The following is a 57,671-nucleotide window of genomic DNA, read 5'->3' on the forward strand; positions in this document are numbered from 1 at the left end:
GTTTGAGATTCTAGGGTTGCTGAGCAACATAGAATCTCCCACAGGAGGGTGGCGTGCAATCCGGCAATCAGTGATCTTCGAGCAGGTTGTGCAGTTCAACGAACTGCTGCGTCAGTTTGTGCCGTGGGTCGAGGTGGATCAGCGGGGTGCTGGCCTGGTGCGACTCGCGCATGCGCACCGAGCTGTTCAGATACACCGGCAGCACCGGCAAGCCCTCGGCAATCAACTCATCGAGAATCTGCTGCGGCAGACTGGCCCGGGCCTGGAACTGGTTGACCACGATGCCTTCGACTTCCAGGCCGTCGTTGTGGTCCTCCTTCAACTCTTCGATCTCCGCCAGCAGCCCGTACAGCGCCTGACGCGAGAAACTGTCGCAATCGAAGGGAATCAATACCCGATCGGCAGCGATCAGCGCCGACACCGCATAGAAGTTCAGCGCTGGCGGCGTATCGAGATAAATCCGGTCGTATTCGCCGTCCAGCTCATCCAGCAATTTGCGCAGCTTGTTGATCTTGTGCTTGGCCTCAAGCTTGGGCTGCAGATCGGCCAGTTCAGCGGTGGCGGTGATGATGTGCAGGTTGTCGAACGGGGTTTCGTAGATGTCGGCCTGGTTTTTCTTCGAAAACGGCCCGGATGACAGGGTCTGTTTGAAGAAGTCGGCAATGCCCATGGGGATGTCATCGCCAGTGAGCCCGGTCAGATACTGAGTGGAGTTGGCCTGGGCATCGAGGTCGACCAACAGCGTGCGATAGCCCTCGCTGGCACTCACCGCCGCCAGATTGCAGGCAATGCTGGATTTGCCCACACCACCTTTCTGATTGAACACCACGCGCCGCATGACAAAACCTCCGTGTATCAAAGAATGACCGAGTGTAGTTGCCTGTGCGTGCGCTTCGCTACCTTCAACGACGCGGACTACAGAGTCAGGTGCAAAAATCAGCGGGCACAGAGGGCAAAAACCTGCCGTGTGCGCTGACAGGTCCGACAGACAAATCCGACACGATCCGGATAATGGCCAAGTGACAGTTTTTCTGCGGACCACTCGGTACATTTTGCTGCGCAAAACGTAACCAACATTTGCTACACACTCGTCGCACCGGGATAATGCGCGCCACCCGGCGCCAAGCGCCACATCAGGTCAGCCGCGGCTTTGGCGACTCAAAGCGTCATAAAAAGCCCGCAGGGGCAGGATGAACATCCGTGATCAACTTCAACATCGCCCAATGGCGCGCGTGGGCCCCGGGGCTCGACAGCGTGGACGCGTGGCAGGCCTGGAGCCGACAACCGGTCGTACTCCCGGACAGCGATGCCGCGCCCGATGTGTCGTTTCTGCCCGCCATGCAGCGCCGGCGCCTCAGCCGTCTGGCGCGCATGGCGTTCAGTGTCGGCTGGCCACTGGCCGACGGACGGGAAAACCTGCCGCTGGTGTTTGTTTCACGACATGGCGAAACCCCGCGCACCTTCGAGATCCTCAGTGACCTGGCCAAGGACGAGCCGTTGTCGCCGACGCAGTTCAGCCTGTCGGTGCACAACGCGATCATCGGTCTGTGGTCGATCATGCGCGGCGAAACCAGCGAAATGACCGCCCTTGCGGCAGCGGGCGATGGCCTGGAACATGGCATTCTCGAAGCGGCCGCCCTGCTCGATGAAGGCGCTCCGGCGGTGCTGCTGATCATCACCGAAGAACAGCCGCCCCAAGCCTATTCGCAGTGGATCGACGACGTGCCGTTCCCTTATGCGGTCGGTTTGCTGCTCACCCCCGGTACCGGCTGGCGGCTGACCCTGAACAGCGGCCAGGAAGCAGTGTCCAAAGCGCACTGGCCACACGCACTGAACCTGTTGCGAACCCTGCTCGGTCAGCAAACCCATTGCCAACATGCCTGGAAAAATCGTGTATGGACCTGGCAACGCAACCCGTGACCGAGAAAAACCGCGACGCCTACTACTGGCGCCTCCTGGCCACTGCCGCAAGTTTCGCGCTGTTCGGGCTGGGCGGGTTGTGCTTGCGCCTGCTGGTGTTTCCGCTGCTCGGTTGCCTGCCCGGCGATGCCTTGAAACATCGTCAGCGCGCACGGCAGACTGTCAGTCGGCTGTTCTGGTTTTTCGTCCGTTTCATGGCCCGCACCGGTGTGCTGACGTACGACATTCAAGGGGCGGAACGTCTCGGTCGCCCGGGGCAAATGATCATCGCCAACCACCCATCGCTGATCGACGTGGTGTTCCTGATCGGCCTCGTGCGTCAAGCCAATTGCGTGGTGAAGAAAAGCCTGTGGGAAAACCCGTTCACTCGTGGCCCGCTGCGCCGCACCGAATACATCAGCAATGACGGCAGCATGGACATGCTCGACGCCGCCGCCGAGTCCCTGCAAAACGGCCAGACCCTGATCATTTTCCCCGAAGGCACGCGCACTCAGCCCGGTCAGGCGCCCGCCTTTCATCGGGGGGCGGCAGCGATTGCCCTGCGCGGTGCGAAAATCCTTACGCCAGTGGTCATCAAGGTCAATCCGACCACCTTGACCAAGGCCGAACCCTGGTATCGGATCCCCCACCGCCGCGTGCACTTCAGTTTTCGTGTCGGGGCCGATATAGACCCACAGACTTTCGCCACGCAAGGCCCCGCACCGCAGGCCTCGCGCAAGCTCAACGATTATTTGCACTCTTACTTCATTAAGGAGCTCGCCGAAGATGAGCGATCTGAATAACCCTGGCCTGGTGCGCGACATCAAACGGCTGATCATCGATGCCCTGGGCCTCGAAGACATCAGCGTCGACGATATCGGTGACGAACAGACGCTGTTCGGCGAAGGCTTGGGCCTGGATTCTGTCGACGCGCTGGAACTGGGTCTGGCGATCCAGAAAAAATACGGCATCAAGATCGACGCCGACGCCAAAGACACCCGTAACCACTTCACCAACGTGGCGAGCCTTGCGGCATTCGTCACGGCAAAACAGGCAGCTTGAGACCGGACCATGCAAACTCGTGACGACATTTTCAACACCCTGCGCGATGCCTTGGTCGAGCTGTTCGAACTGGATCCGGGGCGCATCAGCCTGGAGTCCAACCTGTATCAGGATCTGGAGATCGACAGCATCGACGCGGTCGATCTGATCGATCACATCAAACGCCAGACCGGCAAGAAAATCGCCGCCGAGGAATTCAAGTCGGTGCGCACCGTCGGTGACGTGGTCGAGGCGGTCTACCGTCTGGTTCAACCGGCCGCATGAGCCGATTGATCGGCCTCGGCCTGCTGCTGGCGGGGCTGCTGTACCCCTTTGCGGTGTATTTCGGCATGGAGCACTTCGCCCCGTGGCAGTTCGGGCTGCTGCTGGGTAGCCTGTGGCTGGCGCGCGCCCTGACTGGCGAGCGCAAGCCAGGCAGTCTGTGGATGGCCTGCGTGGCGATCGTGTTCTGCCTGCTGCTGGCGCTGTTTGACAGTCCGCTGCTGCTGCGCTGGTACCCGGTGCTGATCAGCGGCTTCATGCTGGTGCTGTTCAGCCTGAGTCTGAAATGGGGCCCGCCGATGGTCGAGCGCCTGGCACGACTGCGCGAGCCGCAACTGCCGCCCGAGGCGATCCGCTACACGCGTCAGGTCACCGTGGCCTGGAGCGTGTTTTTCTTCTGCAACGGTTTGTGCGCCGCGCTCCTGACCCTGTGGGCGCCGCTGCATTGGTGGATGTTGTACACCGGCCTGATCTCCTACGGATTGATCGGCCTGATGTTTGCCATTGAATGGCTGATACGACAACGGGTAAGAGGCCGTAAATGAACTGGATAAAACTTGAGCAACTGTTGCTCAAGGCCCTGCCGGGGCGAGCGATCACCGACACCCCGGCCCTCGACCATGCGCAACTGCGCGAGCAGGCGCTAAGCATTGCCGCCGGCCTGCAGGCACGCGGCGTGCAGCGCATGGCGCTGCACCTGGAAGATGCCGCCGACCTCGCCATCGCCCTGCTCGGGGCCTGGCGCGCCGGCGTCAGCGTCCTGTTGCCCGCGGACCTGCAAGCGCAGACCCGCCAGCGCTGGTCGAGCGAAGTCGATCTGTGGCTGAGCGATCACTCCGATGATTCACACCTGAGCGATCTGTTGCAGCCTGCCCTGCCCGGCGCAGAACTGGATCTCGACCAGTGCCGCCTGAGCCTGTGCACCTCTGGCTCCAGCGGTGAGCCCAAGCGCATCGACAAGACCCTGCGCCAACTGGCCAACGAGGTCGAAGCCCTGGAGCAGCTGTGGGGGGCGGATCTGGGTGAAGCCTGGATCATCGGCAGTGTCGCCACTCAGCACATCTACGGCTTGTTGTTCCGGGTGCTGTGGCCGCTGTGCGCGGGACGGCCGTTCGTGCGCAGGCAACTGGCGTTCCCGGAAGATCTGCAACGCGCCAGCCGCGAACATCCGGCCTTCGCCTGGGTCGGCAGCCCGGCGCTGCTCAAGCGCATGGGCGACAACCTCGACTGGCCGGCACTGAGTGTCGTGCGCCGGGTGTTTTCCTCCGGCGGCGCATTACCCGCAGACGCGGCGCAAAGCCTGCAGCAACGCTTGCAACAGTGGCCGACCGAAATCCTCGGCAGCTCGGAAACCGGCGGCATCGCCTGGCGCCAAGGCGCCAGCCTGTGGCAGCCCTTCGCCGGGGTTGAACTGAGCCAGGACAGCGACGGCGCCCTGCTGATCGCTTCCCCCTATTTGCCGGCGGGGCATGTCGAACACACCGCCGACGCTGCGTGCATCGCTGCCGACGGGCGTTTCGAACTGCTCGGGCGGCTGGACCGTATCGTCAAACTCGAAGAGAAGCGCATTTCCCTGCCGATGCTGGAACAGGCACTGGGCGCCCATGACTGGGTCGCCGAAGCACGGCTGGGCGTGGTTCAGGAAAACCGCGCAGTACTCGGCGCCCTGCTGGTGCTCAGCGACGCCGGCCTGTTTGCCTTGCGTGAACACGGCCGCCGCAGCCTGACCGAAGCCCTGCGTAAGCACCTGAGCCAGCATTGCGAAGCGCTGGCCTTGCCCCGGCGCTGGCGTCTGGTGCGGCAACTGCCGCTGAACAGCCAGGGCAAACTGCCCCAGGCCGACATCGAAGCACTGTTGCTGGCGCCACGGCCGAAAGCGCCAGAAGTGCTGGAGCAACTCGAAACCGACGGCGAGTGGAGCCTGCAATTGAGTGTTCCACCGGATCTGGCCTACTTCAGCGGCCACTTCCCCAAAGCCCCGGTGCTGCCCGGCGTGGTGCAGGTCGAATGGGCACTGAACCTCGGCCGACAACTGCTGAACCTGCCCGGCAAATTTGCCGGCATGGAAGTGCTGAAATTCCAGCAACTGGTGCGCCCTGGCGATGAAGTCCAACTGCATCTGCGTTTCGATCCCGAGCGCGGCAAGCTGTATTTCGCCTACCGCAATGACACCGCGACCTGCTCCAGCGGACGCCTTCTGCTAGGAGCCGCCGATGCATAACCTGTGGCGAGGGAGCTTGCTCCCGCTGGGCTGCGCAGCGGCCCCAAACCCGGTTCACGCAAAACTGCGAGCGAGTGCTGCGCACTCGAGCGGGAGCAAGCTCCCTCGCCACAGTGGGGATGTGTTCAATGCATAACCCTTGCGCCGTGATTCCGGTCTACAACCATGAAACCGCGATCGGCACCGTGGTCGACGCCCTGCTCGCCCAAGGCCTGCCGTGCATTCTGGTGGACGACGCCAGCACGCCGTCGTGCGCGCGCGTGCTGGATGCGCTGGCCGAGCGTGATCAGGTGCATCTGGTGCGCCTGACCCTCAATCAGGGCAAGGGCGGCGCGGTGATGACCGGCTTGCGCGAAGCGGCGCGTCTGGGCTTCACCCACGCCCTGCAAGTGGACGCCGACGGCCAGCACGACCTGCACGACGTCGCCCGTTTCGTCGCGGAATCCCGCGCCCACCCGGACGCCATGATCTGCGGTTATCCGCTGTTTGACGAGAGCGTGCCCAAGGGCCGCTTGTACGCGCGTTATCTGACTCATGTGATGGTCTGGATCAACACGCTGTCGCTGCAGATCCGCGATTCGATGTGCGGCTTTCGCGTCTACCCGCTGACTCCGACGCTGGCGCTGATCGACTCGGCACGGGTCGGCAAGCGCATGGATTTCGACTCCGACATCCTCGTGCGCCTGGCGTGGCGCAACCAGCCGATGCGCTGGCTGCAGACCAGCGTGCATTACCCGCTGGACGGCGTCTCGCACTTCCGCCTGTTCCACGACAACGCGCTGATTTCCAGCATGCACACCCGCTTGTTCTTCGGCATGCTGCTGCGCCTGCCCGTCATCCTCTGGCGCCGGTGGCGCACATGAGTGTCGAGACCGACAAGAAGCACTGGGCCGACCGCGAAGAGCGCGGCAGCTTCCTGCTGATGAAATTCACCGCGTTCGCCGCCAAGGTGCTTGGCCGACGCCTGCTCAGTCCGCTGCTGTACGGCATCGTCCTGTACTTCTTCCTGTTCGGCCGTACCGCGCGCAACAGTGCCTGGCAATACCAGCAACGGCTGGCTGACTGGAGCAGCCGCGGCGAATTGCGCCCGAGCTACTGGCGCGTGTTCCGCCAGTTCATGGCGTTCGCCGATTCGCTGCTCGACAAGCTCGACGTGTGGAACGGCAAGCTGCGCATCGAGCAGATCGAAATCATCGACCCGGCATTGCTGCGCAATCAGTTGCGCGGCAGTCGCGGGCAACTGCTGGTCGGCGCGCACTTGGGCAACCTCGAAGTGTGCCGCGCGCTGGCCGAGATCGGCGAAAAGGTCACCATGAACGTGTTGGTGCACACCAAGCACGCCGAGCAGTTCAACCGCTTGCTGGGTGAGGCCGGCGCGACCAATCTTCGCCTGATTCAGGTCAGCGAACTGGACCCGGTGATCATGCTGCAACTGCACGAACGCCTGGAGCGCGGTGAATGGCTGGCGATTGCCGGCGACCGCGTGCCGTTGCACGGCGGGCGCAGCGTCACCGTGGATTTTCTCGGCCACCCGGCAGCGTTTCCGCAAGGCCCGTGGTTGCTGGCCGGTTTGCTCAAATGCCCGGTCAACCTGCTGATGTGCCTGAAACAACCGGACGGTCACTATCGCCTGACCCTCGAACCGTTTGCCGAGAGCGTGGTGTGGACGCGCCGCGAGCGCGAGCAGGTCATTCATCAGTGGGCCACCCGCTACGCGCAGCGCCTGAGTCACTATTGCCTCGAAGCCCCGCACCAATGGTTCAACTTTTACCCTTTCTGGAAGACCGATGACGACGCCAACCCATGAGCCGGTAACCTTCGGCGAACGCCCTTTGCGCATCGAAGACGTGCTGGCCCTGGCCAACCGTCAGGCGCCCGTGCAGTTGCAGAGCGACGCCGCTTACCGTGAGCGCATCGCCAAAGGCGCACGGTTCCTCGATTCGCTGCTGGACAAGGAAGGCGTGATCTACGGCGTGACCACCGGTTACGGCGATTCCTGCGTGGTCGCGGTGCCGCTGCATCACGTCGAGGCACTGCCGCGTCATCTCTACACCTTCCACGGTTGCGGCCTCGGCAAACTGCTCGACGCCCAAGCCACCCGCGCGGTGCTGGCGGCGCGCTTGCAGTCGCTGTGCCACGGCGTGTCCGGGGTGCGCATCGAACTGTTGGAGCGTCTGCACGCCTTCCTTGAACACGACATCCTGCCGCTGATCCCCGAAGAAGGTTCGGTGGGTGCCAGCGGTGATCTGACGCCGCTGTCCTACGTCGCCGCGACCCTGTCCGGCGAGCGCGAAGTGTGGTTCCGTGGCGAGCGTCGCCAGGCTGCCGACGTGCATCGTGAACTCGGCTGGACGCCGCTGGTGCTGCGCCCGAAAGAAGCGCTGGCGTTGATGAACGGCACTGCGGTGATGACCGGCCTCGCCTGCCTCGCCTACGCCCGCGCCGACTATCTGCTGCAACTGGCCACGCGCATCACCGCGCTCAACGTGGTCGCGCTGCAAGGCAACCCGGAACACTTCGACGAGCGTCTGTTCGCCGCCAAGCCGCATCCGGGGCAGATGCAAGTCGCCGCGTGGCTGCGCAAGGATCTGGCGATCGACGCGCCGACCGCGCCGCTGCATCGCCTGCAGGATCGCTACTCGCTGCGCTGCGCCCCACACGTGCTCGGGGTACTGGCCGACAGCCTGAACTGGTTGCGTTCGTTCATCGAGACCGAACTCAACAGCGCCAACGACAACCCGATCATCGACGCCGAAGCCGAACGCGTGCTGCACGGCGGGCACTTCTACGGCGGGCACATTGCGTTCGCCATGGACAGCCTGAAAAATCTGGTGGCCAACGTTGCCGACCTGCTAGACCGACAACTCGCGTTGCTGGTCGACGAACGCTACAACCACGGCTTGCCGAGCAACCTGTCCGGTGCTCCGGCGGAGCGCGCCATGATCAACCACGGCTTCAAAGCCGTGCAGATCGGCACCAGCGCCTGGACCGCCGAAGCGCTGAAAAACACCATGCCGGCCAGCGTGTTCTCACGCTCCACCGAGTGCCACAACCAGGACAAGGTGAGCATGGGCACCATCGCCGCCCGTGACGCGATCCGCGTGCTGGAGCTGACCGAGCAGGTCGCCGCCGCCACGTTGCTCGCGGCCAATCAAGGCGTGTGGTTGCGCGGTCGTGATGAAGACGCGCGTGCGCTGCCACCTTCGCTGGCCGCCATGCACGAAGAGCTGGCCAAGGACTTCCCGCCGGTCATCGAAGACCGTGCACTCGAAGGCGAATTGCGCCTGTGTCTGCAACGTATCGCCGAGCAACACTGGAGGCTGCATGCGTAGCGCCGGAGTGCTGCACGCCGACACGGAAATTCTCGTGCCGTTTTTTGACGTCGACACTATGCACGTGGTCTGGCACGGGCATTACGTCAAATACCTGGAAGTGGCGCGCTGCGCGCTGCTCGACCAGATCGGCCACAACTACACGCAGATGTCCGAGTCCGGTTACGCGTGGCCGATCATCGACCTGCAACTGCGTTATGTGCGCGGCGCGGTGTTCGGCCAGCGCCTGAACGTGCGCGCCAGTCTGGTGGAGTGGGAGAACCGCTTGAAGATCAATTACCTGATCACCGACCTGCAGACCGGCGAGCGCCTGACCCGCGCCAGCTCGGTGCAGGTGGCGGTCGAGATCAGCAGCCGCGAGATGCAACTGGCCTCCCCCAAAGTGTTCACCGAAGCGGTGGAAAGGATGCTGCGATGAACCTGTTCTGCAAAGGCCTTGGCGCGCTGGCGCTGCTCGCCGTGTCGATGCTGGCCAACGCCTTCGACCTGCAACAGCTCAGCGAACAACTGGCGAAACCGGAAGTGATCCACGGCCAGTTCATTCAGGAAAAGCACCTGCGCGCGCTGCCTCAGCCGTTGCTCAGCAAGGGCAGCTTCGTCCTGGCGAAAAACCACGGTCTGCTCTGGCTGCTCAAGACCCCGTTGCAACAGGATTACCGCATCACCGCCAACGGCATCGCCCGTCGTGACGGCAACGCTTGGCAGTTGCTGCCGAACAAGAGCGCCGGGGCCGAACAGAACCGTTTGTTCCTCGCCGTGCTGCAAGGTGACAGCAGCGGCTTGCAGCGGGATTTCGAACTGGCCCTGAGCGGCGACGCACAGCAGTGGAAACTCACCCTGACCCCGCGTTCGGTGCTGCTCAAGCAAGTGTTCAATCAGATCAATATCAACGGTGGTGAGCTGGTACAGACCATCGAACTGCTGGAAACCCAGGGCGACAGCACCGTGCTGCGCATGCAGGACAGCACTGCAAACCAGCCGTTGAGCGAAGCGGAGCAACATGACTTTGCCGAGTGAACGCAGGCTGCCGTGGCTGTTCCTGATCCTGCTGCTGGCGGTTGTCGCGCTGGCCGGGTGGCAGTGGCGCGACGGTGCGCCGCTGTCGGCCAACCTCATGGAACTGGTGCCCGGGACCAACCCTGACGCCCTCGAACTGCGCGCCGAACAGCGCATGCAGGAGCCGCTCAATCGGGAAATGCTGGTGCTGGTAGGGCACGCCGATCGCCAGCAAGCGCTGGCCATGGCGCAAACCCTCGGCGAGCAATGGCAGGCCAGCGGTCTGTTCGAAAAGGTCCAGTGGAACCTGCAGGCGGATCTGCCGGCGCTGCGCACGCAACTGCTGCAAGGGCGACTGGCGATGCTCTCGGCGGATGACCGGCAACTGCTGACCGAGCATCCCGATGCGTTCATTCAGCAACGGGTGCAGGCGCTATTCGACCCGTTCAACGGTTTCACCCTGGTGCCGAGCCAGGACGACTGGCTGGGCCTCACCGGACGCATTCAGAACAGCCAGCCGAAACACGGCGCGGTGCAACTGGACATCGGCAGCGGCGCACTGGTCGCCGATGCCGACGGCAAGAGCTGGGTGCTGCTGCGCGCGCGCACCACCGGCAATGCCTTCGACATGAACCTGCCGCTGAAAGTCGCCGATCTGCTGCAGCACAGTCGCGAGCAAGCGGCGAAAGCCGACGTGCAACTGTTGGCCGCCAGCGGTCTGCTGTACGCCGCCAACGGTCAGCAGCAAGCCACCCGCGAAATGACCTGGGTCGGCGGCGGCGCCACCCTCGGTATTCTGCTGTTGCTGCTGTTGGCGTTTCGTCGCTGGCGGGTGCTGCTGGCGTTCGTGCCGGTGCTGGTGGGCATGCTGTTCGGCGCGGTGGCCTGCGTCGCGGTGTTCGGCCACATGCATGTGATGACGCTGGTGCTCGGCTCCAGCCTGATCGGCGTGGCGGTGGATTACCCGCTGCACTATCTGTCGAAAAGCTGGAGCCTCAAGCCGTGGCGCAGTTGGCCGGCGCTGCGCCTGACCCTGTCCGGGCTGACGCTGAGCCTGATCACCAGCGCCATCGGTTATCTGGCGCTGGCCTGGACGCCCTTTCCGGCGTTGACGCAAATCGCGGTGTTCTCCGCTGCCGGCTTGCTCGGCGCGTATCTGTCGGCGGTGTGCCTGCTGCCGGCCCTGCTGAAAAACGTTGAGCTGCAACCGGCGCAATGGCCGCTGCGCCTGGCCGAGCGCTTGGTGCAACTGCGCGAAAACCTGCTCGAACACGTACGCACCCCGGTGCTGCTGGCGCTGCTGATCGCGTTCTGCGCTGGCGGTCTGGTGCAGCTGCAAAGCAAAAACGACATTCGCCAATGGGTCGGCGCGCCACAACGCCTGACCGATGAGGCGCAGACCATCGCACGCATCACCGGCTATCAGCCGACCAGCCAGTTCTTTCTGGTGCGCGGGGCCAATCAGCAGGAGTTGCTGGAGCGTCAGGCCGCGCTGAGCGAACGCCTGCAGCAACTGGTCAACCTCGACAAACTGCAAGGCTATCTGGCGCTCGATCAGTTGCTCAGTCCGCCGAGCCAGCAACAGCAGGTTCGCGAAGCGCTGAGCAAACTGCCGCAACACTGGCAGCCATTGCTCGACCTCGGCGTGCCGCTCGCGGCGTTGCAAACCGAGTTGCAGCAGTTGCAGAGTCTGCCTGCCGAAGACATCGACGCGGCACTGGCCGGGCCGTTGGGCGAACCCTACCGCACGCTGTGGCTCGGCCCGACCGATGACGGCGTAGCGGCGATGACCAGCCTGCAGGGCCTGAACAATCCGTCCCTGCTGCGGGTGCAGGCGCTGGACTTGCCGGGGGTGATGCTGGTCGATCGGCTCGGTGAATTGAACAACGTGTTTGCCGCGACCCAGATCAGCGCCGCCGAACTGAAACTCGCCTCCTGCGTGTTGATCGTACTGGTGCTGATGGTGCCGTTCGGCTTCGGCGGCGCGTTGCGCATCGTCGCCCTGCCGCTGCTGGCGGCGCTGTGCAGCCTGGCCAGCCTCGGATGGCTCGGCCAGCCGCTGACCCTGTTCAGCCTGTTCGGCCTGCTGCTGGTGACGGCGATCAGCGTCGATTACGCGATCCTGATGCGTGAACAGGTTGGCGGTGCGGCGGTGAGTCTGCTGGGCACCCTGCTGGCGGCGCTGACGACTTGGCTGTCGTTCGGTCTGCTGGCCGTTTCCAGTACGCCGGCGGTGAGCAATTTTGGCCTGGCAGTGAGCCTCGGTCTGGCCTTCAGCTTCATTCTCGCGCCGTGGGCCGGACGTCACGTCCACCGCGCCGCCGTCGTGGAGCCGGCAGCGTGATGGTCGTCAGCTTCTGGCTGATGGCCCTGGCGTTGTTCGCTGTGGCCACCCGTGTCGGTCGACACTTCGGCCTGATCCCGATCGTCAGCCAGTTGCTGCTAGCCAGCTTCGGTTTGCCGCTGTTGATGTACTTCTGGATTGAGCCGGGCTGGCAACTCAGCGGCGCCGAACTGATTGCGCCAGGGTGGTTGAAAGACCTCTACAGCCTGAGTTTCGCGCTGTTGCTCGGGCACATTCTCAGTGATGTGATCGACCTGCGGCTGGACCGCCAGAGCGTGAAAATCGCCGTGCCGAGTTTCGCTGTGCCGTTCGCCTGCGGTCTGGCCGTCGCCTGCTGGCTGCTGCCGGCGCAACCGTGGCTGAACTCGCTGGCGATCGGGCTGGTGTTCGCAATCACCGCGATTCCGGTGCTGTACCTGTACCTGCGCCACATCGACTACCCGCCCGCCGCCACCCGGCGCCTGGTACAAACGGCAATCCTCATCGACCTGACCTGCTGGACGCTGTTCGGTCTCGCTCAGGGCAGCCTGCATTTGAGCAGCCTGTTGCTGCCACTCGGCTTGGCCTGCGTGCCAGTGCTGTTGCATCTGCTGCGCGTGCGTCGTCCGCTGACCTACAGCCTCGGCTTCTTCGCGCTGCTGGTGCTGGCCGAGCACTACAAACTCAACGCGCTGATTTTCGGCATCGGTTATCTGCTGTGCATGGCCTTGCTGAAAGTGCCGTTGGTGCTGCCATTGCCGGCGCGGTGGATGAGCCGTTTGCAGACGTGGATCGCGATCCCGCTGATCCTCACCTTCGGCATCGTGCAGATCGACGTGCACAGCGCCCTGGCCAGCCTTGGCGCGGTGCAATGGGCGGCGCTGCTGCTGTTGCCGATTGCCAGTAAACTGCTCGGCAACTGGCTAGGGCTGGGCTGGGCAGGTGCATCGTTCGAAGGCGCCAGCCGCTGGCGCGAAAGCGTGCTGCTGAATATTCGCGGACTGAGCGAAATCGTCTTTCTCAACCTGCTGCTGCAACAACAGCTGATCAGCACGGCGCTGTACTTCGCGCTGATGCTGATGGGCCTGATCGCGACGCTGTTGCCGGCCCTGATCGGCCTGCACCGCGCGCCTACGAAAACCAGCGCCACTGCGCCCGGGAGCTCACGTGCCAATCGTTGAAATGGAATCCCGCCAGGTCGTGATCATTGGCGCGGGCCCGTCCGGGGCCATTGCCGCCGCGTTGCTCAAGCGCCAGGGCCACGATGTGCTGGTGCTCGAGCGCCAGCATTTCCCGAGGTTTTCCATTGGTGAAAGCCTGCTCAGCCATTGCCTGGATTTCGTCGAAGAGGCCGGCATGCTCGATGCAGTCAATGCCGCCGGTTTCCAGCGCAAGACCGGTGCCGCCTTCGCCTGGGGCGAGCGCTACAGCGCCTTCGATTTCAGCGACACCTTCACCGCAGGCAAGCCGACCACGTTCCAGGTGCAGCGCGCCGACTTCGATAAGCTGCTGGCTGATCAGGCTGAATTGCAGGGTGCCGAATTCCGTTACGGCGATGCCATCGTCCGCGTCGATTTCGACCGGGCCAGACCGCAGCTTGACGTGCTGCGCGAAGACGGCAGCGAGTACCGCATCGAAGCGGACTTTGTGCTCGACGCCAGCGGTTACGGGCGCGTGCTATCGCGTTTGCTTGATCTGGAAGCGCCGTCGAATTTCCCGGTGCGCCAGGCAGTATTCACCCACGTTGAAGATCACATCGATAACCCGGCCTTCGACCGCGAGAAGATCCTCGTCACTACTCATCCCGAGCACCGCGACATCTGGTTCTGGACGATCCCGTTCAGCAACGGGCGCTGCTCGGTGGGCGTGGTGGCTGCTGCCGAGCACTTCAAGGGGCGCGACAGCGATCTGGATGCCTGCCTGCGCGGTTTCATCGGCGAAACGCCGAGCCTCGCCGCTGTATTGAACAACGCGGTGTGGGACACCCCGGCGCGTACCCTCGGCGGTTATGCGGCCAATGTGAAAACCCTGCACGGTCCGGGCTTCGCCCTGCTTGGCAACGCGGCGGAATTTCTCGACCCGGTGTTCTCCTCCGGCGTGACCATCGCCATGCGTTCGGCGAGCATGGCCGCCGCCGTCCTTCACCGGCAGTTGCAGGGGGAAATCGTCGATTGGCAGCGCGAGTTCGCCGAGCCGCTCAAACGTGGCGTCGACACCTTCCGCTGCTACGTCGAGGGCTGGTATGCCGGCACCTTTCAGGACGTGATTTTTTATCAAGACAGCCAGGCAGACATCCGCCGGATGATCTGCTCGATCCTCGCCGGTTACGCCTGGGATGAGCGCAACCCGTTCGTCAGCGAAGCGCGTCGCCGGTTGAAGATGATTTCCGAACTTTGTGCAAAGGACGCCCCATGAATTACTTGAGCGACAGCTACGTCGAGGAAACCCGCTTCGGTTTCTGGTTCCTGCGCAGCCACACCTGGCAGCACCATGTGCTGCGCGTGGCGATCAACGATTTACGCGGATTGTTCAGCGATTCGCTGCCGGCCAATCCGGTGCTGCTGGACGCTGGTTGCGGTCAGGGCAAATCGTTCCGCCACCTGCACCAGACCTTCGCCCCACAGCATCTGATCGGCGTCGACGCCGACCCGCACAGCCTGCAATTGAGCGCCGAAGAAGCGGCGCGGCAGGGCTTCGACGTCGAGCTGATCGGCAGCGACTGCGCGACGCTCAATGTGGCCGATGCCAGTGTTGACCTGCTGTTCTGCCACCAGACCTTTCATCATCTGGTCGAGCAGGAAAAAGCCCTCGCCGAGTTCTACCGCGTGCTCAAACCGGGTGGTTATCTGCTGTTCGCCGAGTCCACCGAGGCATACATTGATACTTGGGTGATCCGCTGGCTGTTCCGCCATCCGATGCAGGTGCAAAAGAGCGCGGCGCAGTACCTGGAGATGATTCGCCAGCAGGGTTTCGAGTTTGGCGAGCGCAATGTTTCGTACCCGTATTTGTGGTGGAGCCGGTCGAAGGATTTCGGACTGCTGGAACGGTTCGGATTGCGCCGGCCGAAGCCGTTTGGCGAGCGTGAGGAAACGTTGGTGAACGTTGTCGCCCGCAAGCCATTGCAGGAATCCATCTGATGTACCACTTTCGATCAGCACAGCTAAACCCCTGTGGGAGCTGGCTTGCCAGCGATAGCGGTGTGTCAGTTAACCAAAATGCTGGATGTGCCGCCGCCATCGCTGGCAAGCCAGCTCCCACAAGGTTTGCGGTATGGCTGATTTTGGTGGCATTTGCTTTGCTGAGTGGTTGCGCCAGCCAGGCCCCGCTGCCCGCGAGCGACCCGACGCTGCCGTTACCGCTGCAACTGCACATCGAGCGCCAACAGGCCGATCAGCGTCAGGACTGGCTGTTGGTGATCCAGCGCGAAGGCCCCGGCATCCGCTGGTCGATGATGGATCCGCTGGGCATTCCCCAGGCCCGTCAGCAACTGATCGACGGGCGCTGGCAGGCCGACGGGCTGCTGCCGCCCAATCCCGAAGCCCGGGAGCTGTTTGCCGCGCTGCTGTTCGCCCTGACCCCGTCCGGCGAACTGGCGCGCACTTACCCCACCGCGCAGCAGCAGGGCGAGCAACGCACGCTGGCGCGGCGCTGGACGATCCGTTATGCACAACCGTTGAGTTTCCAATTGAATCTGCCCCAAGGCCCGCACTATCGGGTTTCTCCTCTCGGTGAGCCGACGCCATGACTGCCTACCTCAATGCCCTCGGCGTGATCTGCGCGCTGGGCCGCGACAAGCAACAGGTCGCGCAGAACCTGTTTGCCGGTGACTGCTCGGGCATGCGCCGCGAGTCCGGCTGGGTTGCCGAGCGTGAATTGCCCGTGGCGGCGGTGCATGGTGAGCTGGCGCCTGTTCCGGCCGAACTGACCGACCAGCGCAGCCGCAACAATCAAATGCTGCTGGAAGCCGCGCTGCAGATTCGCGAGGACATCGACCGGGCCATCCAGACGTATGGTCGCGAGCGCATCGGCGTGGTGCTCGGCACCAGCACCTCGGGGATCGACGAGGCCAGCCGCGGGCTGGCGCACTACCTTCGCGAGCAGCAGTTCCCTACCGAGTACGACTATCGGCAACAGGAACTCGGCGCGCCGGCGAACTTTCTCGCCGATTGGCTGCAGCTCAGCGGCCCGGCCTACGTGATTTCCACCGCCTGCACGTCCAGTGCGCGGGCGTTGATGAGCGCACAGCGCCTGCTTGATCTGGGCCTGTGCGACGCGGTGCTGTGCGGCGGGGTCGACAGCCTGTGCAAACTGACGCTCAACGGTTTCAGCGCGCTGGAAGCGGTGTCCGACCAGCGCTGCAATCCGTTCTCGGCCAACCGTAACGGCATCAACATCGGCGAAGCGGCGGTGCTGTTTCTGATGAGCCAGCAGCGCAGCGACGGCCCGGTCATTGCCCTGCTCGGCAGCGGCGCCAGCTCCGACGCGCACCATATTTCCGCGCCGGAACCGAGCGGTCGCGGCGCCCTGCAAGCCATGCAGAAAGCCTTGAGCCGCGCACAGTTGCAAGCGGCGCACATCAGCTACCTGAACCTGCATGGCACCGCGACCCAGCACAACGATGCAATGGAAAGTCTGGCAGTCGCCACGCTGTTTCCCGACGGCGTGGCCTGCTCGTCGACCAAGCCGATGACCGGTCACACCCTCGGCGCGGCCGGTGCGCTGGAAGCAGCGTTCTGCTGGCTGAGCCTGAGCGCCGACAACCCGCAACAAGCCTTGCCGCCACACGTCTGGGACGCCCAGCCCGACCCCGACTTGCCGGCGCTGAAGTGGGTGACCGCGAGCGAACGCCTGTCGTCCATTGCACCCCGCTACCTGATGAGCAATTCGTTTGCCTTCGGCGGCAACAACGTCAGCCTGATTATCGGAGACGCTCCATGAATGACTGGCCGCTCGCCGAACTGCTGCCCCACGCTGGCGACATGATCCTGATCGACCGCATCCTCAGCTTCGACGAAGAGCAGATCCACACCCGCCTCACCGTCAAGCCCGACGGTTTGTTCAACCTGCCAGACGGCAGCCTGCCGGCGTGGGTCGGCATCGAGTTGATGGCGCAAAGCGTAGCCGCCTTCGCCGGTTGCCACGCACGGCAGAAGGGCAACCCGGTCGCGCTGGGTTTCCTCCTCGGGACACGTAAATTCGAGTGCAACGTCGAGGCGTTTCCGGCCGGCAGCGAACTGACCATCCACGGCATCCGTTCGCTGGAAGACGACAACGGCATGGGTGTTTTCGAATGCCACATCAACGCCCCCGGCATCGAGGCCAGCGCACGTTTGAACGTGTTCCGCCCGCCGCAGCCCAGCCAATATCTTGAACAAACCAGGGAGTCGAACGATGACTGAATCCGTACTGGTCACCGGCTCCAGCCGTGGTATCGGCCGCGCCATTGCCTTGCGTCTGGCACAGGCCGGGCACGACATCGTCCTGCATTGCCGCAGCGGCGTTGCCGAAGCGCAAGCGGTGCAGGCCGAGATCGAAGCGCTGGGCCGTCACGCGCGCATCCTGCAATTCGACGTCGCCGACCGCGAAGCCTGCAAAACCATCCTTGAAGCTGACGTCGAAACCCACGGCGCTTATTACGGCGTGGTGCTTAACGCCGGCCTGACCCGCGATGGCGCTTTTCCGGCGTTGAGCGATGACGATTGGGACGTGGTGCTGCGCACAAACCTCGACGGTTTCTACAACGTCCTGCACCCGGTGATGATGCCGATGATCCGTCGTCGCGCCGCCGGTCGGATCGTCTGCATCACCTCGGTGTCGGGTTTGATCGGCAACCGGGGCCAGGTCAACTACAGCGCCTCCAAGGCCGGAGTGATCGGCGCTGCGAAGGCGTTGGCGATCGAACTGGGCAAGCGCAAAATCACCGTTAACTGCGTCGCGCCGGGCCTGATCGACACAGCGATGCTGGATGAAAACGTGCCGGTGGAAGAGCTGATGAAAATGATCCCCGCACAACGCATGGGCACCCCGCAAGAGGTTGCCAGTGCAGTGAATTTCCTGATGTCGGCGGAAGCCGCGTACATCACTCGTCAGGTTTTGGCGGTCAACGGAGGCCTGTGCTGATGAAGCGCGTCGTCGTCACCGGCATGGCCGGCATCACCTCGCTTGGCAGCGACTGGCAGACCATCGCCGGCAACTTCGCGGCCAACCGCAGCGGCATCCGCCGCATGCACGAGTGGGACCGCTTCGGCGAACTCAACACCCGTCTGGCCGGGCCGATCGATGATTTTGTCGTGCCGCCGCACTGGACCCGCAAGCAACTGCGCAGCATGGGCCGGGTCTCGCGGCTGGCCGTAGGCGCGGCGGAACAGGCGCTGGCTGACGCCGGCCTGCTCGGTGACGAATCGATCAAGGACGGGCGCATGGGTGTGGCGTGTGGTTCGTCCACCGGCAGCACCGACGAGATCAAGGCCTTCGGCAACATGCTGCTCAACTCGGTGGCCGAAGGCCTCAACGCCAACTCCTACGTGCGGATGATGCCGCACACCACCGCGGCCAACATCAGCATTTTCTTCGGCCTCACTGGACGCCTGATCCCGACGTCCAGCGCCTGCACCAGCGGCAGTCAGGGCATTGGCTACGCGTATGAAGCGATCAAGTTCGGACGGCTGCCGCTGATGCTCGCCGGCGGCGCCGAAGAGCTGTGCCCGACCGAAGCGATGGTGTTCGACGCGCTCTACGCCACCAGCCTGAAAAACGACGCGCCACAGACCAGCCCACGTCCGTATGACAAGGGCCGCGACGGTCTGGTGATCGGCGAAGGCGGCGGCATGCTGGTGCTCGAAGAGCTGGAGCATGCGCTGGCTCGCGGTGCGCGGATCCACGCCGAGATCGTCGGCTTCGGCAGCAACGCCGACGGCCAGCACACCACGCGCCCGGAACAGGTCACCATGCGCCGCGCCATGGAGCTGGCGCTGGAAGACGCCGGGCTGACGCCGGACGCCATCGGTTATGTCAATGGTCACGGCACCGCTACAGAACAGGGCGACATTGCCGAAACACTGGCAACCAGCAGTCTGTTCGGCGAACACATGCCGATCAGCTCGCAGAAGAGTTTCCTCGGCCACACGCTGGGGGCCTGCGGGGCGCTGGAGTCATGGTTCAGCATCGAGATGATGAATCGCGACCTGTTTGTGCACACGCTCAACCTCGACGAGGTCGACCCGCACTGCGGCAAGCTCGATTACCTGCGCGGCGAATTCCGCCAGATGCATCACGACTACGTGATGAACAACAATTTCGCTTTTGGTGGCGTCAACACCTCGCTGATTTTCCGCCGCTGGCACTGACCGCAACACGTTTGGAGTGAAGGGAATGACTCAGTTTCACCGCATCGCCGCCCTGCTGGCCCTGGCCTTGGCCTTGGTGCTCGGCGGTTGCACCAGCAAACCGGTTTACAACGCCAAGGAAGAATTTTCACCCAACCTCGGTTTCACCCAGGCGCAGATGAGCCGCGCCATCGTCACCGCGCTCAACGACCGCCAGTGGGTGGTGCAGTCGGTTCGCCCGGGCATGATCAAAGCGGCGATCACGGTACGCGGCCGCCACCACGCCGAGGTCGACATCCCGTTCAGCCCGACCTCGTTTGAAATCGACTACCGCAGCAGCTACGGCCTCGACGCCAAGGACGGCAAGATCCACGGCAACTACAACCGCTGGGTCAACCGCCTGCGCGACAACGTGCTCAAGGAGTTGTCGATCAACCCGGACATCGAGTTCGTCAACGACCTGGGCATCGTCAAGCAAGGCGCCGACGAGCCGACCTACCTGAGCTTTCGCGAGGGCGTCAAACGCGCCACCGACGCCGGTCTGCTGGACGGCAGCGTGAAGTTCTACCTGGCGGGCGAAACCCTGCCCAAGCAAGTGCGCAAACTCGACACCGTGAGCAGCAGCCGCAAAACCAACGGCTCGAACAAATCCGACACCGACGCCTGCTTCTGGGCGCTGCAATCAGCCCTCGCCACCCTGCAGAACGCCGCGAAAAAAGCCGACGCCAACGCGGTGATCAACATCGCCAGCGTCGACCAGCGCGACCTGTACAAGGACACCGAGAAATTCCAGTGCCGCGCCGGCCTGGTGGTGTCGAGCGTGGCGTTGCGTGGGGATTTGGCACACGTTGATTGATTGACAGTAGAAACGACAAAGGGCGCCTTGCGGCGCCCTTTGCTATTCAGTTCAGCTCAAGTGCTGGCATGTAACTTCAAGCCCAACGCCTTCACCACTTTCAGAATCGTTCCAAACTCAGGATTTCCTTCACCTGACAGTGCACGGTAGAGACTTTCTCGAGACAGCCCGGCGTCACGTGCGACTTGGGTCATGCCTCGCGCTCTCGCAATGGTGCCCAGTGCCTTGGCGATAAAGGCAGGATCATCTCCAGCCTCCTCCATGCAGGCATCCAGATAATTGGCCATGTCCTCTTCTGTCTTGAGGTACTCGGCTGAGTCCCAACGAGTGAATTGTTCGGTCATGGGTTTTGCTCCTGCCAAGACTCCGCGATGAGCCTGGCTTGCTTGATATCTCGGGGTTGGCTGCTCTTGTCTCCACCACAAAGGAGGATGACCACTTGCCGACCTTGTTGCATGAAATAGACTCGATATCCGGGGCCATAGTCAATTCTGACTTCGCTGAGCCCCTCACCGACGGCTTTGACATCACCAAAATTCCCATCGGCCATACGATCAATGCGCACCTGAATACGCATCCTGGCGCGGCTGTCAGCCAGCTTCAAAAGCCAGCTGGAGAATGTTGAACTTCGAATGATCTCAGGCATGATCGAGAGTGTAGCCCTTGAGCTACACATGTACCAGACGGTTTTTTCTGCACCGACGTACGGTGTCTACACTCCATAAATCGTTGAATGCTGACTCGCAAAGTCAAGGAGATGACCATGCAAGTGAAAGCCCTGATCGCCGCCGCACTCCTCGGGTTATTGCCCAGCGCCAGCCACGCCACCAATCTGATGTACATGCCGTTCGAAACTGTGCTCTCGGATGCGATTCGCGCCGGGCGGCTGGATGGCAGTGTGAAGTTTTATCTGGTCGGCAACGGGCCTCAGGGAACTCAGCGGTTGTTGCAGCGCGGTGTGGTCAGCGACTTGAAGACCAACGGTTTCAACAAGAGCGATCACGACTCCTGCGAATGGGTGCTGCAGTCGAACCTGATCAAGTTGCAGGCCGACGCCAAGCGGGTCGGGGCGAATGCGGTGGTCAATATCGTCAGTTATTACGACCAGCATGTGCGCAAGGATTTGAATACTTATGAGTGCCGGGCCGGGGTGTTTGTGACGCGGGTGGCGTTGAAGGGGGATCTGGTGCGGTTGCCCTGAGGGGCGTTGATGTTTAAGTTGACGCCTTCGCGAGCAGGCTCGCTCCCACCTTGGAAGGCGTTTCCCTGTGGGAGCGAGCCTGCTCGCGATTTGATTGCGCAGCAATCAAGCGTTTGAAGGTTCGACTTTACGCGTCAGCAGTTCGACAAACGCCTTGGCCATCGGCGATTTCTGATCCTTGCGCTGCACCAGCCACACCGCCGACACCGCCTCCGGATCGAGCAGAGGTCGATAGACCACGCCGTCGATGCGCATCCGCTGGTAGGACGCCGGCAATACCGAAACCCCCAGCCCCGCTGCGACCAATCCGATGATGGTCATCGCCTCACCGGCCTCCTGGGCGAAATGCGGGCTGAACCCGGCATCGCGGGCCAGACTGAGCAGTTGCGCATACAGCCCGCTGCCGTAGCTGCGAGGAAAGAACACGAACGGCTCCAGCGCCAGCGCCGAGAGGAACAGCCCTTCCTCGCTGCCTTGCGCCAACGGATGTTTGGAGCCGAGCACCGCCACCAGCGGCTCACGCATCAGCTCAACCACGCTCAGCGAATCCGGCAAACCCAGCGGACGCATGATGCCGACTTCGATCGACTCATCCACCAGCGCGTCCGCGACCATGGTGCTGCTCATCTCCCGCAGGTTCAGGTGCACTGCCGGGAAACGCTGGCGAAACGAAAAAATCGCCTGTGGAATGGTTGAGTTGAACGGCGCTGACGAGGTGAAGCCAATTTTCAATTCGCCCAGTTCACCGAGTTGCGCACGCCGGGCGACGTCTGCCGCTTTGTCGACCTGCGCCAGCACCAGCCGCGCCTCCTCCAGAAACAATCGGCCGGCCTCGCTCAGCTCGACCCGACGATTGGTGCGCTCGAACAACCGCGCGCCGACCTCTTGCTCCAACGCCTGAATCTGCTGACTCAGCGGTGGCTGAGAGATCCCCAGCACCTGTGCGGCGCGGCCGAAATGCAATTCTTCGGCGACGGCGATGAAGTAGCGCAGATGACGCAATTCCATGGACACCCCATTAGGTCGTTAAAGCTATCAAACAGGTCGAACAATATATTGGATAGAAACATTAGCCAGCTATATGATTTTTTCATTGCCTGCCTGGCCGTGCCCTCCGAGGTCTGATGTGAAAACCGCCGCCGCCCCTCTTGCCCATGAAGTTCCGCCTGCCGCGGCGGACGATGTCATCGCCGAGCTGCAAGAGATCTACATCGAAAAAGGCACGCCGATGTTCATGCGCACGGTGCTCGCGCTGTTCAGCGGTGGCTTCGCGACCTTCGCTTTGCTGTATTGCGTGCAGCCGATGATGCCGCTGCTGTCTCACGAGTATTCGATCAACGCCGCGCAGAGCAGCCTGATTCTGTCGGTGGCGACCGGCATGCTGGCCTTCGGTCTGCTGATCACCGGGCCGATCTCTGACCGCATCGGTCGCAAACCGGTGATGGTCGCGGCACTGTTCGCCGCCGCGCTGTGCACCATTGCCAGTTCGATGATGCCGAGCTGGCACGGCGTGCTGATCATGCGCGCACTGATAGGCCTGTCGTTGAGCGGCCTGGCGGCGGTGGCGATGACCTACCTGAGCGAAGAGATCCACCCGCAACACATCGGCCTGGCGATGGGCCTGTACATCGGCGGCAACGCGATTGGCGGGATGAGCGGACGATTGATCACCGGAGTGTTGATCGACTTCGTCAGCTGGCACACGGCGATGTTGGTGATCGGTGGCCTGGCGCTGGTCGCGGCGGCAGTGTTCTGGAAGATCCTCCCAGAATCGCGCAACTTCCGCTCACGCTCGCTGCATCCGCGCAGCCTGCTCGACGGCTTCACCATGCACTTTCGCGACGCCGGCCTGCCGCTGCTGTTTCTTGAAGCGTTTGTGCTGATGGGCGCGTTCGTCACTCTGTTCAACTACATCGGCTATCGCCTGCTGGCCGCTCCGTACAACCTCGATCAGGTGTTCGTCGGCTTGCTGTCGGTGGTGTACCTGTCGGGCATCTACAGTTCGGCCAAAATCGGTTCGCTGGCGGACAAACTGGGACGGCGTAAAGTGCTGTGGGCGACCATCGCGCTGATGTTCGCCGGCCTTGCGCTCACGATGTTCACACCGCTGTTGCTGGTGATCGTCGGCATGCTGATCTTCACGTTCGGCTTCTTCGGCGCGCACTCGGTGGCGAGCAGCTGGATCGGCCGGCGCGCGACCAAGGCCAAGGGTCAGGCGTCGTCGTTGTACCTGTTCAGTTATTACGCCGGCTCCAGCATTGCCGGTACGGCGGGTGGGGTGTTCTGGCATCTGGGCGGCTGGAACGGGATTGGCTTGTTCATTGGTGCGCTGTTGCTGGTGGCGCTGCTGGTGGCGTTGAAACTGGCCAAGTTGCCGCCGTTGGTTTGTGGCGAAAAGGTTTAGCTACAACTGCGCCCTAGCGGTAATCGCGGGCCAAGGTACACTGACGGCATTCGTCAGTCTTGGTAAAGGGAAGCCAGAATGCGCCTGGACCGTCTCCACATAAAAAATTTTCGTTGCTACGAAGATGCCACTTTCGACTTTCAGCCAGGGTTTAATCTGGTAGTGGGGGTTAATGGGAGCGGAAAGACTTCGTTGTTGCAGGCGGTGGCAGCGTGCTTTGATGACTTCATTGCCTCAACAGGCGTTTATAGCAACTCTTTGAGTGAAAAAGACGCCAGATTTTTGATTAGTGACTACAGCGGTCGAATTCGTTTCGAGCGCCAGTATCCGATAGAGCTGACAGCCTCCGGCAACATTTTTGGCTTGCACTCATGGCTGAAGAGCAAACCACAAGCGGATGTGTATGTTTCGACTGACCCGAGACTTGTAGAGGTAGTAAGGGACAAGGTCGAGGGGCTAGGTCCAAAAAAGGAAATCGACCTTCCATTACTCGCGTTTTATCGGGGAAATCGTCGTTGGACGATGGAAAACGTTTCCCCGGAGTACTCTGCAACGGTAAAAATTTCCAGATTTGATGGGTATAGAAACTGGGATGATGCTGCGGCAAACATCAAAGATTTTGAAGGTTGGATTATCGGAAAGACGTTAGAACAGCTTCAATCCATCCATCGTTCCACGCAAATCATGTCAGTCTTTGATGATGAATTGTCTTGGATCAACACAGCACTGAAGGCAGCACTCCCAGATTCGGTAGGGATCTACTACGACCTTCAACTCAGAAGCCTTCTAGTAAATCTCGGTCAAGGGAATCTAATCCCATTCAACGAGTTGAGTGATGGCCAGCGTGGTCTGATTGCTTTGATTGCAGATATTGGCCGCCGGATGTGTATGCTAAATCCACACATGGGCATGGATGTCCTGGAAAAAACTTCAGGCGTGGTCATCATTGATGAACTGGATATCCACCTGCATCCTGCTTGGCAACGCAGCATCGCTCCGGCACTGAAAAAAGCTTTTCCTAAAATCCAATTCATTGCTGCGAGCCACTCCCCACAGATTATTGGCAGTCTCAGACCCGAAGAGGTCTTGGTACTGAACAATGGTGACCCATCTCACCCACGAGTAACTTACGGTCTGGATTCGAGCAGTGTGCTCGAAGAGGTAATGGGGGTTAAGCAGCGTGAACCAGAGATTGAAAATCTCCTCTCTGAGCTCTTTTCAACCTTGGAAGATAATGATCTAAAAAAGGCAAAATCGCAGCTTGCAGCGTTGAAAAAAAGAGCTCCTGATCTGCCAGAGTTCGCCGGCGCCGAAGCACTGATCAGGCGCAAGGAGATTCTCGGCAAATGAAGCGAGTGCTCAAGGGAACTGAACCAGCTTCATTTACAGATTGGAAAAACTCGGCGAACGACGAGTGGAGCCCAACTTACCCAACGCTACAAAACCCGCAAAAACGGGATTTGCATAATGCCCTGCTTAAGGAGCAAGGCTTCTTCTGCTGTTATTGCGGCCGGGAAATAGATGTCTCAACCAGCCATATCGAGCACTTCAGACCACAAGAGCATTTCGAAGAGCTAGCGTTGGAGTTTCACAACCTTCATGCCTCCTGCCTGCGAGAAACCAAGCCCGGCAACCCGTTGCACTGCGGCCATAAGAAGGGCAACTGGTTCGACGAAAACCAACACATTTCTCCCACCGACGAGAACTGTGAACAGCGCTTCCGATATCTGCGAACCGGCGAAATACAGCCAAAAGATTCTGACGACCTTCCCGCCACAAAAATGATCAAGGTATTGGCGCTAGACATCGCCTATCTCAAAAATCGACGTCAGGACACAATCCGCCGCCTCTTCGATGATGAGTTCGTCATGCAAGTCAGCGAGGAAGAGCTTAAGCGGTTGGTGACGGCGATCAGAAATACCGCGATTCCCAATCAGAAACCCTTCGACCACATCATCGCCCGCTACGCCGAACAACTCCTCGGTCGCTAAACCCATCGCAAACAAAAACGCCCGGCATTGGCCGGGCGTTTTTTATCGGGCGTCGATCACTCGTGATACTGCGCCGACAACTCGTGCACCGCACGCAGGAACGCACCGGCATGCTCCGGATCGACCTCAGGGGTGATGCCGTGGCCGAGGTTGAACACATGGCCGCTGCCCTTGCCGTAGCTGGCCAGAATGCGCCCGACTTCGGTGCGGATCGCTTCCGGTTTGGCGTAGAGCACGGTCGGGTCCATGTTGCCTTGCAGCGCGACCTTGTCGCCAACACGGGCGCGGGCGTTGCCGATGTCGCAGGTCCAGTCCAGACCCAGTGCGTCGGCGCCGGCCTCGGCGATGCTTTCCAGCCACAGGCCGCCGTTCTTGGTGAAGAGGATCACCGGCACCTTGCGCCCGTCGTGTTCGCGAATCAGGCCGCTGACGATTTTCTTCATGTAGGCCAGGGAGAACTCCTGGTACGCCGCCGCCGACAGGTTGCCGCCCCAGGTATCGAAGATCTGCACCGCTTGCGCGCCGGCCTGGATCTGGCCGTTGAGGTACGAGGTCACCGACTGCGCCAGCTTGTCCAGCAGCAGGTGCATGGCTTGCGGGTTGTCGTAGAGCATCGCCTTGGTCTTGCGGAAGTCTTTCGACGAACCGCCTTCGACCATGTAGGTCGCCAAGGTCCACGGGCTGCCTGAGAAGCCGATCAGCGGCACACGGCCGTTCAGCTCGCGGCGGATGGTGCTGACCGCGTCCATCACATAGCCGAGATCCTTGTGTGGATCCGGGATCGGCAGCGCTTCGATGTCCGCCAGGGTGCTGACGACTTTCTTGAAGCGCGGACCTTCACCGGTCTCGAAGTACAGGCCCTGGCCCATGGCATCGGGAATGGTGAGGATGTCGGAAAACAGGATCGCCGCGTCCAGTTGCGGGTAGCGGTCGAGCGGTTGCAACGTGACTTCGCAAGCGAATTCCGGATTCATGCACAGGCTCATGAAATCACCTGCCTGGGCACGGCTGGCGCGGTATTCAGGCAGGTAGCGGCCGGCCTGGCGCATCATCCACACCGGGGTGACGTCAACGGGTTGCTTGAGCAGGGCGCGGAGGAAACGGTCGTTCTTCAGGGCAGTCATGTCGGCATCCGGAAAAAAAGTGCGGGCATTTTCTCAGAGCGCGACGCAAAAGGCACGGATGCAGGTCAGCCTTTTGTCTATCGGGTCAATTTATTGCGTTGGAATGCAAATTTTTGCAGCAACACAAAGCACTGTGGGAGCTGGCTTGCCAGCGATGCAGGCAACTCGGTTTCTCAGGTAAACCTAGTTGATGCTATCGCTGGCAAGCCAGCTCCCACAGGTATTGCATTCCAAATATTGGAAGTTGATCAGACGCCCAGGTAATCGAGGATCCCTTCAGCCGCATTGCGGCCTTCGAAGATCGCCGTCACCACCAGGTCGGAACCGCGCACCATGTCGCCACCGGCGAAGATTTTCGGGTTGCTGGTCTGGTGCTTGTACTGACCTTGCTCAGGCGCGACGACGCGGCCCTGGCTGTCGGTCTGGATTTCGAACTGTTCGAACCACGGTGCCGGGCTCGGGCGGAAACCGAACGCGATGACCACGGCGTCGGCCGGGATGATCTCTTCGGAGCCCGGGATCGGCTCGGGGCTGCGACGTCCACGGGCGTCCGGCTCACCGAGACGGGTCTCGACCACTTTCACGCCTTCGACCTTGTCTTCGCCTACGATCGCGATCGGCTGGCGGTTGTAGAGGAATTTCACGCCTTCTTCCTTGGCGTTCTTCACCTCTTTGCGCGAGCCGGGCATGTTCGCTTCGTCACGACGATAGGCGCAGGTCACCGACTTGGCGCCCTGGCGGATCGAGGTGCGGTTGCAGTCCATCGCCGTGTCGCCACCACCGAGCACCACAACCTTCTTGCCTTTCATGTCGACGAAATCTTCCGGCGACTTTTCAAAGCCCAGGTTGCGGTTGACGTTGGCAATCAGGAAATCCAGCGCGTCGTAGACGCCCGGCAGATCCTCACCGGCAAAACCGCCCTTCATGTAGGTGTAGGTGCCCATGCCCATGAACACCGCATCGTATTCGGCGAGCAGTTGCTCCATGGTCACGTCCTTGCCGACCTCGGTGTTGAGACGGAACTCGATGCCCATGCCGGTGAAGACTTCGCGACGATTGCTCAGCACGGTCTTCTCAAGCTTGAACTCGGGAATGCCGAAGGTCAGCAGACCGCCGATTTCCGGGTTCTTGTCGAACACCACCGGGGTCACGCCGCCACGCACCAGCACGTCGGCACAGCCCAGACCCGCCGGGCCGGCACCGATGATCGCGACACGCTTGCCGGTCGGCTTGACCTTGGACATGTCCGGGCGCCAGCCCATGGCGAACGCGGTATCGGTGATGTACTTCTCGACCGAACCGATGGTCACCGCACCGAAACCGTCGTTGAGGGTGCAAGCACCCTCGCACAGACGATCCTGCGGGCAGACCCGGCCGCAGACTTCCGGCAGGGTGTTGGTCTGGTGCGACAGCTCGGCAGCCTGGAGGATGTTGCCCTCGGCCACCAGCTTCAGCCAGTTGGGAATGAAGTTGTGCACCGGGCACTTCCATTCGCAATACGGGTTGCCGCAACCCAGGCAGCGGTGGGCCTGATCGGCCGACTGCTGGGGTTTGAACGGTTCGTAGATCTCGACGAACTCTTTCTTGCGTTGACGCAACAGTTTCTTCTTCGGATCCTTGCGCCCGACATCGATGAACTGGAAGTCGTTATTCAGACGTTCAGCCATTGTTAAAACCTCATCAAACTCTTCAGGCGCATATCACTGCGGGTTGGCACGAGTGCTGGAAAGCAACGATTTCAGGTTGGCAGCCTTAGGCTTCACCAGCCAGAAACGACGCAGGTAGTCATCAAGGTTCTCGGCGAGTTCACGACCCCACTCGCTCTCGGTTTCCTTGACGTACTCGTTCAGCACGTTCTGCAGGTGGCTGCGGTAGGCTTCCATCGCCTCGCCGCTGATCCGCTGGATTTCCACCAGTTCGTGGTTGACCCGGTCAACGAAGGTGTTGTCCTGGTCGAGCACGTAGGCGAAACCACCGGTCATGCCAGAGCCGAAGTTGTAACCGGTCTTGCCCAATACGCAGACGAAACCACCGGTCATGTACTCGCAGCAGTGATCGCCAGTGCCTTCCACAACGGTGTGGGCACCGGAGTTACGCACAGCGAAACGCTCGCCCGCAGTACCAGCGGCGAACAGCTTGCCGCCGGTGGCGCCGTACAGGCAGGTGTTGCCGATGATGGCGCTGTTCTGAGTCTGATAGACGCTGCCCTTCGGCGGCACGATGACCAGTTTGCCGCCGGTCATGCCTTTGCCGACGTAGTCGTTGGCGTCGCCTTCCAGGTACATGTTCAGACCGCCGGCGTTCCACACGCCGAAGCTCTGACCGGCCGTGCCTTTGAAGCGGAAGGTGATCGGCGCATTGGCCATGCCCTGATTGCCGTGCTTGCGCGCGATTTCGCCGGAGATCCGCGCACCGATCGAACGGTCGCAGTTGCAGATGTCCAGATCGAACTCGGCGCCGCTGAGGTCATTGATCGCCGACGTCGCCATGTCGACCATTTTCTCGGCCAGCAGGCCCTGGTCGAACGGCGGGTTGCGCTCAACGCCGCAGAATTGCGGTTTGTCCGCCGGGATGTGATCGCTGCCCAGCAGGGGGGTCAGGTCCAGGTGATGCTGCTTGGCGGTCTGGCCTTCGAGGACTTCCAGCAGATCGGTGCGGCCGATCAGCTCCTCGAGGGAACGCACACCCAGTTTGGCCAGCCACTCACGGGTCTCTTCAGCGACGTAGGTGAAGAAGTTCACCACCATGTCGACGGTGCCGATGTAGTGATCCTTGCGCAGCTTCTCGTTCTGCGTCGCAACGCCGGTGGCGCAGTTGTTCAGGTGGCAGATGCGCAGGTATTTGCAGCCCAGGGCGATCATCGGCGCGGTACCGAAGCCGAAGCTCTCGGCGCCGAGGATCGCGGCCTTGATCACGTCGAGGCCGGTTTTCAGGCCACCGTCGGTCTGCACCCGGACTTTGCCGCGCAAGTCGTTGCCGCGCAGGGTCTGGTGGGTTTCGGCCAGGCCGAGTTCCCACGGAGCGCCCGCGTATTTGATCGAGGTCAGCGGCGAAGCACCAGTGCCACCGTCGTAGCCGGAGATGGTGATCAAGTCCGCGTAGGCCTTGGCCACACCGGCGGCGATGGTGCCGACGCCTGCTTCTGCTACCAGTTTCACCGAGACCAGCGCCTTCGGGTTGACCTGTTTCAGGTCAAAGATCAGTTGCGACAAGTCTTCGATCGAATAGATGTCGTGGTGCGGCGGTGGCGAAATCAGGGTCACGCCCGGCACTGCATAACGCAGCTTGGCGATCAGCCCGTTGACCTTACCGCCCGGCAGCTGCCCGCCCTCGCCCGGTTTGGCGCCCTGAGCGACCTTGATCTGCAGCACTTCGGCGTTGACCAGGTATTCCGGGGTCACCCCGAAACGGCCGGTCGCGACCTGCTTGATTTTCGAACTCTTGATGGTGCCGTAACGTGCTGGGTCCTCACCGCCTTCGCCGGAGTTGGAACGCGCACCGAGGCGGTTCATGGCTTCGGCCAGGGCTTCGTGAGCTTCCGGCGACAGGGCGCCCAGCGAGATACCGGCAGAGTCGAAGCGCTTGAGCACCGATTCCAGCGGCTCGACTTCACTGATGTCCAGCGGTTTGTCGAGGGTCTTGACCTTGAACAGGTCACGGATCATCGACACCGGACGGTTGTCCACCAGCGAGGTGTATTCCTTGAACTTGGCATAGTCGCCCTGCTGCACGGCGGCTTGCAAAGTGTTGACCACGTCCGGGTTGTACGCGTGGTATTCGCCACCGTGGACGAACTTCAGCAGACCGCCCTGCTGGATCGGCTTGCGCGGACTCCAGGCTTCGGTAGCGAGGGCTTTCTGCTCGGCTTCGATGTCGACGAAACGCGCACCCTTGATGCGGCTCGGCACGCCACGGAAGCTCAGCTCGCACACTTCTTCGGACAGACCGATGGCTTCGAACAGCTGTGCACCGCGATAGGACGCGATGGTCGAGATGCCCATCTTCGACAGGATCTTCAACAGACCTTTGGTGATGCCTTTGCGGTAATTCTTGAATACCTCGTAGAGGTCACCCAGCACTTCACCGGTACGGATCAGGTCGCCCAGCACTTCGTAGGCCAGGAACGGATACACCGCCGAGGCGCCGAAACCGATCAGCACCGCGAAGTGGTGCGGATCGCGGGCGGTCGCGGTTTCCACGAGGATGTTGGAATCGCAGCGCAGGCCTTTTTCGGTCAGGCGGTGGTGCACCGCGCCGGTGGCCAGCGAAGCGTGGATCGGCAGCTTGCCCGGGGCGATATGGCGGTCACTCAGGACGATCTGGGTACGTCCGGCACGCACGGCTTCTTCAGCCTGATCGGCAACGTTGCGGATCGCCGCTTCGAGGCCGACGCTTTCGTCGTAGTTGAGGTCGATGATCTGCCGCTCGAAACCCGGGCGGTCGAGGTTCATCAGCGAGCGCCACTTGGCCGGCGAGATCACTGGCGAGCTGAGGATCACGCGCGAGGCGTGCTCCGGCGATTCCTGGAAGATGTTGCGCTCAGCACCGAGGCAGATTTCCAGCGACATCACGATCGCTTCACGCAGCGGGTCGATCGGCGGGTTGGTGACCTGCGCGAACTGCTGGCGGAAATAGTCGTATGGCGTGCGCACGCGCTGCGACAACACGGCCATCGGCGTGTCGTCGCCCATCGAACCCACGGCTTCGTAGCCCTGTTCGCCAAGCGGACGCAGCACCTGATCACGCTCTTCGAACGTGACCTGATACATCTTCATGTATTGCTTGAGCTGATCGACGTCGTAGAACGCCGAACCGTGATCGTTGTCTTCCATGGTCGCCTGGATGCGCAGGGCGTTCTTGCGCAGCCATTGCTTGTACGGATGACGGGACTTCAGACGGTTGTCAATCGCGTCGGTGTCAAGGATCTGCCCGGTCTCGGTGTCCACGGCGAGGATCTGCCCCGGACCGACACGGCCCTTGGCGATCACGTCTTGCGGCTGGTAGTTCCAGACGCCGATTTCCGACGCAACGGTGATGAAGCCGTTGGTGGTGGTGACCCAGCGCGCCGGACGCAGACCGTTACGGTCGAGCAGGCACACCGCGTAACGACCATCGGTCATCACCACGCCGGCCGGGCCGTCCCACGGTTCCATGTGCATCGAGTTGTACTCGTAGAACGCACGCAGATCCGGGTCCATGGTTTCAACGTTCTGCCACGCTGGCGGAATGATCATCCGCACGCCACGGAACAGGTCGATGCCACCGGTAACCATCAGTTCGAGCATGTTGTCCATGCTCGAGGAGTCGGAACCGACACGGTTGACCAGCGGGCCGAGTTCTTCCAGATCCATCAGATCGTTGGTGAACTTGGTCCGACGGGCCTGCGCCCAGTTGCGGTTACCGGTAATGGTGTTGATCTCGCCGTTGTGCGCGAGGAAGCGGAATGGCTGAGCCAGCGGCCATTTCGGCAGGGTGTTGGTGGAGAAGCGCTGGTGGAACACGCAGATCGCGGTTTGCAGGCGCTGGTCACCCAGGTCCGGATAGAACGCGGCCAGGTCGGCCGGCATCATCAGGCCTTTATAGATGATGGTCTTGTGCGAAAAGCTGCAGATGTAGTGGTCGGTGTCGGCAGCGTTGGCCACCGACGAGCGACGACGGGCGCTGAACAGCTTGACCGCCATGTCCTGATCGCTCAGGCCTTCACCGCCGATGTACACCTGCTCGATTTGCGGCAGACGCTCAAGGGCCAGACGGCCGAGGACGCTGGTGTCGATCGGCACTTTGCGCCAGCCGATCAGTTGCAGGCCTTCAGCGAGGATCTCGCGGTTCATGTTCTCGCGAGCGGCTTCGGCCTTGGCCGGGTCCTGATTGAAGAAGACCATGCCCACGGCATATTGCTTGGGCAGCTCGACGCTGAAGTTTTCCTGGGCCATCGCCCGCAGGAAGGCATCGGGCTTTTGAATCAGCAGACCGCAACCGTCACCGGTCTTGCCGTCGGCATTAATCCCACCGCGGTGGGTCATGCAGGTCAGGGCCTCGATGGCCGTTTGCAAAAGGGTATGACTGGGCTCGCCCTGCATATGGGCTATCAGGCCGAAACCGCAGTTATCCTTGAATTCATCTGGTTGGTACAGACCTGCTTTCATAGACACTTTCTCACCAGGCTGCCTCTTTACGAGGCAAATTTCTTTTCAATTCAACCACTTGCTTGCCGCGCCGAACGTACGCCGGCTTTGCGGGGGCAAAAGGGTGGTCATTGTACACAGCGACACAGACGCTCACAAATTTGACGACGAAATGTCGCAAATTCATGTCGCATTTGTGAAAGGTTTAAAGCGATCTGCTGTGCTAGTCAAAACTTTTTTAATTCTGACTGCAACGACTCAAAGACTACTGTGACGCAGACACCACAAGGCACGCGGTCTGTAGAGACGGCGCGCACTTGTAGAAATTTTGAGGTGCTTGGAGAGGCGGCCTGGGTAAGGCCGCCGAATCTTCAGCGAGTTGTTGCCAGTTCCTGTTGGACGCTGGCGACAGTGCGAGGCCAAGGTTTACCAGCCTGAACCTTCGCTGGCAAGGCCTTGATGGCAGAAACGGCTGCATCACGATTGGCGAAATTGCCGTAGGTGATCACGTAGAGAGGCTTGCCGTTGAGGACTTTCTTGAAATAACGGTACTCGCCGCCCTGCTCCTTGACGAAGTTCTGCGCGGTCGCTTCGGAGCTGGTGCCAAGGATCTGCACCACGTAGTTGCTGGTCGGCTGACCGGCGTACCAGCTGCCACCGGCAGCCTTGGCCACGGTAACCGGCTTCTCGGCCGGTTTGGCAGCCGCAACAGGCTTGGCCGGGGCCGGAGCCGGTTTGGCCGCTGGCGCTGCCGGAGCAGGCTTGGCGGTAGCGACCTGAGTCGGTGCCGGGGTCGGCTTGGCGGCTGGCACCGGAACCGGGGTTGGCGCCGGGCCGGCCGGAACACCTGCCGGTGGTGCGGAAGTCGTTACGGTTGGCGGCGTCGCGCTGGAACCTTCGACCGGCACGCCGTCGTCACCTTCGGTGATGCCGCCTGCGGCCTCAGCCAACGGGCCGCGCATTACCGGCTGCGAGTTGCCGACCAGCGGCAGCGGCATCGGCTGGGTATTGCCGGCGAACTCGACGTTCGGCGCGCCACCCTTGGCGCCTTGGCCCAACGGCAGTTGTGCCTGTTCGTTGGCAGGTGTGCCGGTGGTTGGTGCCTTGTTGCGACCCGGCATCAGCCAGGCGGCGGCGACCGCGACCACAACGACGGCGGAAATCGCCAATACGTGTTTCTTCGGCATGTTGAACCCCATACTTGGACGCTTGACCGCAGAGCGGCTGGCAATCATGACTTCGATCAGTGCATCGCGAGCGACCTGGTTGATGTTGCCAGGCCAACCCTCCGAGCTTTCGTGAATCTCAGAGATCTGATCCGCGGTAAAAAGTTCGACACCCCGGCCCGCACCTTCGAGCCGTTGGTCGAGATATTCGCGGGTCTCTTCTTCGGTGTACGGCTGCAATTCGATGACGTGGAAGCGCTCTTCCTCAAGGTGCAAGGCCTCGAGCTGCGCGATCAGCGACGACTCACCGAACAGGAACACGTGCGGGCGACCTTCCGGTGCACCGGCACCCAGCGCCATCAGCGCTTCGAGCGCGGATTCGTCGAGCTGCTCGGCGTCATCCACCAGCAGATAGACTTCCTGACCAGTGAGCGCCAGTTGTACCACTTGCGCCAGAATCGCGCCGACCTCGGCCTGCCCAACGTCCAGCGCCTGAGCAACCTGACGCAGCACGCCGGCGGCATCGCCCGCCCCACGGGCCGATACCACAACGCTTTGCACCGATTGCTTGTTGGTGCTGGCTACCAGCGCCTGGCGCAGCAGGGTCTTGCCGCTGCCTTGCGGGCCAGTGACCACCAGCAGCAACTGGCTGTAACGCGCCAGGTGGTGCAATTGCCCCAGCACCGGCTTGCGCTGGGCCGGGAAGAATTTGAAGCCCGGCACCCGCGGCGCGAAAGGGTCGTGACTTAACTGGAAATGGCCGAGGAACGCCTCGTCGGCATGCAAACTAGTCATCGGAATCTTATTAACCTTTAAGCTGAGCCAGAGCGCGGTAATCCGCTCCCAGCGTGGCCTGTAGAACCTCTTTCGGATAATCGGCGGTCACCACCGCTTCGCCCATCCGGCGCAGCAGCACCAGGCGCAGACGACCGTCGATCACTTTTTTATCAATTGCCATGTGTTCGAGAAAATCGGCTTCGGTCATTTCTTCCGGCGGAATCACCGGCAGACCGGCACGCTGGAACAGACGAATGCCGCGATCACGTTCCTGCTCGCTGATCCAGCCCAGACGCGCGGACATCTCCAACGCCATCACGGTGCCAGCGGCCACCGCCTCACCATGCAACCAGACACCATAGCCCATGTGGGTCTCGATGGCGTGGCCGAAGGTATGGCCGAGGTTGAGCGTGGCACGCACGCCGGTTTCCTTCTCATCGGCACCGACCACCGCAGCCTTGGCCGCGCAGGAACGCTCAATGGCGTAGGTCAGGGCCTTCTGATCCAGTGCGCGCAGGGCATCGATGTTTTCTTCAAGCCAGCTCAGGAACGGCTCGTCGCAGATCAGCCCGTATTTGATGACTTCGGCCAGACCGGCCGACAACTCACGCGCTGGCAGGGTTTTCAGCGATGCGGTATCGATCAGCACGACGTTCGGCTGATAGAACGCGCCAACCATGTTCTTGCCCAAAGGATGGTTGATACCGGTCTTGCCACCCACCGACGAATCGACCTGGGACAACAGCGTGGTAGGAATCTGGATGAAATCGACGCCGCGCTGATAGCAGGCGGCGGCAAAACCGGCCATGTCACCGATGACCCCGCCGCCGAGGGCGATGATCGTGGTGCGGCGGTCATGACGGGCAGTCAGCAGGCCGTCGAAGATCAGTTGCAGGGTTTCCCAGTTCTTGAAGGCTTCGCCGTCCGGCAGCACCACGGAAATCACCGAGAACTGCGCAAGGCTGCGGGTCAGACGTTCGAGATAGAGCGGCGCAACGGTCTCGTTGGAGATGATTGCCACCTGCCGCCCATGGATATGCGGCGCCAGCAACTCAGGCTGATCCAACAAACCTTCGCCAATATGAATCGGGTAGCTGCGCTCGCCTAGATCGACCTTGAGTGTCTGCATGTGTCCCCACAGTGAAGATGGAAGCAGGCGTCCTGCCTTGAATTATTGGATGTCCGCGACCTTTAGCTGATGTGACGCCGCTCGCACGTCATCCGCCACAACCTCGACGGCGGTGACCGGACGCCGAGGATAGCGCATTTCCGGCGGCGCTTTAACGGGGTGGCAACTGTGCCAGACGGTCGAGAATGTCGAGCACCACCATGCGCGGTGGCCGTTCGTCGGTTTCCACCACCAGATCGGCGATCTCTCGATAGAGCGGATCGCGGATCTCCAGCAAGTCACGCAGGGTTTTCGCCGGATCGGCGGTGCGCAGCAAAGGACGATTGCGATCGCGCGACGTACGCCCGACCTGCTGCTCGACGGAGGCGTGCAGATACACCACCCGTCCGCCCGCGTGCAGGGCCTTGCGGTTGGCATCGCGCATCACCGCGCCGCCGCCGGTCGCCAGCACCACACCGTCGAACGCGCACAGCTCGGCGATCATCGCCTGCTCACGGTCACGAAAGCCGGGTTCGCCTTCCTTGTCGAAGATCCACGGGATATTGGCGCCCGTGCGCAGTTCAATTTCCTTGTCGGAATCTTTGAACGGCAGGCGCAGCTCTTTGGCCAGCAACCGGCCGATGGTGCTTTTTCCAGCGCCCATCGGTCCTACAAGAATCAAATTTCGCACAGAATCAACGACTCACAGCAATCGCCTGGTTATTCATGATACGCGGAGTGAGAAATACCAGCAGCTCGGATTTTTTCTCCGAAACCACATCACGCCGGAAAAGGCGGCCAAGATACGGCACATCGCCAAGAAATGGCACCTTATCTACGACCTTGCTTTGAGTATTTGAGAAAACGCCCCCAATCACGATGGTCTCGCCGTCGTTTACCAGCACTTTGGCGTTGACTTCGTTCTTCTTGATCGGCGGCACATCCTGCACCTTGTTCAGGTAGTCCGGCTCGTCCTTGGTGACTTTGACCTCCATGATGATGCGGTTGTCGGGGGTGATCTGCGGCGTCACTTCCAGCGACAGCGAAGCCTCTTTGAACGACACCGACGTCGCACCGCTGGAGCTGGCTTCCTGGTACGGAATCTCGGTGCCTTTGAGGATTTTCGCGGTCTCCTTGTCGGAGGTCACCACTTTCGGCTGCGAGACAATTTCGCCGTTGCCGGTTTTCTCCATGGCAGTCAGCTCAAGATCGAGCAGCACGTTGTCGGTGATGAAGGCGATGCCGATCCCGGATGTGTTACCGACCGTGCCCATATCGACGAACGGCGAGTTGGTGCTGGTACTGCCCGGTGTGCCGATGGTGGTCGAGGTGCCGTTACTGACGCCGGAGGTGTTCCAGTTGCCCTTGTTCTGGATCGAACCGCCCCAGCGCACGCCCAGACTCTTGTCGTAATCGACGTTGGCCTCGACGATCCGCGCTTCGATCATCACCTGACGCACCGGGATATCCAGCTGCGCCACGATCCGCCGCAGTTCGTCGAGGCGATCCTGGGTCTGGTAGGCAATGATGTTGTTGGTCCGTTCATCGACCGTGATCGAGCCGCGTTCATCGATTTTCGCTTCGGCGCTGGTCACCGACTGGAACAACTTGGCAATGTCCGCCGCTTTGGCGTAGTTCACTTGCAGCAGCTCGCGACGCAGCGGCGCCAGTTCGGCGATCTGTTTTTGCGACTCCAGCTCCTGGCGTTCGCGGGCGGCAATTTCGTCGGCCGGCGCCACCAGCAACACGTTGCCGATCTTGCGCTTGTCCAGACCTTTGGTCTTCAGCACCAGATCCAGCGCCTGGTCCCATGGCACGTTTTGCAGACGCAAGGTGATCCCGCCCTGCACCGTATCGCTGGCCACCAGATTGAGGTTGGTGAAATCGGCAATCAGTTGCAGCACCGAGCGCACGTCGATGTCCTGGAAATTCAGCGAAAGCTTTTCGCCGCTGTAGCTGTTGCGGTCAGCGTTGCGCTTTTGCAGATCATCGACGGTCATCGGGCGAATGCTGACGGTCAGCTTGTTGTCGGTCTGGTAGGTGGAATAGTCGAACGTGCCGCTGGGCTCGACGGTGATCACCGCGCGATCGCCAGTGGCGGCGGCATTGACGAACTGCACCGGGGTGGCGAAGTCCTTGACGTCGAGGCGTACCCGCAGCCTGTCGGGCAACTGGGTGCGGGCAAAGCTGAGAATGATCTTGCCGTCATGCTCCTGGATGTCCGGGGCGATGGTCGGGTCCGACAGGTCGATGACCACATTCCCCTCCCCTGCAGTACCGCGCTGGAAATCGACGCCACGAATGGTTTTGGCGACAGGGGTGTAAGCCTTCGCCGGAGCCGCAACCGGTCGCGGCGCAGCAGCGGCAGGCTTTGGCGCAGCAGGCTTGGCGCCCTGCCCGACCACCACGAACAGATTGTTGCCCTCGACCCGTGAGGTATACGGCGTCAGTTGCGTCAGGTTGATGATCAGACGCGTGCGGTCGCTGGCTTCGACCACTGTCGCACTGCGGGCGTTGCCGCTGCCCAGATCGCGGGTCTTGTTCGTCAGTTGGCTGGCGACACCCGGCAGGTCCAGGGCGATTCGCGCCGGCGATTCGGTGGTGTAGCCCTTGGGTTGCGGTGGCGGACTATCAAACGCCAGCCTCAACTCGACACGGTCACCCGGTAACGCCGCGACATCCAGCGCCTTGAGACTGGCCGCCTGAACCATCGGTGAAAGCAGCGCTATCCATAGCGAAAAACCGAGGGTGGAGAAAATCCTGTTCATTGTTCGACTTCCACTATGAGTGCTCTTTCAAAGGAATGGTGCGCGGACGTTCCAGCCAGGCGCCTTCGCCGTCGGGCACGATCTCGACCACATCGACCTGAGTGGCGCTGATGGCGACGATGCGCCCATCGTTGCGCCCCAGGTAGTCGCCGACTTTCAACCGATGCACCCCGCCCGCCCCGCGCAGCAGCGCAAAGGAGCCGGAGGCATTGGAGATCGTGCCGACCATTTCAAACTGCTCGATGTTGAAACCTTCGAGGTATTGCTTGACCCGGTTGGGGTCGGGTTTGACGTTGCGCGAGCCGCGCTGGTGCCCGGCCAGATCGACTCGCACCTGACGCGAGAACGGGCTGCGCAGGTTGGCCGCGCTGTAGGTGAACGTGGGATAGGAATGAAACGTCGGCGTCGGCTCGATACGGCCGGCCGGCCGCAGACGTACTTCGTTCATGTAGGCGTCGAGGTCACTGAACTCGTCACTGCCGCCGCAACCACTGAGGCCGAACAAGAGCACTGACAGGGCGAAAAAACGAAACGGGGTCATTTGTCCAACCCCTTGTCGTTGTAGCGGTAAGTCTTGGCGAGGATGTTCATGCGCAGCTTCGTCCCGCCATCGGGGCTGGCAGGTGCCAGTTCGAAATCGTGCAAGGTGACGATCCGTGGCAACCCGGCAACCCCACTGACGAACGTCGCAAGGTCGTGGTAAGCCCCGGTGACGGTGATCTGGATCGGCAACTCGATGTAGAACGGCTGAGTCACTTCCGGCAGCAGTTTGATCTCTTCAAATTCGAGACCGCTGCCCAGCCCGGTGCGGGTGATGTCTTCGAGCAATCCCGGGACTTCGGTGTCGCTGGGCAACTGCCGCAGGAGCACGCCAAAAGTGTTTTCCATCTCCTTCATCTGCTGGGTGTACAGCTCCAGGTTGGCGGCCATGCGCGCCTTGCTGGCGAATTGCTCTTTCAAGGTGTCTTCTTCCTGACGCCTGGCTTCCAGCTGGTTTTCCATGTCGCTGATGAAAAAGTTGTAGCCAAGCGCCAGCACCAGCACCGCCAGGAACACTCCCGCGATGCTTTTCACCGCGGTTGGCCAGGAGCCGATATTGCTGGTGTCCAGATCGTTGAAGTCGATATTGCGCAGACTTTGCAGCCATTCGGACGGTTTCATTTGTCGCCCTCCGTCACGGCCGGCTGGGTCTGACGAACGGTCAGCTGAAAGACGTTGGCCTGGTCCACCTGACCGGCAGTCGTCGCTTTCACTTCATTGAGACTCGGCGCGTCGAACCAGTCTGAGGCGTCCAGATTGCGCATCAGCTCCGAAACGCGATTGTTCGACTCCGCCGCGCCGCTAATCGACAGCGTCTTGCCGGCCAGTTTCACGCTGGTGAAATACACCCCGTCCGGCAGCGTGCGCGCCAGTTGGTCGAAGATCCGCCCGCTGATCTGCCGGTTGCCCTGCAAGTCCTGGATGATGCGCATGCGCTCGACCAGTTGCTGGCGCCGCGCCTTGAGTTCGCTGATTTGCTTGATTCGTTCGTCGACCACGGCAATCTGTTTGCCGATGTAGGCATTGCGCTCGGCCTGCCGCTCGATGGCGGTACTGAAGATCTGATCGGCGATAAATACCGCGCCCACCGAGCCGACGAAGACTCCAATGAGAATCAGCAGGAAACGCTTGCGCCGCTCTTCGCGGCGTTCTTCACGCCAGGGGAGAAGGTTGATCCGCGCCATCAGTCGAAACTCCTGAGCGCGAGCCCGCAGGCGATCATCAGGGCCGGCGCGTCACTGGCCAGTGCCCCGGCGTTGACCTTGCTGCTCAAGGCCATGTCGGAAAACGGGTTGGCGACCTGGGTCGGGGTGCCCAGACGCTGCTCGATCAGGCGATCCAGCCCCGGCACCGACGCTGTGCCGCCGGCCAGCAGAATGTGATCGACCGAATGGTACTGCCCGGAGGCGAAAAAGAACTGCAATGAGCGCGAGACCTGCTGCACCAGGGCATCACGGAATGGCTGCAACACCTCGCTGACATAGTCATCCGGCAGACCGCCCTGCTTTTTCGCCAGCCCGGCCTGCTCGACGGTCAGACCGTAGCGGCGCTGGATTTCCTCGGTCAGTTGCCGGCCACCGAACAGTTGCTCGCGGGTATAGATGATGCGGCCGTTGTGCAGGACGCTGAGGGTGGTCATGGTGGCGCCGATGTCTACCACGGCGACAGTCAGGCGCTCCTGCGAGGCGGCCAATTGAGTGGCGAGCAGGCCGAACGAGCGCTCCAGCGCGTAGGCCTCGACATCGACCACGCGCGCAGTCAGCCCGGCCAGCGCCAGCGCTGCCTCGCGAACTTCGACATTCTCCTTGCGACAGGCGGCCAGCAGCACGTTGACCCGCTCCGGGTTGCGTGGCGACACACCCTGGACCTCGAAATCGATGGCGACCTCGTCCAGCGGGTAGGGGATGTATTGATCGGCCTCGATCTTGAGCTGGTTTTCCAGTTCGTCATCGGTCAGCCCGGCATCCATCTCGATGATCTTGGTAATCACCGCTGAACCGGCCACCGCCACCGCCACGCTTTTGAGCCCGGTGCGCGCCTTGACCAGTACACGGGACAAGGCATTGCCCACGCCTTCAAGCTCGGCGATGTTCTTTTCGACCACCGCGTTGGGCGGCAGCGGCTCCACCGCGTAGGCCTCGACCCGGTAGCGGTCGCCCTGACGGCTGAGTTCCAGCAGCTTCACCGAAGTGGAGCTGATGTCGATCCCCAGTAACGTATCGGTCTTTTTATTGAAGAGTCCCAGCACTACCAATTCCCTATGACTTTCCGTGAGTTACGGACTCTGTAATACGTCTTGCGTTCCTTCATCACGCCTTGACAGAAGCGCAAATGACGCCCCCAGCAGAAAAGTGCTTATAATGCCCAGCGTTTTTTTCCGCTTTTTACTGCCGGCCCGGGCCGTTCTGTGTGTTACCGGAACCCTGTCGCCACCTTCATTCTTTGCCCTGGATGCTTAAAAGCCTTGATTCGTCTGCTGAAATTTTTCGGTTGGTCCATCGTCGCCGTTTTCTGCGGACTGCTTTTAGGTCTCAGTGGCGCGTTTCTTTACCTTAGTCCGGGTTTGCCGTCTGTGGAGGCGCTGAGAAGCATTCAGTTGCAGATTCCGCTGCGGGTCTACAGCAGCGACAACAAGTTGATCGCAGAATTTGGCGAAATGCGCCGTACTCCGATCCGTTTCGCCGACATTCCACCCAATTTCATTAATGCGTTACTAAGTGCTGAAGACGACAATTTCGCCAACCACTATGGCGTCGATCCGAGCAGCCTGATGCGTGCCGCGACCCAACTGGTCAAAAGCGGGCACATCCAGTCCGGCGGCAGCACCATCACCATGCAGGTGGCGAAGAACTTCTTCCTGACCAGCGAACGCAGCTTCTCGCGCAAAACCACGGAAATTCTCCTGGCCCTGCAAATCGAGCGACAGCTGACCAAGGACGAGATCCTTGAGCTGTACGTGAACAAGATTTATCTGGGTAACCGCGCCTATGGCATCGAGGCGGCGGCGCAGGTGTATTACGGCAAGTCGATCCGCGACGTCAGCCTGGCGCAGATGGCGATGATCGCCGGCCTGCCAAAAGCCCCGTCGCGCTTCAACCCGCTGGCCAACCCGGCGCGCAGCAAAGAACGCCGCGACTGGATCCTCGGCCGCATGTACAAGCTTGGAAAAATTTCCGAGGCCGACTACACCGCCGCGATCAACGAGCCGCTGAACGCCAGCTATCACGTACCGACCCCGGAAGTGAACGCACCGTACATCGCCGAAATGGCCCGTGCGGAAATGGTCGGCCGCTATGGCAGCGACGCCTACACAGAAGGTTTCCGCGTCACCACCACCGTGCCGAGCAACCTGCAGGAAATGGCCAACACCGCGTTGCACGAAGGCCTGATGACCTACGACCAGCGTCACGGCTACCGTGGCCCCGAGTCGCGCCTGCCAGGCAAGACCCACGAAGCGTGGGCCACCGAACTGACCAAGCAGCGCACCATCAGCAGCCTGGAGCCGGCCATCGTCACCCAGGTCGACAAGAATGGCTTGCAGGTGCTGACCCGTACCGGCGAAGAGCACGTCGCCTGGGACACCATGAAATGGGCCCGCCCGTTCCTCAATACCAACAGCATGGGCGCCGCACCGCGCCAGCCGTCGGACGTGGCGCAGGTCGGCGACCTGATTCGCGTGCAGCGTCAGCCGAACAACTCGCTGAAGTTCAGCCAGATCCCGCAGGCGCAAGGCGCGCTGGTGTCGCTGGATCCGCAGAACGGCGCGATTCGCTCGCTGGTCGGTGGTTTCGCCTTCGAACAGAGCAACTACAACCGCGCCCTGCAGGCCAAGCGTCAGCCGGGTTCGAGCTTCAAGCCGTTCGTCTACAGCGCTGCGCTGGACAGCGGTTACACCGCCGCGACCCTGGTCAACGACGCCCCGATCGTGTTCGTCGACGAGTACCTGGACAAAGTCTGGCGGCCGAAGAATGACACCAACACCTTCCTCGGCCCGATCCGTCTGCGCGAAGCGCTGTACAAGTCGCGTAACCTGGTGTCGATCCGTCTGTTGCAGGCGATGGGTGTCGGCAAGACCATCGACTACATCACCCGCTTCGGTTTCAACAAGCAGGACCTGCCACCGAACCTTTCGCTGGCGCTGGGCACCGCAACCCTGACCCCGATGGAGATCGCTACCGGCTGGAGCACTTTCGCCAACGGCGGCTACAAGATCACCCCGTACATCATCGACAAGATCGAAAGCCGCAACGGCGACACGCTGTTCGTCGCCAACCCGCCGACCGTGCCACAGGGCGGCTCGGCGACCGATGGCATCGCAGCGCCGACGCCTCAGCCGATTACCGTCAACACCGCTGCGGTTCCGGGCGAAGCCCCGGGCGCTACGGCTGCGCCACAAGTGCCTGCGGTGGCTGAGCGAATTGTCGATGGCCGCACCACGTACATCCTCAACAGCATGCTGCAGGACGTGATCAAGCTCGGCACCGGTCGCCGCGCGCTGGCCATGGGTCGCAGCGACATCGCGGGCAAGACCGGTACCACCAACGAATCGAAGGATGCATGGTTCTCCGGTTACAACGCCGATTACGTGACCACCGTGTGGACCGGTTTCGACCAGCCAGAGAGCCTCGGTCGTCGCGAGTTCGGTGGCACCGTGGCGCTGCCGATCTGGATGAACTATATGTCGGCCGCGCTCAAGGACAAGCCGCCGCATGTGCAGCCTGAGCCGGAAGGCATCCTCAGCCTACGAGTGGATCCGGTCAGCGGCCGTGCAGCAACGCCGAGCACACCGGGTGCCTACTTCGAGCTGTTCAAGGCCGAAGACACGCCGCCTTCGGTGAATGAACTGGGCAACGGTGCCGTACCGGGCAGCCCGCTGCCAGCGGATGAGCAGGCGCCGATCGATCTGTTCTGATCCAGCCCAAGCAAAAAGCCCCGCCTTCGTGAGAAGCGCGGGGCTTTTTTGTGCTTCAAAGCAAGATCAAAAGATCGCAGCCTGCGGCAGCTCCTACAGAATCGGCGCCGATCCGCGAAATCGGCGGCCACCAAGGCCAACTGTAGGAGCTGCCGCGGGCTGCGATCTTTTGATCTGCCAAACAAAAAGCCCCGACTCTCACAAGCCGGGGCTTTCGTTGGAGCGCTACAACGGCTTAGCCGTTGAACACGTCATCCACGCTTTTCAGCGGGTAGTTCTTCGGATACGGCAGGGTCGCCACACCGGTCTCGATCGCAGCTTTCGCCACAGCATCGGAGATCAGGGTGATCAGGCGCTTGTCCATTGGCTTCGGAATGATGTACTCACGGCCGAATTCCAGCGGCGCACCACCGTAGGCGTCGCACACGTCCTGTGGCACTGGCAGTTTGGCCAGTTCGCGCAGGGCGTTGGCCGCAGCCACTTTCATTTCTTCGTTGATGCGCTTGGCGCGAACGTCCAGGGCACCACGGAAGATGAACGGGAAGCCCAGAACGTTGTTGACCTGGTTCGGGTAGTCGGAACGACCGGTGGCCATGATCACGTCGCTGCGGGTGGCGTGCGCCAGTTCCGGGGAGATTTCCGGATCCGGGTTCGAGCAGGCGAAGACAATCGGGTTGGCCGCCATCGACAGCAGGCCTTCAGCGCTCAGCAGGTTCGGGCCGGACAGACCGACGAACACGTCAGCGCCTTGCAGAGCGTCAGCCAGGCTGCGCTTGTCGGTGGCGTGAGCGAATACCGCTTTGTACTGGTTCAGGTCGTCACGGCCGGAGTGGATCACACCGGTACGGTCAACCATGAAGATGTTTTCGATTTTTGCGCCCATGCTCACCAGCAACTTCATGCAGGAGATGGCCGCAGCGCCAGCGCCGAGGCAGACGATCTTGGCTTCCGGCAGGGTTTTGCCGGCGATTTCCAGGGCGTTGATCATGCCGGCTGCGGTCACGATCGCAGTGCCGTGCTGGTCATCGTGGAATACCGGAATGTCGCACTGCTCGATCAGAGCACGTTCGATCTCAAAGCACTCAGGCGCCTTGATGTCTTCCAGGTTGATGCCACCGAAGGTGATGGAGATGCGTTTTACGGTGTCGATGAAGGCTTGCGGGCTTTCGGAGTCGACTTCGATGTCGAACACATCGATGCCGGCGAAGCGCTTGAACAGTACGCCTTTACCTTCCATTACCGGCTTGGAAGCCAGTGGGCCGAGGTTACCCAGACCCAGAATCGCGGTGCCATCGGAAATGACTGCAACCAGGTTGCCCTTGCCGGTGTATTTGTAGGCCAGTTCAGGATCGCGGGCGATCTCGCGCACTGGTTCAGCTACGCCGGGGCTGTACGCCAGCGACAGGTCGCGGGCGGTAGCAGTGGCCTTGGTGAGCTCGACACTCAGCTTCCCTGGACGAGGATTGGCATGATATTCGAGAGCGGCAGTTTTCAGATCAGACATTTTGGCATTCCGCTTTTTACTGTTGGACAGACTGGTCAGCGAGGATACGCGCCTCGCAAAGTCCCCACAAGACTGAGCGGTCACCCCTGTCAAGCGCCCTGTCCTACGACTTTGGGCCAAGAGCCACGGCGCACAAGGGCTGGACTGTTCACAATCGATAGAAAAAATGTCTACAATTTTTCTTCAGCGCACACTTTGCAGCATCGACGGATCGGTCAATGGCAGTAGCCAACGCGGCTGATCCGGTTTCAACCCGCCACGCCGCGAACGATCAACGACCCAGCCGCGAGCCTCGACCTGCCTGCCTTTGAGCGACTGCAACCGGACGTTGTCGAATTGTCCGAGCAGATTGGGTGCAACGCGCAGTACAACCGAGCCCTGCAACTCGATCCAGATTCCGCCGCGATTGCGCTGAACCTTGCTCACACGCCCACTGACCACGGCGAACCCCGAAGTGCGGATCTGCTCCGCTTTCAGTACAGGCGACTGGCGCCAGACCCCGCGCCCAGCGGTTCGTGCACGCTGTTCGGCGGCTTGCTGACAGGCAACCAGGTCGACATTCGGTGCCACCGCCACTTGAAAACCCAGGCCGTCGGCAAGCATTTGCGCTTCAAGATTGGCCCCACTTGAACTGTAGACATGCGCGAGGGTGCGACCGTAATGGTCTTTGGCCTGCTTGCCCGGCAGCAAACCGACCCGACCGCCGCTGTCCGCCACCAGTGCTTCAAGACGCTTGCGCGCCGCCACGGCGAAGGATTCGTCACTGCGGCCCTGCTTGCCCAGTTCCGGGGTGTTGAGACCGATCATCCGCACGCTGCGTCCATCGCTCAGGCGCAGGGTGTCGCCGTCGACCACGCGCTGTACCGCAACGCTGCTCAGCCCTTTGGGCGCGGTGCAGAAGGCCTGGGCGCCGGACAGCCAAATCGCGGACACAAAAAAGGCGCCCACAAGGGACGCCTTTTTCATCAGCCTTGAAAAACCGTAGAGGCTTTCCAGGATGACCAATCTTACTTCTTGGCGCCGAAGGCACCGAAACGGTCGGCGAACTTCTGAACGCGACCACCGGTGTCCAGAGTCTTCTGCTTACCGGTGTAGAACGGGTGGCACTCGTTGCAAACGTCGATCGCCAGGGCTTTGCCGAAGGTCGAACGGGTTTCGAACTTGTTGCCGCAGCTGCAGGTAACAGCAACTACTGGGTAATCCGGGTGGATATCAGCTTTCATGGTGTATTCCTCAGGCTAGCGTGCCGCCACCCAACACTATTGTTGAATACCGCACGTAATTAGGCCGCGGATTCTACCAGACAATGCCAATCGCGCAAGCTGTCCCTGAGACCGACCGTCTGCTAGGCTCCCGGGCTTGAACACACTCCCCTGTGGGAGCGAGCTTGCTCGCGAATACGTTGTGCCAGTTGATGATTTCGTGCCTGACACACCGCGTTCGCGAGCAAGCTCGCTCCCACAGTTGAACTGCGCCAAGCCTCCTTTTGTGTTGATAGAGATCCCCCCGCGTGCCCGACGCCATTCTGCGCCTCGCCCTGCCTTCGCCCCTGCGCCGCCTGTTCGACTATCGGGCCCCGGCCGGGGTGCAGCGCGCCCAGTTGCAACCGGGCATGCGCCTTCGTGTGCCGTTCGGGCGGCGGGAGATGATCGGGATTCTGGTCGAGATCACCGATACCAGCGACGTGCCGCTGGAGAAACTCAAGCCGGCGTTGGCCCTGCTCGATGCAGAGCCGCCGCTGCCGCCCGCACTGTTCAAGCTGTGCCTGTGGACGTCGCAGTATTACCAGCACAGCCTCGGCGATACCTTGAGCTGGGCGCTGCCGGTGCTGCTGCGTCAGGGCGAACCGGCCGAAGCCCGTCAGGAGCGCTTCTGGTCTGTCGCGCCCGGCGCCAGCCTCGATGATCCGCGCGTCGCCCGCGCGCCACGGCAACGGGAAGCGCTGGCGACGCTGGCACAGCACCCGCACGGTGTGGCTCATCAGTTGTTGAGCAAATTGATGCTGAGCAAGGACAGCCTCGACCTGCTGCTGGCCAAGGGCCTGGTGCAAGTGAAAATCCGCCGGCATGCCCCCAGCGTGCGCCATGAACACTGGCTGGCCCAGCCGGAGTTGCCGCTCAACACCGAACAACGCGCCGCTTACGAGGCGATCCGCGCCGGGTTCGACAGTTATCACGCGTTTCTGCTGGCGGGCGTCACCGGCAGCGGCAAGACCGAAGTCTATTTGCAACTGATCCGCGAAACCCTCGAAGCCGGCAAGCAGGCGCTGGTGCTGATTCCCGAAATCAATCTCGGCCCACAGACCTTGGCGCGTTTCGAGCAGCGCTTCAATGCGCGTATTGCCCTGCTGCATTCGGCGGTCAACGACCGTGAGCGCCTCGACGCCTGGCTCGCTGCCCGCGACGGCGAGGCCGACATTATTATCGGCACCCGCTCGGCGCTGTTCACCCCGATGAAAAACCCGGGGCTGATCATCATCGACGAAGAGCACGACGGATCCTATAAACAGCAGGAAGGCCTGCGCTACCACGCCCGGGATCTGGCACTGGTGCGCGCGCGACAGGAAAACATCCCGATCGTCCTCGGCTCCGCCACGCCTTCACTGGAAAGCCTGCACAACGCCTACACCGGTCGTTATGGCCTGCTGCGCCTCAACGAGCGGGCCGGCGGCGCCAGGCAACCACGTTTCCTGCGGCTGGACGTGAAAAGCCGTCCGCTGGACAGCGGCATTTCCGGGCCGATGCAACAAGCCATTGGCCAGACCCTCGCGGCCGGCCAGCAGGTGCTGGTGTTTCTCAACCGGCGCGGCTTTGCGCCGACGTTGCTGTGCCACGATTGCGGCTGGATGTCCGAGTGCTCGCGCTGCGACGCGCGAATGACCGTGCACCAACGCTACGGCGAACTGCGCTGCCACCACTGTGGCAACGTCGAGCGCACACCGCGCCAATGCCCCAAGTGCAATAAAGTTGATCTGCGCCCGGTGGGCGCCGGTACCGAACGCGCCGAAGAACGCCTGGCGATTCTGTTCCCGGATTACCCGGTGCTGCGCGTCGACCGCGACAGCACCTCGCGCAAGGACGCGATGAATCAGTTGTTCGCGACGATTCAGAAGGGACAGCCGTGCATTCTGGTCGGCACGCAAATGTTGGCCAAGGGGCATCACTTCCCCCGGGTCACGCTGGTGTCGATTCTGGATGCCGACGGCGGGCTGTTCTCCGGCGACTTCCGCGCCAGCGAGCGTATGGCGCAGTTGATCGTGCAGGTGGCCGGGCGCGCCGGACGGGCGGAAGAGCCGGGCAAGGTGATCATCCAGACCCACCTGGCCGACCATCCTTTATTGGTGCAATTGACCGAGCAGGGCTACTTCGCCTTTGCCGAACAGGCGCTGAGCGAGCGCCGCGCTGCGGGACTGCCGCCGTTTTCACACTTGGCCCTGTTGCGTGCCGAAGCGCACAAACCGGGGCAGGCCGAAGGTTTCCTCGATGAGGCATGCAGCGCCGCCGAGCGTTTGCTGGCCGAGCAGAAGCTGGGCGGGATCGAACTGCTAGGGCCGGTGCCGGCGCCGATGGAGCGCCGAGCCGGTCGCTATCGGGCGCAGCTGTTGGTGCAGGCGGCAGCGCGGGCACCGCTGCATCGATTGCTCGCCAGCTGGTTGCTGGAGTTGGAGCAGATGCCGAGCGGGCGGGCCGTGCGCTGGTCGCTGGATGTCGATCCCGTGGATCTGTATTGACGCCGACCTGTGGCGAGGGAGCTTGCTCCCGCTGGGGCGCGAAGCGGCCCCAAAACCGCAGTGCCAGCCAAACCGAGCCCGCCGGTTTTACGACTGCTGCGCAGCCGAGCGGGAGCAAGCTCCCTCGCCACAGGGTAATTTGTCACCACATATCCATAAGCTGCCTGCTAAGGTTGGCAAGCCCGTCTTCGCAACGGATAATGCCCAGTTTTTCCACCCGCGCATCGATGCGCCGCCGCGCTTGCGGTCGAAAGAGAAGACCATGAAAGACACCATTCGCCAGCTGATCCAACAAGCCCTCACCCAACTCGTCAACGAAGGTGTGTTGCCTGAAGGCCTGTCGCCGGCGATTCAGGTGGAGAACGCCCGTGACAAGACCCACGGCGACTTCGCCAGCAACATCGCCATGATGCTGGCCAAGCCTGCGGGCATGAAGCCGCGCGATCTGGCGGAGAAAATCATCGCCGCGCTGCCGGCCGACGACAACGTCACCAAGGCCGAGATCGCCGGCCCCGGCTTCATCAATTTCTTCCAGAACACCCAGGCTCTGGCCTCGCGCCTCGACGCCGCGCTGGCCGATGCTCACGTTGGCGTGCGCAAGGCCGGTCCGGTGCAGCGCACTGTGGTCGACCTGTCGGCACCGAACCTGGCCAAAGAGATGCACGTCGGCCACCTGCGCTCGACGATCATCGGCGACGGCGTGGCCCGTGTTCTCGAGTTCCTCGGCGACGAAGTGATCCGTCAGAACCACGTGGGCGACTGGGGCACCCAGTTCGGCATGTTGATGGCTTACTTGCAGGAAAACCCGATCACCAGCGACGAGCTGTCCGATCTGGAAAACTTCTACCGCGCCGCCAAACAGCGTTTCGACGAATCCGAAGAGTTCGCCGACCGTGCCCGTGGCCTGGTGGTCAAGCTGCAGGCCGGCGATGCCGAGTGCCTGGCGCTGTGGACCAAGTTCAAGGACATCTCGCTGTCGCACTGCCAGAAGATCTACGAACTGCTCAACGTCAAACTGACCATGGCCGACGTGATGGGCGAAAGCGCCTACAACGACGACCTGATCAACGTGGTCAACGACCTGAAAGCCGCGGGCATGCTGGTCGAGAGCAACGGCGCCCAGTGCGTGTTCCTCGACGAGTTCAAGAACGCCGACGGCGATCCGCTGCCAGTGATCATCGTCAAGGCTGACGGCGGTTACCTGTACGCCACCACTGACCTGGCGGCCGTGCGCTATCGTTCTGGCAAACTGAAGGCCGACCGCGCGCTGTACTTCGTCGACCAGCGTCAGGCCCTGCACTTCCAGCAAGTGTTCGCCGTGGCGCGCAAGGCCGGTTTCGTGACCCATCCGATGGAAATGGAGCACATGGGCTTCGGCACCATGAATGGCGCCGATGGCCGTCCGTTCAAGACCCGTGATGGCGGCACCGTGAAGCTGATCGATTTGCTGACCGAAGCCCAGGAACGTGCCTACAACCTGGTCAAAGAGAAAAACCCGGAGCTGGCCGAAGACGAACTGCGCAACATCGCCAAGGTCGTCGGCATCGGTGCGGTGAAATACGCCGACCTGTCCAAGCACCGCACCAGCGACTACAGCTTCAACTTCGACCTGATGCTGAATTTCGAAGGTAACACTGCGCCGTATCTGCTGTACGCCTACACTCGCGTGGCCGGCGTGTTCCGCAAACTGGGCAAGGACTTCAGTGAAGTCGATGGCCAGATCGCCCTCGAAGCCGAGCACGAGCAAGAGCTGGCGGCAAAACTGGCGCAGTTCGGCGAAGTACTGAACAACGTCGCGGAAAAAGGCACGCCACACATCCTCTGCACTTACCTGTATGACGTCGCCGGTCTGTTCTCCAGCTTCTACGAGAACTGCCCGATCCTCGCCGCCGAGACGCCGGCCCAGACGCAGAGCCGTCTGCGCCTGGCCGCGCTGACCGGTCGTACTCTCAAGCAAGGCCTGGAACTGCTGGGCCTGGAAACTCTGGAGCGCATGTAAGTTGGCTGCCAAGAAAAAACCTGCACCCAAGCGTGGCGCCAGCCGTTACCAAGCTCCTGCAAAGCAACCGATTCCGGGCTGGCTGTGGATGGCCATCGGCCTGACGGTCGGTGCGTTCATCGTATTCCTGATGAAACTGGAGCCGGGCAAGGGCAGCGACACGGTCAAGCGCGAGAAAGTCGAGCAGGCGCAGCAGCAGAAAGCGTCGAAGATCGCCGAGGCCAACAAGACCCCGCCGAGCCCGACGCAACCGGTGAAGCCGAAGTACGATTTCTACACCCTGCTGCCGGAATCGGAAGTGATCGTGCCGCCGGACGCCGTGCCGGAGAAAACCCTGCCGACGCCACAAGTGCCGACCACGCCGGTCACCCCGGCGGAAGCGGCGAAAATCGATACTGCTCGGGCGCAGGCTGCGCTGTCGGGCATCACCCCGCCGCCAGCGCCACCGGTGGCGAAAGCGGCGCCGGTGACCAAGTTCTTCCTCCAGGCCGGTTCGTTCCGCAAAGAGGCGGACGCGGACAAGGTGCGGGCGCAGATCATTCTGCTGGGCCAGGCTGTTTCGGTTGAGTCGGGCACGGTGAAGGATGAAACCTGGTACCGCGTACTCGTTGGCCCGTTCAGCAACCGCGAACAGCTGACCACCGCACAGAAACAACTGGCGGGCAGCGGTTTCAGCAACCTGTTGTTACAACAACGCCAGAGCCGCTGACCACTCGCCGTACGTAAATCGTTCGGCGGACTTTGTGGCGAGGGAGCTTGCTCCCGCTGGGGTGCGAAGCGCCCCCAAACCCTGTGAATCCGGTGCATCAGACAGACCGGGGTTGCAGGTTTTACGACTGCTGCGCAGCCGAGCGGGAGCAAGCTCCCTCGCCACAAGGATTTGCATCCCCCTCCATCACCGCTCGTCCCCTCTCCCGCGCTGTGGTTGAAATCCTCTCCAGCACCCCCATATGAATGGGCATAAGGCATTTTCGCCCCGCTGCGTGGAGACTCTTCCCTTGACCACCATCGTTTCAGTCCGCCGCCACGGCAAAGTCGTCATGGGCGGCGACGGCCAGGTTTCTCTCGGCAATACCGTGATGAAAGGCAACGCGAAGAAAGTTCGTCGCCTGTACCACGGTCAGGTCATCGCCGGTTTCGCCGGTGCCACCGCCGACGCCTTCACCCTGTTCGAACGTTTTGAAGGCCAGCTCGAGAAACATCAGGGCCATCTGATCCGCGCCGCTGTCGAACTCGCCAAAGAATGGCGCACCGACCGCTCCCTGAGCCGCCTCGAAGCCATGCTCGCAGTCGCCAACAAGGACGCCTCGCTGATCATCACCGGCAACGGTGACGTGGTCGAACCCGAAGACGGCCTGATTGCCATGGGTTCCGGCGGCGCCTACGCGCAAGCCGCAGCCAGCGCGCTGCTGAAAAAGACCGACCTGTCGGCCCGTGAGATCGTCGAAACCGCCCTCGGTATCGCCGGCGACATCTGTGTATTCACCAACCACACTCAGACCATTGAGGAGCAGGATCTCGCTGAATAAGCCTGACGCGGCCTAAGTGCCACGGCTTGTTTCTGCTTGAGGACCGTCAATTACTATGTCCATGACTCCCCGCGAAATCGTCCACGAACTCAACCGCCATATCATCGGCCAGGACGATGCCAAGCGCGCCGTCGCGATTGCTCTGCGCAACCGCTGGCGCCGCATGCAGCTGCCTGAAGAGCTGCGCGTTGAAGTGACCCCGAAAAACATTCTGATGATCGGCCCGACCGGTGTCGGTAAAACCGAAATCGCCCGTCGCCTGGCCAAGTTGGCCAACGCGCCGTTCATCAAGGTCGAAGCGACCAAATTCACCGAAGTCGGCTACGTTGGCCGTGACGTCGAATCGATCATCCGTGATCTGGCCGATGCCGCAATCAAGATGCTCCGCGAGCAGGAAATGACCCGCGTGCGTCACCGTGCCGAAGACGCTGCCGAGGATCGTATCCTCGACGCACTGCTGCCACCGGCACGCATGGGCTTCAGCAATGAAGAGGCACCGAGCAGCGATTCCAACACCCGTCAGCTGTTCCGCAAGCGCCTGCGTGAAGGTCAGCTGGACGACAAGGAAATCGAGATCGAAGTCGCCGAAGTGGCTGGCATCGAAATCGCCACGCCGCCTGGCATGGAGGAAATGACCAGCCAGCTGCAGAACCTGTTCGCCAACATGGGCAAGGGCAAGAAAAAGGCGCGCAAGCTCAAGGTCAAAGAAGCGCTGAAACTGGTGCGCGACGAAGAGGCCGGGCGTCTGGTCAACGAAGAAGAGTTGAAGGCCAAGGCGCTGGAAGCGGTCGAGCAGCACGGCATCGTGTTCATCGACGAAATCGACAAGGTCGCCAAGCGCGGCAATGTCGGCGGCGCCGATGTCTCCCGTGAAGGCGTACAGCGCGACCTGCTGCCGCTGATCGAAGGCTGCACCGTCAACACCAAGCTGGGCATGGTCAAGACCGACCACATCCTGTTCATCGCCTCCGGTGCGTTCCACCTGAGCAAGCCGAGCGATCTGGTGCCTGAGCTGCAAGGCCGTCTGCCGATCCGTGTCGAACTCAAGGCGCTGAGCCCGGAAGACTTCGAGCGCATCCTCAGCGAGCCGCACGCATCGCTCACCGAGCAATACTGCGCGCTGCTGAAGACTGAAGGCCTGAACATCCAGTTCCAGCCGGAAGGCATCAAGCGTCTGGCGGAGATCGCCTGGCAGGTCAACGAGAAGACCGAGAACATCGGTGCCCGTCGTTTGCACACGCTGCTTGAGCGTCTGCTGGAAGAGGTGTCGTTCAGTGCCGGCGACCTGGCCAGCGCGCATGACGACCAGCCGATCCTGATCGACGCTGCGTACGTCAACAGCCATCTGGGCGAATTGGCGCAGAACGAAGACCTGTCCCGTTATATCCTGTAGGTCACTCTTCCCTGTAGGAGCTGCCGCAGGCTGCGATCTTTTGATCTTGAAAAGCAAAATCAAAAGATCGCAGCCTGCGGCAGCTCCTACAGGGGTTCATCACAGTCGGATGACCTGCAATGACCACGATCCCCACCGACATCAAACTGCACAAAGCCTCGAAAACCCTGACGCTCAAGTACGCGTCCGGCGAGGAGTACACCCTGCCCGCGGAATTTCTGCGCGTGCACTCCCCCTCCGCCGAGGTCCAGGGCCACGGCAAACCGATCCTGCAATTCGGCAAGCTCAATGTCGGCCTCAGCGGCCTGGAACCGGCCGGTCACTACGCACTGAAACTGACCTTCGACGACGGTCATGACAGCGGCTTGTTCACTTGGGATTACCTCTACGAGCTGGGGCGACGTTATGACGCACTCTGGGCCGATTATCTGGCCGAGCTCAAAGCCGCCGGAAAAACCCGCGATCCGGACCAGTCGATTGTCAAGCTGATGCTCTAGTCCGAGACTCTTGCTCTTTAGAGGGCATTTTCTAAATTCATCTGTTTGAATGCTGCGCCTGGCGGTCGAGGATCGGCTGCTTGCGAAAAAAATTAAACTCGGGTAACCAATGGAGCTGGCAAGTTCCCTGCAGTGCTCTATGAACTGTAAAGCAGCTATGCAGAATTAACGGTCACCCGAGCAGTAGTACCTGGCATTGGCTGTGGAACTGCACAGCCGAAACCGGGTACTCGTCTCAGGACAATGGAGCGTCGTAGATGAGTAACAAGAATAACGATGACCTGAAGTACCAAGCCTCGGAAAACACCCTGGGGCTTAATCCCGTCGTTGGGCTACGCGGAAAGGATCTGCTGGCCTCTGCTCGAATGGTGCTGACCCAGGCCATCAAACAACCTATCCATAGTGTCAAGCACGTCACCCATTTCGGCCTCGAACTGAAGAACGTGCTATTCGGCAAATCCGAACTGCAACCGGCCAGCGATGACCGTCGCTTCGTTGATCCGGCGTGGAGTCAGAACCCGCTCTACAAACGTTATCTGCAAACTTACCTGGCGTGGCGCAAGGAGCTCCATTCCTGGATCGACGACAGCAGCCTGTCGCCCAAAGACATCGCGCGCGGCCACTTCGTGATCAACCTGATGACCGAAGCCATGGCCCCGACCAATACCGCCGCCAACCCGGCGGCGGTCAAACGCTTCTTCGAGACCGGCGGCAAAAGCCTGCTCGATGGCCTCTCGCATCTGGCCAAGGATCTGGTGCACAACGGCGGCATGCCGAGCCAGGTCAACATGGGCGCGTTCGAGGTCGGCAAGAGCCTGGGCGTGACCGAAGGCGCGGTGGTGTTTCGCAACGACGTGCTGGAGCTGATCCAGTACAAGCCGATCACCGAGCAAGTCCACGAGCGCCCGCTGCTCGTGGTGCCACCCCAGATCAACAAGTTCTACGTATTCGACCTGAGCCCGGACAAGAGTCTGGCGCGCTTCTGCCTGCGTAATAACGTGCAGACCTTCATCGTCAGCTGGCGCAACCCGACCAAGGCCCAGCGCGAGTGGGGCCTGTCGACTTACATCGATGCGCTCAAGGAAGCCGTCGACGTGGTCACCGCCATCACCGGCAGCAAAGACGTAAACATGCTCGGCGCCTGCTCCGGCGGCATTACCTGCACCGCCCTGCTCGGCCACTACGCCGCGATCGGCGAGAACAAGGTCAACGCCCTCACGCTGCTGGTCAGCGTGCTCGACACCACGCTGGACAGCGACGTCGCCCTGTTCGTCGACGAGCAGACCCTGGAGACCGCCAAGCGCCACTCCTATCAGGCCGGTGTGCTCGAAGGCAAAGACATGGCCAAGGTCTTCGCGTGGATGCGCCCCAACGACCTGATCTGGAACTACTGGGTCAACAACTACCTGCTCGGCAACGAGCCGCCGGTGTTCGACATCCTGTTCTGGAACAACGACACCACCCGGTTGCCGGCCGCGTTCCACGGCGACCTGATCGAGATGTTCAAAAACAACCCGCTGATTCGGCCCAATGCACTGGAAGTGTGCGGCACGCCGATCGACCTCAAGCAGGTCACCGCGGACATTTTCTCGCTGGCCGGCACCAACGACCACATCACCCCGTGGAAGTCCTGCTACAAGTCGGCGCAGCTGTTTGGTGGCAAGGTCGAGTTCGTGCTGTCGAGCAGCGGGCATATCCAGAGCATCCTGAACCCGCCGGGCAACCCGAAATCGCGTTACATGACCAGCGAAGGCATGGCCGCCAATGCCGATGACTGGCAAGAGAACTCGACCAAGCACACCGATTCCTGGTGGCTGTACTGGCAGGCGTGGCAGGCCGAGCGCTCGGGCAATCTGAAAAAAGCACCACTGAAACTGGGCAACAAGGCTTATCCGGCAGGCGAAGCATCGCCGGGCACCTACGTTCACGAGCGGTAAAACCTGTGGGAGCGAGCTTGCTCGCGAAAGCGTCGTGTCAGTCACCATCAATGTTGAATGATTGATCGCATTCGCGAGCAAGCTCGCTCCCACAGTTATAAATTTGAGAAACAGACTCCATCCACAGGGCCTGAAGCATGCCGCAACCGTTCATTTTCCGTACCGTCGACCTGGATGGTCAGACCCTCCGCACGGCGGTACGTCCCGGCAAGCCTCATTTGACGCCCTTGCTGATTTTCAACGGCATCGGCGCCAACCTGGAGCTGGTATTTCCATTTGTCGCGGCGCTGGACCCGGATCTGGAAGTGATCGCCTTTGACGTGCCCGGTGTCGGCGGCTCGTCGACGCCCAACCGGCCGTATCGCTTTCCCGGGCTGGCGAAGCTGACCGCGCGGATGCTCGACTACCTCGATTACGGTCAGGTCAACGTCATCGGCGTGTCCTGGGGCGGCGCGCTGGCGCAACAGTTTGCTCACGACTACCCCGAGCGCTGCAAGAAACTGGTGCTGGCAGCAACCGCCGCCGGTGCGGTGATGGTGCCGGGTAAACCGAAAGTGCTGTGGATGATGGCCAGTCCGCGGCGCTACATTCAGCCATCGCACGTGATCCGTATCGCCCCGCTGATCTACGGCGGCTCGTTCCGCCGCGACCCGACGCTGGCCGCCAGCCATGCCGCCAAGGTGCGTTCGGC

Annotated in this window: 52 protein-coding genes (1 of these 52 running past the window's edge); 34 read left to right on the forward strand and 18 right to left on the reverse strand. The window is 61.6% G+C overall.

The features are described from left to right. Window positions 1–67: 67 nt before the first annotated feature. Window positions 68–838: a ParA family protein gene (locus B1722_RS18595; protein ID WP_041074859.1), complete on the reverse strand. Its 771-nt coding sequence runs from the start codon at window positions 836–838 to the stop codon at window positions 68–70. A gap of 362 nt (window positions 839–1,200) precedes the next feature. Between B1722_RS18595 and B1722_RS18600 the strand changes: the two genes are divergently transcribed. The 21 genes from B1722_RS18600 to B1722_RS18700 all read left to right on the forward strand — a co-directional run bounded on the left by B1722_RS18600 (window position 1,201) and on the right by B1722_RS18700 (window position 20,275). Continuing rightward, entirely contained in the window at window positions 1,201–1,920 is a 720-nt protein-coding gene (locus B1722_RS18600; protein ID WP_047290917.1) for a beta-ketoacyl synthase chain length factor, read from the forward strand. Next, a complete protein-coding gene (locus tag B1722_RS18605) occupies window positions 1,896–2,702 on the forward strand; it encodes a 1-acyl-sn-glycerol-3-phosphate acyltransferase (RefSeq protein WP_041074863.1) in 807 nt (268 codons plus the stop codon). The genes B1722_RS18600 and B1722_RS18605 overlap by 25 nt, the downstream gene beginning before the upstream one ends. Then, window positions 2,686–2,961: a phosphopantetheine-binding protein gene (locus tag B1722_RS18610; protein WP_041074865.1), complete on the forward strand. Its 276-nt coding sequence runs from the start codon at window positions 2,686–2,688 to the stop codon at window positions 2,959–2,961. Before B1722_RS18605 ends, B1722_RS18610 begins: the two co-directional genes overlap by 17 nt. Window positions 2,962–2,970: 9 nt before the next feature. Continuing rightward, a complete protein-coding gene (locus tag B1722_RS18615) occupies window positions 2,971–3,225 on the forward strand; it encodes an acyl carrier protein (RefSeq protein WP_041074867.1) in 255 nt (84 codons plus the stop codon). Continuing rightward, entirely contained in the window at window positions 3,222–3,767 is a 546-nt protein-coding gene (locus tag B1722_RS18620; RefSeq protein WP_086793854.1) for a hypothetical protein, read from the forward strand. The genes B1722_RS18615 and B1722_RS18620 overlap by 4 nt, the downstream gene beginning before the upstream one ends. Then, window positions 3,764–5,443 carry an acyl-CoA synthetase family protein gene (locus tag B1722_RS18625; RefSeq protein ID WP_086793856.1) on the forward strand — a complete coding sequence of 560 codons (1,680 nt, stop codon included), beginning with the start codon at window positions 3,764–3,766 and terminating at the stop codon, window positions 5,441–5,443. Before B1722_RS18620 ends, B1722_RS18625 begins: the two co-directional genes overlap by 4 nt. Window positions 5,444–5,571: 128 nt before the next feature. After that, the gene (locus B1722_RS18630) at window positions 5,572–6,306 is read left to right on the forward strand and encodes a glycosyltransferase family 2 protein (protein ID WP_041074871.1); all 735 of its coding nucleotides are present in this window, start codon (window positions 5,572–5,574) and stop codon (window positions 6,304–6,306) included. Further along, window positions 6,303–7,250 (forward strand): glycosyl transferase, encoded by a 948-nt coding sequence (locus tag B1722_RS18635; protein WP_086793858.1) that lies wholly within the window; start codon window positions 6,303–6,305, stop codon window positions 7,248–7,250. Before B1722_RS18630 ends, B1722_RS18635 begins: the two co-directional genes overlap by 4 nt. Continuing rightward, the gene (hutH, locus tag B1722_RS18640; protein WP_086793860.1) at window positions 7,231–8,775 is read left to right on the forward strand and encodes a histidine ammonia-lyase; all 1,545 of its coding nucleotides are present in this window, start codon (window positions 7,231–7,233) and stop codon (window positions 8,773–8,775) included. The genes B1722_RS18635 and hutH overlap by 20 nt, the downstream gene beginning before the upstream one ends. Further along, window positions 8,768–9,193, forward strand: a complete 426-nt coding sequence (locus tag B1722_RS18645) for a thioesterase family protein (RefSeq protein WP_041074875.1) — start codon at window positions 8,768–8,770, stop codon at window positions 9,191–9,193. Before hutH ends, B1722_RS18645 begins: the two co-directional genes overlap by 8 nt. Next, entirely contained in the window at window positions 9,190–9,792 is a 603-nt protein-coding gene (locus B1722_RS18650) for an outer membrane lipoprotein carrier protein LolA (protein ID WP_086793862.1), read from the forward strand. Before B1722_RS18645 ends, B1722_RS18650 begins: the two co-directional genes overlap by 4 nt. Continuing rightward, a complete protein-coding gene (locus B1722_RS18655) occupies window positions 9,776–12,115 on the forward strand; it encodes an MMPL family transporter (RefSeq protein ID WP_086793864.1) in 2,340 nt (779 codons plus the stop codon). The genes B1722_RS18650 and B1722_RS18655 overlap by 17 nt, the downstream gene beginning before the upstream one ends. After that, window positions 12,112–13,275 carry a sodium:proton antiporter gene (locus tag B1722_RS18660; RefSeq protein WP_086793866.1) on the forward strand — a complete coding sequence of 388 codons (1,164 nt, stop codon included), beginning with the start codon at window positions 12,112–12,114 and terminating at the stop codon, window positions 13,273–13,275. Before B1722_RS18655 ends, B1722_RS18660 begins: the two co-directional genes overlap by 4 nt. Continuing rightward, complete coding sequence (locus B1722_RS18665) at window positions 13,262–14,509, forward strand: NAD(P)/FAD-dependent oxidoreductase (RefSeq protein ID WP_086793868.1); 1,248 nt, start codon at window positions 13,262–13,264, stop codon at window positions 14,507–14,509. The genes B1722_RS18660 and B1722_RS18665 overlap by 14 nt, the downstream gene beginning before the upstream one ends. Beyond that, complete coding sequence (locus tag B1722_RS18670) at window positions 14,506–15,231, forward strand: class I SAM-dependent methyltransferase (RefSeq protein ID WP_041074885.1); 726 nt, start codon at window positions 14,506–14,508, stop codon at window positions 15,229–15,231. Before B1722_RS18665 ends, B1722_RS18670 begins: the two co-directional genes overlap by 4 nt. Further along, window positions 15,231–15,839 (forward strand): hypothetical protein, encoded by a 609-nt coding sequence (locus B1722_RS18675; RefSeq protein ID WP_174377217.1) that lies wholly within the window; start codon window positions 15,231–15,233, stop codon window positions 15,837–15,839. The genes B1722_RS18670 and B1722_RS18675 overlap by 1 nt, the downstream gene beginning before the upstream one ends. Then, the gene (locus B1722_RS18680) at window positions 15,836–17,032 is read left to right on the forward strand and encodes a beta-ketoacyl-[acyl-carrier-protein] synthase family protein (RefSeq protein WP_086793869.1); all 1,197 of its coding nucleotides are present in this window, start codon (window positions 15,836–15,838) and stop codon (window positions 17,030–17,032) included. Before B1722_RS18675 ends, B1722_RS18680 begins: the two co-directional genes overlap by 4 nt. Then, on the forward strand, window positions 17,029–17,493 hold the full coding sequence (locus B1722_RS18685) for a hotdog family protein (RefSeq protein WP_041074889.1): 465 nt from the start codon (window positions 17,029–17,031) through the stop codon (window positions 17,491–17,493). The genes B1722_RS18680 and B1722_RS18685 overlap by 4 nt, the downstream gene beginning before the upstream one ends. Next, entirely contained in the window at window positions 17,486–18,214 is a 729-nt protein-coding gene (fabG, locus tag B1722_RS18690) for a 3-oxoacyl-ACP reductase FabG (protein ID WP_086793872.1), read from the forward strand. The genes B1722_RS18685 and fabG overlap by 8 nt, the downstream gene beginning before the upstream one ends. Beyond that, window positions 18,214–19,440 (forward strand): beta-ketoacyl-ACP synthase, encoded by a 1,227-nt coding sequence (locus tag B1722_RS18695; RefSeq protein ID WP_086793874.1) that lies wholly within the window; start codon window positions 18,214–18,216, stop codon window positions 19,438–19,440. The genes fabG and B1722_RS18695 overlap by 1 nt, the downstream gene beginning before the upstream one ends. Window positions 19,441–19,465: 25 nt before the next feature. Continuing rightward, window positions 19,466–20,275 (forward strand): hypothetical protein, encoded by an 810-nt coding sequence (locus B1722_RS18700; RefSeq protein WP_041074895.1) that lies wholly within the window; start codon window positions 19,466–19,468, stop codon window positions 20,273–20,275. Between the two features lie 56 nt (window positions 20,276–20,331). On the opposite strand, the gene B1722_RS18705 is transcribed toward B1722_RS18700, so the two are convergent. Beyond that, window positions 20,332–20,619 (reverse strand): addiction module antidote protein, encoded by a 288-nt coding sequence (locus B1722_RS18705; protein ID WP_007943750.1) that lies wholly within the window; start codon window positions 20,617–20,619, stop codon window positions 20,332–20,334. Further along, a complete protein-coding gene (locus B1722_RS18710; protein WP_041074898.1) occupies window positions 20,616–20,921 on the reverse strand; it encodes a type II toxin-antitoxin system RelE/ParE family toxin in 306 nt (101 codons plus the stop codon). The genes B1722_RS18705 and B1722_RS18710 overlap by 4 nt, the downstream gene beginning before the upstream one ends. Window positions 20,922–21,038: 117 nt before the next feature. Here B1722_RS18710 and B1722_RS18715 point away from each other — a divergent pair, with 117 nt between their 5' ends. Beyond that, a complete protein-coding gene (locus B1722_RS18715; protein WP_086793876.1) occupies window positions 21,039–21,476 on the forward strand; it encodes an excinuclease in 438 nt (145 codons plus the stop codon). Between the two features lie 105 nt (window positions 21,477–21,581). On the opposite strand, the gene B1722_RS18720 is transcribed toward B1722_RS18715, so the two are convergent. Then, window positions 21,582–22,484 (reverse strand): LysR family transcriptional regulator, encoded by a 903-nt coding sequence (locus B1722_RS18720; protein ID WP_041074902.1) that lies wholly within the window; start codon window positions 22,482–22,484, stop codon window positions 21,582–21,584. Window positions 22,485–22,602: 118 nt separating this feature from the next. Between B1722_RS18720 and B1722_RS18725 the strand changes: the two genes are divergently transcribed. From B1722_RS18725 to B1722_RS18735, 3 genes are all read left to right on the forward strand, one after another. Next, entirely contained in the window at window positions 22,603–23,880 is a 1,278-nt protein-coding gene (locus B1722_RS18725) for an MFS transporter (protein WP_086793878.1), read from the forward strand. Window positions 23,881–23,958: 78 nt separating this feature from the next. Further along, window positions 23,959–25,230 (forward strand): AAA family ATPase, encoded by a 1,272-nt coding sequence (locus tag B1722_RS18730; RefSeq protein WP_086793880.1) that lies wholly within the window; start codon window positions 23,959–23,961, stop codon window positions 25,228–25,230. Beyond that, window positions 25,227–25,871 (forward strand): retron system putative HNH endonuclease, encoded by a 645-nt coding sequence (locus tag B1722_RS18735; RefSeq protein ID WP_086793882.1) that lies wholly within the window; start codon window positions 25,227–25,229, stop codon window positions 25,869–25,871. The genes B1722_RS18730 and B1722_RS18735 overlap by 4 nt, the downstream gene beginning before the upstream one ends. Before the next feature lie 56 nt (window positions 25,872–25,927). Here the strand turns inward: B1722_RS18735 and hemE are convergent, their stop codons facing one another. The 11 genes from hemE to B1722_RS18795 form a co-directional block, all read right to left on the reverse strand. After that, a complete protein-coding gene (gene hemE, locus B1722_RS18740) occupies window positions 25,928–26,995 on the reverse strand; it encodes a uroporphyrinogen decarboxylase (RefSeq protein WP_007968321.1) in 1,068 nt (355 codons plus the stop codon). A 248-nt stretch (window positions 26,996–27,243) separates the two neighbouring features. After that, window positions 27,244–28,662, reverse strand: a complete 1,419-nt coding sequence (locus B1722_RS18745; protein WP_007909438.1) for an FAD-dependent oxidoreductase — start codon at window positions 28,660–28,662, stop codon at window positions 27,244–27,246. Window positions 28,663–28,695: 33 nt separating this feature from the next. Next, on the reverse strand, window positions 28,696–33,141 hold the full coding sequence (gltB, locus tag B1722_RS18750; protein ID WP_086793884.1) for a glutamate synthase large subunit: 4,446 nt from the start codon (window positions 33,139–33,141) through the stop codon (window positions 28,696–28,698). Window positions 33,142–33,491: 350 nt separating this feature from the next. Then, window positions 33,492–35,081, reverse strand: a complete 1,590-nt coding sequence (locus B1722_RS18760; protein ID WP_086793886.1) for an AAA family ATPase — start codon at window positions 35,079–35,081, stop codon at window positions 33,492–33,494. A 10-nt stretch (window positions 35,082–35,091) separates the two neighbouring features. Continuing rightward, on the reverse strand, window positions 35,092–36,192 hold the full coding sequence (aroB, locus tag B1722_RS18765; protein ID WP_086793889.1) for a 3-dehydroquinate synthase: 1,101 nt from the start codon (window positions 36,190–36,192) through the stop codon (window positions 35,092–35,094). 151 nt (window positions 36,193–36,343) lie between these two features. Continuing rightward, a complete protein-coding gene (gene aroK / locus B1722_RS18770) occupies window positions 36,344–36,862 on the reverse strand; it encodes a shikimate kinase AroK (RefSeq protein ID WP_027611316.1) in 519 nt (172 codons plus the stop codon). A 4-nt stretch (window positions 36,863–36,866) separates the two neighbouring features. Beyond that, complete coding sequence (gene pilQ, locus B1722_RS18775) at window positions 36,867–38,939, reverse strand: type IV pilus secretin PilQ (RefSeq protein WP_041074912.1); 2,073 nt, start codon at window positions 38,937–38,939, stop codon at window positions 36,867–36,869. 13 nt (window positions 38,940–38,952) lie between these two features. Then, the gene (locus B1722_RS18780) at window positions 38,953–39,480 is read right to left on the reverse strand and encodes a pilus assembly protein PilP (RefSeq protein WP_041074914.1); all 528 of its coding nucleotides are present in this window, start codon (window positions 39,478–39,480) and stop codon (window positions 38,953–38,955) included. Further along, a complete protein-coding gene (gene pilO, locus B1722_RS18785) occupies window positions 39,477–40,100 on the reverse strand; it encodes a type 4a pilus biogenesis protein PilO (protein WP_041074916.1) in 624 nt (207 codons plus the stop codon). Before pilO ends, B1722_RS18780 begins: the two co-directional genes overlap by 4 nt. Next, a complete protein-coding gene (locus B1722_RS18790) occupies window positions 40,097–40,663 on the reverse strand; it encodes a PilN domain-containing protein (RefSeq protein WP_041074918.1) in 567 nt (188 codons plus the stop codon). Before B1722_RS18790 ends, pilO begins: the two co-directional genes overlap by 4 nt. Continuing rightward, window positions 40,663–41,727, reverse strand: a complete 1,065-nt coding sequence (locus B1722_RS18795; RefSeq protein ID WP_041074920.1) for a pilus assembly protein PilM — start codon at window positions 41,725–41,727, stop codon at window positions 40,663–40,665. Before B1722_RS18795 ends, B1722_RS18790 begins: the two co-directional genes overlap by 1 nt. 219 nt (window positions 41,728–41,946) lie before the next feature. Between B1722_RS18795 and B1722_RS18800 the strand changes: the two genes are divergently transcribed. After that, the gene (locus B1722_RS18800; protein WP_371851387.1) at window positions 41,947–44,391 is read left to right on the forward strand and encodes a penicillin-binding protein 1A; all 2,445 of its coding nucleotides are present in this window, start codon (window positions 41,947–41,949) and stop codon (window positions 44,389–44,391) included. 235 nt (window positions 44,392–44,626) lie between these two features. Here B1722_RS18800 and B1722_RS18805 read toward each other — a convergent pair whose 3' ends face one another. The 3 genes from B1722_RS18805 to rpmE form a co-directional block, all read right to left on the reverse strand. Then, window positions 44,627–45,895 (reverse strand): malic enzyme-like NAD(P)-binding protein, encoded by a 1,269-nt coding sequence (locus tag B1722_RS18805; protein WP_041074924.1) that lies wholly within the window; start codon window positions 45,893–45,895, stop codon window positions 44,627–44,629. Window positions 45,896–46,078: 183 nt separating this feature from the next. Continuing rightward, window positions 46,079–46,861 (reverse strand): thermonuclease family protein, encoded by a 783-nt coding sequence (locus B1722_RS18810; protein WP_086794030.1) that lies wholly within the window; start codon window positions 46,859–46,861, stop codon window positions 46,079–46,081. Between the two features lie 41 nt (window positions 46,862–46,902). Next, window positions 46,903–47,118, reverse strand: coding sequence for a 50S ribosomal protein L31 (gene rpmE / locus B1722_RS18815; protein ID WP_041074926.1), 216 nt, complete (start codon window positions 47,116–47,118; stop codon window positions 46,903–46,905). A gap of 287 nt (window positions 47,119–47,405) precedes the next feature. Here rpmE and B1722_RS18820 point away from each other — a divergent pair, with 287 nt between their 5' ends. From B1722_RS18820 to phaZ, 8 genes are all read left to right on the forward strand, one after another. Further along, a complete protein-coding gene (locus B1722_RS18820; RefSeq protein WP_086793893.1) occupies window positions 47,406–49,625 on the forward strand; it encodes a primosomal protein N' in 2,220 nt (739 codons plus the stop codon). 262 nt (window positions 49,626–49,887) lie between these two features. Then, entirely contained in the window at window positions 49,888–51,624 is a 1,737-nt protein-coding gene (gene argS, locus B1722_RS18825) for an arginine--tRNA ligase (protein WP_086793895.1), read from the forward strand. Between the two features lies 1 nt (window position 51,625). Then, window positions 51,626–52,333 carry an SPOR domain-containing protein gene (locus B1722_RS18830; protein ID WP_041074932.1) on the forward strand — a complete coding sequence of 236 codons (708 nt, stop codon included), beginning with the start codon at window positions 51,626–51,628 and terminating at the stop codon, window positions 52,331–52,333. Window positions 52,334–52,622: 289 nt separating this feature from the next. Beyond that, window positions 52,623–53,153 (forward strand): ATP-dependent protease subunit HslV, encoded by a 531-nt coding sequence (gene hslV, locus B1722_RS18835; protein ID WP_007968352.1) that lies wholly within the window; start codon window positions 52,623–52,625, stop codon window positions 53,151–53,153. Window positions 53,154–53,208: 55 nt separating this feature from the next. Further along, on the forward strand, window positions 53,209–54,546 hold the full coding sequence (hslU, locus tag B1722_RS18840) for an ATP-dependent protease ATPase subunit HslU (protein WP_086793900.1): 1,338 nt from the start codon (window positions 53,209–53,211) through the stop codon (window positions 54,544–54,546). A gap of 119 nt (window positions 54,547–54,665) precedes the next feature. Further along, window positions 54,666–55,043, forward strand: coding sequence for a gamma-butyrobetaine hydroxylase-like domain-containing protein (locus tag B1722_RS18845; RefSeq protein ID WP_086793902.1), 378 nt, complete (start codon window positions 54,666–54,668; stop codon window positions 55,041–55,043). A 257-nt stretch (window positions 55,044–55,300) separates the two neighbouring features. Beyond that, complete coding sequence (gene phaC, locus B1722_RS18850; RefSeq protein WP_041074938.1) at window positions 55,301–56,980, forward strand: class II poly(R)-hydroxyalkanoic acid synthase; 1,680 nt, start codon at window positions 55,301–55,303, stop codon at window positions 56,978–56,980. Between the two features lie 137 nt (window positions 56,981–57,117). Further along, window positions 57,118–57,671, forward strand: partial view of a poly(3-hydroxyalkanoate) depolymerase gene (phaZ, locus tag B1722_RS18855; protein WP_041074940.1) — the 5' portion only. The gene runs 301 nt beyond the window's last position; 554 of the gene's 855 nt are visible here — the first part of the coding sequence; its start codon is at window positions 57,118–57,120; the stop codon falls past the right edge of the window.

Origin of the sequence: Pseudomonas sp. SCPG-7 (genome assembly GCF_002156405.1) — a bacterium.
Classification (GTDB): Bacteria; Pseudomonadota; Gammaproteobacteria; order Pseudomonadales; family Pseudomonadaceae; genus Aquipseudomonas; species Aquipseudomonas parakoreensis.

Excerpts from the sequence above, each read along its gene's own strand:
- B1722_RS18715 (WP_086793876.1), top strand. The coding sequence starts at position 21,039 with ATGCAAGTGAAAGCCCTGATCGCCGCCGCACTCCTCGGGTTATTGCCC.
- argS (WP_086793895.1), top strand. The coding sequence starts at position 49,888 with ATGAAAGACACCATTCGCCAGCTGATCCAACAAGCCCTCACCCAACTC.
- B1722_RS18805 (WP_041074924.1), bottom strand. The coding sequence starts at position 45,895 with ATGTCTGATCTGAAAACTGCCGCTCTCGAATATCATGCCAATCCTCGT.
- pilO (WP_041074916.1), bottom strand. The coding sequence starts at position 40,100 with ATGAAACCGTCCGAATGGCTGCAAAGTCTGCGCAATATCGACTTCAAC.
- B1722_RS18620 (WP_086793854.1), top strand. The coding sequence starts at position 3,222 with ATGAGCCGATTGATCGGCCTCGGCCTGCTGCTGGCGGGGCTGCTGTAC.
- B1722_RS18710 (WP_041074898.1), bottom strand. The coding sequence starts at position 20,921 with ATGCCTGAGATCATTCGAAGTTCAACATTCTCCAGCTGGCTTTTGAAG.
- B1722_RS18730 (WP_086793880.1), top strand. The coding sequence starts at position 23,959 with ATGCGCCTGGACCGTCTCCACATAAAAAATTTTCGTTGCTACGAAGAT.
- B1722_RS18650 (WP_086793862.1), top strand. The coding sequence starts at position 9,190 with ATGAACCTGTTCTGCAAAGGCCTTGGCGCGCTGGCGCTGCTCGCCGTG.
- B1722_RS18720 (WP_041074902.1), bottom strand. The coding sequence starts at position 22,484 with ATGGAATTGCGTCATCTGCGCTACTTCATCGCCGTCGCCGAAGAATTG.
- B1722_RS18760 (WP_086793886.1), bottom strand. The coding sequence starts at position 35,081 with ATGACTAGTTTGCATGCCGACGAGGCGTTCCTCGGCCATTTCCAGTTA.
- B1722_RS18745 (WP_007909438.1), bottom strand. The coding sequence starts at position 28,662 with ATGGCTGAACGTCTGAATAACGACTTCCAGTTCATCGATGTCGGGCGC.
- B1722_RS18630 (WP_041074871.1), top strand. The coding sequence starts at position 5,572 with ATGCATAACCCTTGCGCCGTGATTCCGGTCTACAACCATGAAACCGCG.
- B1722_RS18680 (WP_086793869.1), top strand. The coding sequence starts at position 15,836 with ATGACTGCCTACCTCAATGCCCTCGGCGTGATCTGCGCGCTGGGCCGC.
- B1722_RS18675 (WP_174377217.1), top strand. The coding sequence starts at position 15,231 with ATGTACCACTTTCGATCAGCACAGCTAAACCCCTGTGGGAGCTGGCTT.
- B1722_RS18655 (WP_086793864.1), top strand. The coding sequence starts at position 9,776 with ATGACTTTGCCGAGTGAACGCAGGCTGCCGTGGCTGTTCCTGATCCTG.
- fabG (WP_086793872.1), top strand. The coding sequence starts at position 17,486 with ATGACTGAATCCGTACTGGTCACCGGCTCCAGCCGTGGTATCGGCCGC.
- B1722_RS18845 (WP_086793902.1), top strand. The coding sequence starts at position 54,666 with ATGACCACGATCCCCACCGACATCAAACTGCACAAAGCCTCGAAAACC.
- gltB (WP_086793884.1), bottom strand. The coding sequence starts at position 33,141 with ATGAAAGCAGGTCTGTACCAACCAGATGAATTCAAGGATAACTGCGGT.
- B1722_RS18610 (WP_041074865.1), top strand. The coding sequence starts at position 2,686 with ATGAGCGATCTGAATAACCCTGGCCTGGTGCGCGACATCAAACGGCTG.
- B1722_RS18625 (WP_086793856.1), top strand. The coding sequence starts at position 3,764 with ATGAACTGGATAAAACTTGAGCAACTGTTGCTCAAGGCCCTGCCGGGG.
- B1722_RS18735 (WP_086793882.1), top strand. The coding sequence starts at position 25,227 with ATGAAGCGAGTGCTCAAGGGAACTGAACCAGCTTCATTTACAGATTGG.
- pilQ (WP_041074912.1), bottom strand. The coding sequence starts at position 38,939 with ATGAACAGGATTTTCTCCACCCTCGGTTTTTCGCTATGGATAGCGCTG.
- B1722_RS18645 (WP_041074875.1), top strand. The coding sequence starts at position 8,768 with ATGCGTAGCGCCGGAGTGCTGCACGCCGACACGGAAATTCTCGTGCCG.
- hslU (WP_086793900.1), top strand. The coding sequence starts at position 53,209 with ATGTCCATGACTCCCCGCGAAATCGTCCACGAACTCAACCGCCATATC.
- B1722_RS18695 (WP_086793874.1), top strand. The coding sequence starts at position 18,214 with ATGAAGCGCGTCGTCGTCACCGGCATGGCCGGCATCACCTCGCTTGGC.
- B1722_RS18615 (WP_041074867.1), top strand. The coding sequence starts at position 2,971 with ATGCAAACTCGTGACGACATTTTCAACACCCTGCGCGATGCCTTGGTC.
- hemE (WP_007968321.1), bottom strand. The coding sequence starts at position 26,995 with ATGACTGCCCTGAAGAACGACCGTTTCCTCCGCGCCCTGCTCAAGCAA.
- B1722_RS18595 (WP_041074859.1), bottom strand. The coding sequence starts at position 838 with ATGCGGCGCGTGGTGTTCAATCAGAAAGGTGGTGTGGGCAAATCCAGC.
- phaC (WP_041074938.1), top strand. The coding sequence starts at position 55,301 with ATGAGTAACAAGAATAACGATGACCTGAAGTACCAAGCCTCGGAAAAC.
- B1722_RS18790 (WP_041074918.1), bottom strand. The coding sequence starts at position 40,663 with ATGGCGCGGATCAACCTTCTCCCCTGGCGTGAAGAACGCCGCGAAGAG.
- aroB (WP_086793889.1), bottom strand. The coding sequence starts at position 36,192 with ATGCAGACACTCAAGGTCGATCTAGGCGAGCGCAGCTACCCGATTCAT.
- B1722_RS18705 (WP_007943750.1), bottom strand. The coding sequence starts at position 20,619 with ATGACCGAACAATTCACTCGTTGGGACTCAGCCGAGTACCTCAAGACA.
- B1722_RS18605 (WP_041074863.1), top strand. The coding sequence starts at position 1,896 with ATGGACCTGGCAACGCAACCCGTGACCGAGAAAAACCGCGACGCCTAC.
- B1722_RS18685 (WP_041074889.1), top strand. The coding sequence starts at position 17,029 with ATGAATGACTGGCCGCTCGCCGAACTGCTGCCCCACGCTGGCGACATG.
- hutH (WP_086793860.1), top strand. The coding sequence starts at position 7,231 with ATGACGACGCCAACCCATGAGCCGGTAACCTTCGGCGAACGCCCTTTG.
- B1722_RS18700 (WP_041074895.1), top strand. The coding sequence starts at position 19,466 with ATGACTCAGTTTCACCGCATCGCCGCCCTGCTGGCCCTGGCCTTGGCC.
- B1722_RS18780 (WP_041074914.1), bottom strand. The coding sequence starts at position 39,480 with ATGACCCCGTTTCGTTTTTTCGCCCTGTCAGTGCTCTTGTTCGGCCTC.
- B1722_RS18810 (WP_086794030.1), bottom strand. The coding sequence starts at position 46,861 with ATGAAAAAGGCGTCCCTTGTGGGCGCCTTTTTTGTGTCCGCGATTTGG.
- rpmE (WP_041074926.1), bottom strand. The coding sequence starts at position 47,118 with ATGAAAGCTGATATCCACCCGGATTACCCAGTAGTTGCTGTTACCTGC.
- B1722_RS18670 (WP_041074885.1), top strand. The coding sequence starts at position 14,506 with ATGAATTACTTGAGCGACAGCTACGTCGAGGAAACCCGCTTCGGTTTC.
- B1722_RS18635 (WP_086793858.1), top strand. The coding sequence starts at position 6,303 with ATGAGTGTCGAGACCGACAAGAAGCACTGGGCCGACCGCGAAGAGCGC.